This is a genomic window from Massilia orientalis, assembly GCF_030411975.2.
In the GTDB taxonomy this organism is placed as follows: domain Bacteria; phylum Pseudomonadota; class Gammaproteobacteria; order Burkholderiales; family Burkholderiaceae_D; genus Telluria; species Telluria orientalis.
In genome coordinates this window covers 170,970-227,663 of record NZ_JASNRB020000011.1, presented here as the reverse complement: position 1 = coordinate 227,663, position 56,694 = coordinate 170,970, and the positions used below count along the sequence as shown (strand labels likewise).

Sequence of the window (56,694 nt, the reverse complement as noted above, 5' to 3'; positions counted from 1 at the left end):
GATTCACGGCCACTGCAAGACGATAAAGACAAAACCATCGCGGACATAAAAAGCATCGCCCGTCGTCTCCGCCGACTGCCCGAAAACGAAATCCCCACCGAGCCAGGCAATTGCATCGAATACGCCTTCCTGCCAGACGACCTCGAATCGAAGGAGAAAAACCAGGGCGAGTTGATCCGCGTCGGTTTCCGCCTGAAGGAATTTCCGGACACGCACCTCTCGATTTTCGTCGGGCCATCGAATCCGCATTACGAAGACAGTGACTCCCTGAAATGGCAACTCGAGCGGCTTGAGAAACGGCTGAAAGCCGAGGACCCTAACCACCCCAACTTGAAGACCAGATACCTGCGCAGGGGCGACCGCCAGATCCATGACTGGGTGGGCGGCTTCGAAGCCTTGTCGCACACGCCAGACCAGCCGGAGGCTCACCCGATTCACGACTTCGGTATGGATTTCAGGGGCGTGCCTTATGACCCGTATAAACCGTATGCTGACATACGAATGCAGACCGGCGTCGCCGACAACGTCGCCGGAGCGACCAAGGCCAGCCTGACCGATGAAGAAGCCATCGCGGTGTGGGACCGGATCACCAGCACCATTCGCGTACGCCCGACGAGCGCCGCCAGGGCGAAGGACGCTGAAGCCGAGCCTGGGCCGCGCCGTCCTTTGGGGGAACTTGCCGCAACGGGACGTACCTGTCCGCAAACCGGTTGGTGGACATCCGATGACGTCAAGGGCGAAAGCCAGCACGTCAAGGCAGGCGCCATCATGCCCCATGCCATCACATCGGGCGAACCGTCCTTATGGCAAAAGTTCACAGGCGGGCGCCCAATCTATCGCACGGCGACCATGTGGAAACTGGTCGGCTACGACAATGCGCCCGCGCATGCCAAGATTGCGACACAAACGCCCGCAGACGGTACCACGGGCGAGCGCAAGGAAGACACCCCACCCCCACAAAAGGGCTGAGCCATGCGCAATGTGATTCGCCTTGGTGACGCCACGAGTCATGGTGGCAAGGTCGAGAGCGTCGGCGTGACGCATTTCACGGTGGACGGCATTCCAGTCGCACGCGTCGGCGATCCATGCAGTTGTCCTCTCAAAGGACATGAACATTGCATGATTGCCGAGGGCGACCCGCATCATCTCGTCGATGGTATCTCCGTCGCTTACGAAGGCCATAAGACGACGTGTGGCGCCGCGTTGATCGCATCGACAGGTACCTTTGCCGGACAATAGTTCGGTTTTCAAAAAAAAGAAGCCCCTGCTCAGGGGCTTCTGCGGATACGCCGTGTTAGTTAAAAGCTGTAGTTCGCGCGCGCATACACGTAGCGTCCATTGTTGCCGAACGGCGTGTAGTTCGAGAACGGCGTGTTGCTGGTCGTGTTCAGCGCCGGCGGCAGGGTTTCCGAGTACTGGTCGAACAGGTTGTCCGCGCCGACCGCCAGGCTGAACTGGCGAGTGAAGGCGTAGCGGGCTTCCAGGTCGACGATCGTCTTGGCCTTCAAGGTGAAGTCGAACGCTTCCGTCGTGCCCGGCGACAGCACTTCGCCGTAGCGCGTGGCGCGGGCCGTCACGCCCCACTGGTTCAGCTTCCAGTTGACGCTCGCCGTGATCTTGTTCTTCGGCTGGCCCTTTTCCAGCGTCAGCACGTTCACGCGGTCGAACAGCACGGGCGCCGGATTCAGCGCGGCCAGCTGGGCGGTGGTCGGGACCTTGGTCACGTCCGTGTGGTTGAAGTTGCCGGCCAGCGTGAAGTCGAAGCGGCCGGCGGCGCCCGCGTTCCACGGCATGCTCGCGACGATGTCGACGCCTTCCGTCTTCGTGTCGACGCCGTTGATGAAGAAGCGGCCGCCGCCGACGCCGATGAAGCCCTGCGACACGATGTAGTTGCGCACGGCCGCCGACAGCAGGTTCTCCGACAGCACGATGCGGTCGCGCACGTTGATGCGGTAGGCGTCCACTGTCAGGCTGGCGGGGGCGAAGCGCATGACGGCGCCCAGCGAGAAGTTGGTCGACTTCTCGGCCTTCAGCGGCTTGGCGCCCAGCGCGACGGCGACCGGATCGTTCGGCGTGAACGTCGTGATCTCGTACGGGATGCCGTTGACGAAGTTGGTCGACGTCGACGTGAAGCTCTGCTGCTGCAGCGACGGCGCGCGGAAGCCGTTCTGCACGGCGCCGCGCAGCGCGAAGTTCTTCGTGAAGTCGTAGCGGCCCGCCAGCTTGCCGGACAGGTTGTTGCCGAAGTCGTTGTAATGCTCTTCGCGGATGGCGGCGGAGGCGAGCAGCTTGTCGGTGATGTTCGCTTCGACGTCGACGAACACGCCGATCGCGGTGCGCGACTTGTGCGACGCGTTGGCCGGACGGAAGCCCGGGAATACCTGCGCGCCCGATGCGGCCGGGATGCCGCTCGGCAGGATCACGCCGCCGTTGCGCCAGGAATCCGGCTCGCCCGCATGCAGCTCATAGCCTTCGCGGCGCGCTTCGGTGCCGACCGCCACGTTCAGCGGCGACGCGAGACCGCCCACGTCGAACTTGCGCACGCCGGTGAGGTTGTACACGAGCTGGTTGTACGAGAAGCCGCCCGCATCGAAGTTCGTCTTGCTGGCCGGGCCGATCGACGCGTTCAGCGTGTTCTGCACGTCGTAGTTCATGCCGTTCTGGCCGTACACGAGCGACGTGTCCAGGTCCCAGTCACCGAGGGCCCAGGTCATGCCGGCGGCGGCGCTGAAGTCTTCGACGGTCGGGGCGATGATCGGCAGGAAGCCGTTCGGGTAGATCGACTGTACGTTGCGGCTGTCCTGCGGCATGCGGAAGTAGCCGGCCGAGCGCGCGTCGCGCAGCTGGTAGCTGCTCCAGCCGTAGACCTTCACGTCGCCGGACAGGTTGTTGCCCACGTTGACGAACACGGTCTTCTGCTGCATCTCCGGGTCGCCGTACCAGGCGTCGAAGCGGTTGATGGTCAGCTCGCGCGGATCGTAGGCGCCGTTCACTTTCGCGTACAGCTGGCGCATGTCGTAGCCACTGCGCTCGGTGTGGTTCTGGTCCTTGTATTCGGCCGCGATGGTGATATAGCCCGTCTCGCCCAGCGGCAGGCCTTTCCAGGCGCTGACGGTCGTGGTCTGGCCGTCCGTGCGCTTGCGCGAGTTCGGACCTGTCCACGTGGCGCCGGCCGGCGGCGCGGCGTTCAGCAAGTCGTATTCCGAGATGTGCGCGCCGTAGGTGATCGTGCCTTCGCCGCCCGTGCGGTCCGTGCGCAGGCGGACGTTGACGACGCCCGAGATCGCGTCGGAACCGTATTGCGCGGCCGCGCCGTCGCGCAGCACCTCGATGCTTTTCACGATGGCGGACGGCACCGTGTTCAGGTCGACGGCGGCCGAGCCGCGGCCGATCGAGCCGTTCAGGTTCACCAGCGACGAGGTGTGGCGGCGCTTGGAGTTCACCAGCACGAGGCTCTGGTCCGGCGCCATGCCGCGCAGGGTGGCGGGGCGGACGGTGTCCGTGCCGTCCGTCAGCGTGGGACGCGGGAAGTTCAGCGACGGCAGCGCCACCGACAGGGCCTGGTTCAGTTCGGTCGAACCCGTCGTCTTGAGGGTGTCGGCCGAGATGATGTCGACGGGAGAGGCCGTGTCGAGCGCCGTGCGGTTGGCGACGCGGGTACCGGTCACGACGACGGTGGCGGTGCTGTCCTGGGACTGGGCCAGCAGCGGCGTGCCGGCGAACAGGGTGGCGATGGAGAGGGCGAGTACGGATTTTTGCGGCACGAATCGTTGTTGCATTCTCTTGATCCTTATTCTTGGTCTAGGCCCGCGGGGCGGCGGGTTGCGGATACAACGGGCAAGCGCATTGATACTGGCGCGCGCTTGTTATCGTTGTCAATTGTGCTAACCCGCATTAGATGTAAGGACGCAACAGTTGATCATGCGCGCTGCATGGCGCCCCAAGCCGTCATCCCCGCGCAAGCGGGTATCCATGCCGGGCAACAGGATGCGGTACGTTGGACGCATTTGCAGCGTATCCAACGACGTGACTTCGGAAGCTCAGCATGGGCCCCCGCCTTCGCGGGGGCGACGGTAGGGTTACTTTCCGCGGATTTTCTGCACCAGCGTGACCACCGCCAGCACGACCGCGCCGACGACGACACCCGCCGCGGCATCGACGACGGCCGGTGCCACGGCCGCCAGCAGCCTGCCCACGACCGGGACGCCTGCCACCGCCGCAGCGGCGCTCTCGGCCAGATGGTGCAGCGGCTCGAACGCGTGGCCGATGATGCCGCCGCCGACCATGAACATGGCCACGGTGCCGATCACGGACAGCGACTTCATCAGGCGAGGCGCGGCCGCCAACAGCAGGTTGCCGATGGCGCGCGCGGCGCCGCTCGCGCGGCGGCTCAGGTACAGCCCGAGGTCGTCGATCTTGACGATGCCCGCGACGATACCGTAGACGCCGATCGTCATCGCGACCGCCACCGCGACGAGGGCCGCCACCTGCGCGCCGAACGACGCGCCCTGTTCGTTGACGACGCCCAGCGAGATCACGATGATTTCCGCCGACAGGATGAAATCGGTGCGGATCGCGCCCTTGATCTTGTCCTTTTCGACCGCGCGCATGTCGGCATTGGCCGCCAGCGCCGTCGCCAGTTCTTCTTCGTGCGCCGCATCCTCGGCGGCGCTGTGCAGCAGTTTATGGGCCACTTTCTCGAAGCCTTCGAAGCACAGGTAGGCGCCGCCCACCATCAGCATCGGCGTGATCGCCTGCGGCAGGAAGGCGGAGATGGCGAGCGCGGCCGGCACGAGGATCGCCTTGTTGCGCAGCGAGCCCATCGCCACCGCCCACACGACGGGCAGCTCGCGGTCCGCGTTCACGCCTGTCACCTGCTGGGCGTTGAGGGCGAGATCGTCGCCCAGCACGCCGGCCGTCTTTTTCGCGGCGACCTTGCTCATCAGGGCCACGTCGTCGAGCACGGTGGCAATGTCGTCGATAAGTGCCAATAAACTTCCTGCAGCCATGTACCGCTCCCCAATATCAATATGCTCACATCTTAACCGAGACGACCCGTCGGTCCGGTACACGGTTCAGGCGCGTTTTCTGCGTTTCAAACCCGAAAATCTGCATCTCGTCGCTTTCCCGTGCAGCTCATCGCGGGCGATACGTATAGTGACAACATTGGCTGCGGTGCAGCAGCCTTTCCGACCTGAAGGAGATGCCCATGAACCAGAACCTCGACCTGCCGTCCGTTCCGCGCCGCCGTGCCCGTCCTCCGAAGCGCAAGACCCGTATCACCATCTACCTCGACGACGAGGTCCTGGACGAATTCCGCTCGCGCGCCGAGCGCACCGGCACCGGTTACCAGACGCTGATCAACGCGGCGCTGCGCCTGCGCCTGGCCAGCGGCGACGCGAATCCGGCCGCGGCCTGAGCAAAAAATCGCAGAAACCCCGCCAATACAGGGTGTATGACGTGTAAGAAGATTACGCGTAGCAATTAATTATGCTAATCTTCCGGCTCTTTCAACCCGGAGGATTTATGAAAAAAGGCGAACTGATCGCTGAATTTGCGAAGCGTACCGAGATGTCGGGCGCCGCTGCGAATGACGCAGTGAACACCATCATCGACATCATCACCGAGCGTCTGAAAAAAGGCGACACGGTGGGTATCACCGGCTTCGGCACGTTCTCGGTTACCAAGCGCGCTGCCCGCAAGGGCCGCAACCCGGCAACCGGCGAAGTGATCAAGATCGCTGCGTCGAAGACGCCGCGCTTCGCTGCCGGCGCGACCCTGAAGGCCGCCGTCAACCCGAAGAAGAAGTAAGCAGTACCCGCGGCTGGCCGCGGCCGTCCGGCAATCGCCGGCGCCGTGCGCCATGCCCGCGTATCCTTTCTCTCCCCTTCCGCTTCCTTCCCATGAGCTTCGCCACCTGGATCACCTTCGTCATCGCAGGTTCGCTGATCGCCATTTCGCCCGGCTCCGGCGCCATCCTGTCGATGTCGCACGGCCTCGCCTACGGGCTGAAAAAGGCCAGCGCCACCGTGCTGGGCCTGCAACTGGGCCTCGTGCTCGTGCTGGTGATCGCCGGCGCCGGCGTCGGTTCGCTGCTGGTCGCGTCGGAAACCGCGTTCACCATCGTGAAGATCGTCGGCGCGCTGTACCTGATCTGGCTCGGCATCGCCCAGTGGCGCGCGAAGGCGGAAGTGTCGAACGTCTCGACGGCCGGCCTCGCGGCGCACCCGTCGTTCGGCCGCCGCGTATTGACCGGCTTCCTCACCAACGCGACCAATCCGAAGGGCATCATCTTCATGGTCGCCGTGCTGCCGCAATTCATCTCGAACGCGGCGCCCGTGCTGCCGCAGCTGGCGATCCTGGGCGTCACGATGGTCACCATCGACACCACGGTCATGCACGGCTACGCCCTGCTGGCAGCGACGATGCAGCGCTGGTTCCGCGACCCGCGCGCCGTCAAGGTCCAGAACCGGTTCTTTGGCGCCGTGCTGATGGCGGTCGGCGCGCTGATGTTCTTCGTCAAGCCTGCCCACGCCTGAGCGCGGAAACATTTCGCAACCATTTGTAATTCGTGTCGTCGTTTCGTACGCTCGTGCGTTGTAATGCAGGAGACGCAATCCGTCGCGTCTACCAACAAGAATACGAGCTCATTCCCGCCCTGGAGACATCATGCCGAACCGCGCCGCGCAAACCGCCGTCCTCCTCGCCTTCTCCACCCTGACGGCGCTCGCCGTGGCGGCCGATCCGCCGGCGCGCGTGGGCCGCGTCGCGCTGGCCCAGGGCCAGGTCACCATCGGCAGCGACATCGGCGCGGAGATGATGGCCGCGCAGGTCAACTGGCCAGTCACGTCGGGCAATACGATCAGCACGGCGGCCGGCAGCCGCACGGAGCTGCGCGTCGGGTCGACGTCGATCCGCCTGGACGGCGATTCGTCGCTGGAAGTGCTGCAGATGGACGACGATTCCCTGCGCCTGCGCCTCCACTACGGCAGCGCCAGCGTGCGCGTGCTGGGCGCGGATATCGTCGCCGGCTTCGAACTCGAGACCCCGCAGGCGCGCGTGCGCCTGCAGCAGCCCGGCCGCGTGCGCGTGGACGCGGAGCGCGTGCGCGACACCAGCTTCGTCACCGTGTTCGACGGCACGGCGCTCGTCGACGACGGCGATTCGCAGCTGACCCTGCGCGCCGGCCGCCGCGCCGAGGTGGGCGATGCCGACGTGCGCACCATGGCCGCCGTGCGTGACGATTTCGACGAATGGGCCCTCGTGCGCGACCGCTACGAGGACAATGCCGCATCAAGCCGCTACGTGACGACCGAGATGACGGGCTACGAAGACCTCGACCGCTATGGCAGCTGGCGCGAGGATCCGGAATACGGCCCGCTGTGGACCCCGACCGTGGCCTCGACGTGGGTGCCGTACCGCGACGGCAGCTGGACCTGGCTCGATCCGTGGGGCTGGACCTGGGTCGATAACGCGCCGTGGGGCTATGCGCCGTTCCACTACGGCCGCTGGGTGCATGTGCACAACCGCTGGGCCTGGGCGCCGGGCCGCCGTCACGAGCACCTGGTCTGGGCACCGGCGCTCGTCGGCTGGGTCGGCGGCGCCGGCTGGAACCTCACGTTCCGCGACCGCAACCGCCCGCTGCCCGCCGCCGGCTGGTATCCGCTGACGCCGCACGACCGCTACGTGCCCACGTGGCGCGCGCCCGACCACCATCTGCGCTGGCTGAACGAACACGTGCGCGACAACCCGCGCCGTCCGCGCGACTACCGCCCGCAAGGCCTCACGGTCCTCCCGCAGGACCGCTTCGACCGGCCGGGCCGCGTGAACGTCCCGCGCACGCCCATCACGACCGTGCCGCCCGTGCTGGTGCACAACGTCCCGACGGGCGCGCCCCCGGCCGCCCCGGTGATGCCGAACCGGCCGAACCGCCCGGACCGTCCGGACCGTCCGGATCGTCCGGATCGCGACGGGGACGGCATCCGCGGCCCGGTCGCCATCGGCCGCATGGAGGGCCGCCACGCGGACCCGGGCCGCGAGCGCCGCATCGAGACGGCACGCGCCGAGCGGGCACGCGCCGAGCGCGACGGCTTTATCGCCCAGCGCCCGCAAGGCCAGGTGACCACGGCGCCGCCGGTCAATTCGGCACCAGCACAGGGGTTGCCGGTCACGAGTCCGACGCCACACCTGCCGCCGCAGCCGCTGAGCACCGTGACGAGCCCGACGCCGCACCTGCCGCCGCAAGCGCTGTCGACGGCCAGCCCGACGATCCAGCAGCCGCAGGCGATGCCGCCGGCGGGCGTCCCCGGCGCCTGGCAGCGCGACCGCATCGACCGCGAGCGCGACCGGATGGAGCGCGACGCGCGCCGTGACGAACGCCGCGAACAACTGGAAGAATGGCGCCGCAACCGCCAGCCGGCGCAGCAGGCCCAGCCGCAGCCGCAGCCCCAGCCGCAGCCGCAGCCGCAGCCGCAGCCGCAGCCCCAGCCGCAGCCACGCATCGAGCGTCCGGCCCCGCCGCCTGTGCAAATGGCGCCGCGTCCGGCACCCGCCCCTGCGCCGGCCCCGCCGCCCGTGCAGATGGCCCCGCGTCCGGCACCCGTCGCGGCACCGGCCCCGGCACCCGCGCCGGCCAGGTCCGAGGAACGGCGCCACGTCGACCAGCGCGGCCGGGACCAGAAAGAGCGTTGATCCGGGCGGAAATGGGGCGGTTTGGCTACAATGCTGTTTTACAAAAGGAGTGGCCATGGACCCGAAAGATTCCCTCATCGAATACCCGAGCGATTTCCCGATCAAGGTCATGGGCCCGACGCACGACGAGTTCGCCAACACGATCGTCGAAGTCGTCACCATCCACGATCCGACTTTCCATGCCGGCAAGATGGAAGTGCGGCCGTCGGCCAAGGGCGCCTATACGGGCCTGACCGTGATCGTGCGCGCCACCAGCCGCGAAATGCTCGACAACCTGTACCGCGAACTGTCGTCGCATCCGATGGTCAAGATCGTTCTATAAACTGGGTTCAGGACGCCAGCCATCAGGCTGGCTTATAATGACGGGGTATCCCTTCACAGACCCTATCCATGCAAGCGAACCAGCCGGCTATCCGTGAGCTTGGCCGCGCCGACTACGAACCCGTTTTTGCCGCGATGCGCACCTTCACGGATGCGCGCACGCCCGACACGCCCGACGAGTTGTGGATCGTCGAGCATCCGCCCGTGTTCACGCTCGGGCTGGGCGCCGACCGCGGCCACCTGCTGAGCGTCGGCGCGCACGACGTGCCCGTCGTGCAGACCGACCGCGGCGGCGAAGTCACGTACCACGGCCCCGGCCAGGTCGTGATCTACCTGCTGATGGACCTGCGCCGCAACAAGCCCGGCGGCAAGTTGTATGCGCGGCAATTTGTCCACAAGATCGAGCAGGCCGTGATCGATGTGCTGGCGGCGTATAATCTTGCCGGTGAACGCGTCGAAGGCGCGCCCGGCATCTATATCGCCGACGGTCCGCGCAAGGGCGCCAAGATCGCCGCGCTGGGCCTGAAGGTACGCGGCAACGGCTGCACCTACCACGGCGTCTCGCTGAACGTGGCGATGGATCTGGCGCCGTTCACCTGGATCAACCCGTGCGGCTATTCCGGCCTGGCCACGGTGGACATGAAAACGATGGGCGTCGACGTGCCGCTGGCCGACGTACAGCAAGCCCTCGCCGCCGCGCTGATCGACCATCTGTCCACGGCACCCTCTTCAACCGCAGCGGTCGCGCAGGCCGCAACCAACTGACTACGCACATGACTTCTCCAATCGACACCGGCACCGCAGCAGCAGAATCCGCAGCAAATGCGTACAACGCGAGCGAAAAGCAGAAAGGCGCGAGCAAGACGTCGCGCATCCCGATCAAGATCGTGCCGCTCGAACAACACGAGCGCCTGAAGAAGCCGGACTGGATCCGTGTAAAAGCCGCAAGCCCGTCGTCGCGCTTCTACGAAATCAAGGACATCCTGCGCGCCAACAACCTCGTCACCGTGTGCGAGGAAGCGAGCTGCCCGAATATCGGCGAATGCTTCGGCAAGGGCACCGCGACCTTCATGATCATGGGCGACAAGTGCACGCGCCGCTGCCCGTTCTGCGACGTGGGCCACGGCCGCCCGGACCCGCTCGACGTCAACGAGCCGGGGAATCTCGCCAAGACCATCGCCGACCTGCGCCTGTCGTACGTCGTGATCACCTCGGTCGACCGCGACGACCTGCGTGACGGCGGCGCCGGCCACTTCGTCGAGTGCATCCAGAAGACCCGTGCGCTGTCGCCGAACACGAAGATCGAAGTGCTCGTGCCGGACTTCCGCGGCCGCCTGGAAAAAGCGTTGAACATCTTCGCCGACGGCCTGCCGGACGTGATGAACCACAACCTGGAAACCGTGCCGCGCCTGTACAAGGAAGCGCGTCCGGGCGCCGACTACCAGCACTCGCTGGTGCTGCTGCGCGACTTCAAGAAGATGTACCCGAACGCCGTCACGAAGTCCGGCCTGATGGTCGGCCTGGGCGAAACCGACGAGGAAATCCTGGAAGTCATGCGCGACATGCGCGCGCACGACATCGACATGCTGACCATCGGCCAGTACCTGGCCCCGTCGAACTCGCACCTGCCGGTGCGCCGCTACGTCCACCCCGACACGTTTAAAATGTTCGAGGAGAAGGCGTACGAGATGGGCTTCGTGCACGCGGCCGTCGGCGCGATGGTGCGTTCGTCGTATCACGCGGACCAGCAGGCGCATGAGGCAGGCGTAGCAGCGTAAGCCGAAGTCCGCAGCAGTAACCCGTCGTCCCCGCGCAGGCGGGGATCCAAGTTCTTGGCGTTTCGTCAGCGCAAGCAAATTGGGTCCCCGCCTCCGCGGGGACGACGTTTTTATGCTACCCGCGCTATATTGGACACATGAGCGAACACCACCCCCGTTTGACCCCTTCCGACGACAACACCCAGGACGACGACGCGTTCCTCGAACGCGAGCTGGGGCTGCACGCCCGCTGTGTCGAGCTGGTCCGCATGGAAGGCCGCGTCTTCCTGCGCTTTGCCGGCGCCGTGCGCGTGGACGGCCTGCACGTCGAGTATCGCCTCGTGCCGTCGCGCGGCGTGCTGGCCAAGCCGAGCAAGTGGCGCAAGATGGACCTGCTGGCCCGGCGCGCGCTCGTCGAGGAGCGGGCCACGCGCGACGCCGTCGACGACCTGAACCAGGAGGTCGAGGAATTCGTGCGCGAAATCGCCGACCAGGCCGACGAGTTCGGCTTCGACCCGATGCTGTTCCTGCACGTGCTGGAGGAGCTGGAAACGTCCGAGCCGGCCGAGTTCGTGTTCGACCGCATCCGCCAGCGCCTGCTGCACGCCGGCGAGCGCGAGCAGGAAGAGCGCCACGCCGCGCGCACCAAGGAAAGCATCAACCTGGCCGAGTATCCGGCGTCGTTCGACGTGGCCAACAAGATGACGCGCCGCTTCATCGCGCTGCTGGGCCCGACCAACTCCGGCAAGACGCACCGCGCGATGGAACACCTGGCGCAGGCCGACAGCGGCGTCTACCTCGCGCCGCTGCGTCTGCTCGCGCTGGAAAACTACGAGCGCCTGCAGAACACGGTCGATGCGGATGGCGAACCCATCAAGGTCAGCCTGATCACGGGCGAGGAACGCCGCCTGGCGGAAGGGGCGACGCACGTCGCGAGCACCGTCGAGATGCTGGACACGAAGACGCCCGTGCAGGTCGCGGTCATCGACGAGATCCAGATGCTGGCCGACCGCGACCGCGGCGCTGCCTGGACGGCCGCCGTGTGCGGTGCGCCGGCGTCGACTGTGTACCTCGTCGGCGCGCCGGAAGCGCGGCGCGCGATCGAGGCGCTGGCCGAGCGCCTGGAGTGTCCGCTCGAAGTCCACGTACTGAAACGCAAGGCACCGCTGTCGATGGAACCCGGCGCCGTGCGCAAGCTGAGGAACCTGAAGCGGGGCGACGCCGTCATCGCCTTCTCGCGGCGCGAGGTGCTGATGTGGCGCGACATGATCACGGAAATGGGCCTGTCCGTCGCAACCGTCTACGGCAATTTATCTCCGGAAGTGCGGCGCGCGCAGGCCGAGCGGTTCCGCGAAGGGCAGGCCGACATCGTCGTCGGCACGGACGCCCTCGCGATGGGTTTGAACATGCCGATCCAGCGCATCGTGATGACAACGGCCGTCAAGTACAACGGTGTCGAGGAAGAAGAAATCTCGGCCGCGCTCGCCAAGCAGATCGCCGGCCGCGCGGGCCGCTACGGCGTGCACGAGGAAGGTTTTGTCGCCGGCTACGACGACGACACGCACGAGGTCATGCGCTCGTTGATGAAGGAAAAGATCCCGCCCGTGCCGGCCAGCGGTTTCGCGGTCGCCCCGTCGCTGGAGCAATTGCACCGCATCTCGTCGGTGACGGGCGAGACGTCGCTGGTGAAATTGCTGAAACGCTTCGTGCACAACATCGACGTGCCGGACGGCTTTTTCTACCCGCGCATCACGGAAGAACAGAACGAGCGCGCGGAGTGGCTCGATACGCTGGACCTGAGCGTGGCGGAGAAATTCACGATGTCGCTCGTGCCCATTTCGACCAGGGTGCCGACCTTGGAAAGCGCGTGGTCGCACTGGGCGCAGTCGCTGGCGAAGCGGAAGGTCTGCAAGCTCCAGCCCCATCCGCAGGAATTGTTCTGGCAAAACCTGCAGGAAGTCGAGGACACGTGCCGCATGTACTCGGCCTATGCCTGGCTCGGCTATCGGATGCCGGAATTCTTCCCCAGCATCGAGGAAGCGCAGACGCTGGCGCGCGAAGCGTCCGAGCGTGTCGATGCGCTGTTGCAGCAGCAGAACGCGGCGACGCGCAAGCGGCAGGCCAAGAAGGAGCGGGGGCGCTGGTAAGCAGCCCGGTTCATGGCAGCTGCCGGGCCCGCCCGACGGCTTCCAGCCACTCTTCCCACAAGGCCGGATCGCTCGTCCGGCCGTCTTCATCCAGCCGGTAGCCGGCCAGCAGGTCGGCCAGGTCGCTCGATTCCGTCAGGTCGACTTCGCGTTCGAGAAAGGCGAGCATGGCGCGGTAGGCCTGCTCGACCGTCAATGGTTGGTTGCTCGCATCCATGATTGTCTCCGTGTCATGACGCCAGCTTACGCCGATGTGCGCCGGTCGGGGCGACTCTTCACTTCGACCCGGTGCACGCCCGGGATGGCGCGCAGGCGGTCGAGCAACGCGTGGAATTCCGCCTCGGACATGCGCGAGAACGCGATGAGGACGTCGTCCAGGTTCCCCGTCTCTTCGCTCTGCTGGACGATGAACGTGCCGATGCGGTTCGTCACCGGACCGAGTTCCTTCTCCAGCACGTGCAGCGTGAGCCGGCCCCGCTCGGCCGACAGCACCAGTTCGCGCTTTTGCCTGGACGAGAAATAGCGTTGCTCCAGCGGTTTCATCGCGGCCAGGATGAACAGGATGATGGTCGTGCCCGCGACTGCCGCCACGTACAGGCCGCCGCCCACCGCCAGGCCGACGGCCGCCACCGACCACAGGCTGGCGGCCGTCGTGAGGCCGCGCACGACGTCGCCGCGCAGCAGGATCGATCCCGCACCCAGGAAGCCGATACCGGACACGACCTGGGCTGCCACGCGCGACGGGTCGAGCGAAATATGGTCGTGGTTCAATACGTCGTTGAAGCCATAGGCCGAAACGATCATGATCAGGCAGGAACTGACGCAGACCAGCATGTGTGTCCGCAACCCCGCCGCCCAGGACAGGCGCTCGCGCTCGAACCCGATGGCCCCGCCCAGCAGGGCCGCAAGGCACAGGCGCGCGACGAGTTCGGCTTCCGGCAGCATGGTGGATGTGTTGATGAGATCCAAAGAGCCATCTTAGCACCGGGCCCGGCTGGCCGGCGCACACCGTCACGGCAGGCAGCGCGCGGCAATGCCCGGACCGCCAGGGCCGGCGTTTGCGATGTCGGCGGGCGGATAGCCATTGCCCAGTGCCAGTGTCTGTCCGCCTTCGTAGCGCAGGCGTAACTGGTCGCCGGAATAGTCGGGCAGCGCGCGCGGCACGTAGACGGCGAAGCGGTAATGCAGCTGCGCGTAATAGCCGTGCCGGAAGACCTGGCTCGACGGCCCGCGCTGGAGTTCGGCCGCGATCGCATCCGCGAGGGCGCCGGTGTCGAAGCGGCTGTTGATGTCGGCCGTGTCTTCCAGCCGCAGCGTGTACGGCCGCAGCGGTCCGTAGCGCTGGTCGCCGTATTGCACGCGCAGGCGGTCGGCGTCGAAATAAAAACTCGGAATGTTGGCGCCCGTGACGTCCAGGTCGCACAGCAGGAACACGGCCCAGAATCCGTGCGAATCCAGCGGCAGCACGAACTGGACGGGCGCGCGGTTCGGCAGCGCGACGGGCGTGGTGAAATCGATCCGGTGGACGTTGGCGACGTGCTGGTAATGCAACACCACGGTGTTGCGCAGACCGGTGTCCACGCTGCTGCAGCCTGCTGCCGTCAGCAGGCCCGCAACGAGCACGTACGTGATCAGCTTGCGCATCGCCTTCTCCTTTGCCGGCATCAAGCTTGGGCCGAACAGGACCTCGGCGTTTGCGGGAGGTCAGCGGTGCGCGGGAACGTCAGGACTTCAGGGATTTCTGCAGCAATGCGTGCAGCGATGCAAAATCCGGCTCGCCCAGGTAGCGCTTGAGGATCTTGCCATCCTTGCCGATGACGAAAGTGGTCGGCGTCATGTTGACGTCACCAAACTGCTTGGCCAGGTCTCCGCCGGAATCGAGGGCCACCTTGAACGGCAGCTTGCGCGTCTCGGTATAGTTCAACACATAGTCCGGCCGATCGTAACTCATCGCCACGGCGACGAATTCCAGGCCGTCCTGCTTGAACTTGTTGTACGTCTCGACCATCTGCGGCATTTCTTTCACGCAGGTGGCGCACGACGTCGCCCAGAAATTGACCATGACAACCTTGCCCCGCAGCTCCTGCGAGCTGATCTTCTGGCCGGCGATGGTGATGAACGTGACGTCGGGCGCCTGCTGCTGCTGGCTGAACGTGGCGTAACCGATGCCCGCGAGCGCCAGTACGGCCGCGCCGATGGCGGCCGGCTTGATCCAGGTGCGTTGTGAGGTGGTCATGGTCTCATCCCATCATCCGGTGTGTTACGACGTGCCCCGCGGCTCGGGTTGCTGCTGTTGCGGCGGCGACATCGAGCGCAGGTCTTCTTCGCTGATGTACTCGAACATTTTAACCACGCGCATGACGCCCGACACGCCCTGGGCAACATCGGCGGCGATATTGCCTTCGCGCTGAGTCACGAGACCCATCAGGTAGACGGTGCCGCCCTCCGTCACGACCTGGAACGAGGTGGCCGACACGGTCTTCTTGTCCGCGAGGCTGAGCTTGACCTTGCTGGTGATAAGGGCGTCGCTGGCGCGCGACGTGTAGCTGGACGGGCCGGCGATCTGCAGTTCGTTGATGACGTTATCGACATTGGTAATGCCGCGCACTTCGTTTTCCACTGCGCGCTTCATCGCCTCGTCCTTCACCTCGCCGGTCAGCAGCACCTTGCGGTTGTAGCTGTTGATGTTGACGTGGCCGGCGTCGCCGACGATGTTGCCCATGCGGGCCGCGGCTTTCAGTTCGATGCCCTTGTCCTCGGTCTGCGCGCCCAGCGTGCGGCGGTCGGCCGTCGCGACGGCGCCGCTGACGGCGGCACCTGCCACGACCGCGACGCAGCCTTGCAGGGACGACAGCAGGGCCACGCACAGCACGGCCTTCGACAGGGGACGCAGCACGGCGCCGGCGTTAATTTGCATCTTCTTCTCCGAACAGGGCGACGTCGAGACCGTCGCAGATACTGTGGATCGCGACCAGGTGGACTTCCTGGATGCGGGCGGTGCGGGAATGCGGCACGTTGATGTGGACGTCGGCGTCGGTCAGCATCTGGGCGATCTTGCCGCCGTCCTTGCCGGTCAGGGCGACGACGCGCATCTCGCGCTCCAGCGCGGCTTCGACGGCGGCCAGCACGTTGCCCGAGTTGCCCGACGTGGAAATCGCCAGCAGGATGTCGCCGGCCTGGCCGAACGCCTGCACCTGCTTGCTGAAGATTTCGTTGAAACTGTAGTCGTTGCCGACGGCCGTGATGATCGACGTGTCGGTGGTGAGCGCGATCGCCGGCAGCGGGAAGCGTTCGCGCTCGAAGCGGCCGACCAGTTCGGCGGCGAAGTGCTGCGAGTCGCCGGCCGAGCCGCCGTTGCCGCATGAGAGGATTTTGTTGCCGTTGGAAAGCGCATTGAACATCAGCTCAATCGCTTGGGAAATCGGTTGTGCGAGGAGATTCGCCGACTTCAACTTGAGTTCGGCGCTTTCCTGGAAGTGGGCGAGGATGCGTTGAGTATTCATGGTCAAAGATTATAGTGCAGTGGCAATGCCCAGCGATCAAGCCCAGCAAAAAATGCTTACACTTCCAAGCCTTTCAAAACCGTCGCGAGCGGCAGCAGTTTTGGCCGAGAAGCGCGGCTGTACGAATAGTACAGCGAGCATCGCATCCTGCGCGGCCCGGCCAAAAATGCAACGCGCAGCAGGTTTTTAAACGCTAGTCTCAATGGCGTTCCTTAACCATTCGACATGGTTGCCATCGATGGCGACGACGTCGATGCGGCAGGGTGGCAGGCGATTGAAACGTTGCAAATAAAACTGGGCGGCGCGGATGATGCGGCGGATTTTCGCCGGACCGATGCTTTCCGCCGCGCTGACCGGAGCCCCGGCCGCGCGCTGGCGTACCTCGACGAACACGAGCGTGGCGCCGTCGCGCAGGATCAGGTCGATTTCTCCCAGCTTGCACTGGAAATTCGCTTCCACCAGCACGAGGCCGTGGCGCTCGAGATGGGCCAGGGCCACGTCTTCCCACGCGCGTCCCTGCTCCTGCTTGCGCGACAGCCGGGTCGGCCACATGTCAGCGGCCTTTGACGGGTTCGAATGCGCCGCCGCGGACCACGACGGCCGCCTCGACCCGCTGCAGCTGCAATTGCCCGTCGGGGCCGGCGACCACGTCGAGCCGGCCCGTGACGCCATCGATGTTGAACGGCGCGCCATCCCGCAGTGCCAGTTCGCGCGCGACGCGGAAGGCGTCGATGCCGAGGGCATATAAACGGTCCATGTCGAGCGGCTGTTCCGTATCCAGCGGGCGCGGGTAGACCATCACGGCCGGGTGGTCGGGCAGCACGATCCACGGCAGGTCGAGGAGGCGTACGCCGTCGAGGCCGGGCGCGTCCGGCACCGTCGACCGCCCCGGATTCGCCGCGCCGCCGCCATAGCAGGGGATCGCGGAGGCCAGCGCACGCACGGGGCGCAGCGCGGCGCTGTCGAGTGCGGCGAACAGCAGGTCGGGCGGGTCGATCTCCAGTTTCTGCTTCAGCTCCCCGATGGCAGCCTTGCCCCCTTCGCCGGACGGGATCGCGAAACGCTGGTTCGTGTGGCCCAGCCGGACCCAGCGCGCCTCGAACGCGCCGGCCGCCCGCTGCGCCCAGGCCGCGCCGCCCGTGAGGACCAGGGCACGGCCGTGCGGATGCTCGCGCGCGGCCCATTCCGCCACCTGGCGCGCCTCGTCCTCGATCGACAGGCCGGCCACGAGCATCCCCCGTGGCACACTGGATCGGCCTTCCGGCACGCTCAGCACGACGGTCGGGCGCGTGACGGCATCGCTGTCGGCCAGCGCCGCCACGGCAGAACGCGCGAGCGGACCGACGATGATGTCGCTGGCCACCGCCGCGCGCGCGTACGCGTCGAGCACGTCGCGCGGCGCGTCGCCCGTCGAGACGACCTCGGCCTTGAAGCCGGTGCCGTCCCGTTCCATGCTCGCCATGAAGCCGGCGCGAACCGCTTCGGCGGCCGTTGCCAGCGTGCTGGATCGCATCGGCAGCAGCAGGGCGATGCGGATGGGGGCGGCGGACGGTGGCGGCGGCGGCGCGGGTTCGTTCGGTGGCGGCCGGGCCGGGCGCGGCTGGATGGCGGGATCCAGCATCGCGAGGAGGGGCGCGTGCGCACTTGTGTTAGTGTCCACGGACGCGCACAATCGCTGCGGCCCGGCACATGGCGTGCCGGCAAGGGCGTGGCCACCGACACTCATCATGATGAGCAGCCAGGCCAGCCGGGCGCACAGTGCCTCGAGAATCTTCATCCGTATCCCCAACATGACAGAAACCCAGTCCAGCCAGATCGCCCAACTGCCCGTCATGGGCGAGGCCGCCCAGCAGTCCTATCCTACCGCAACGCTTTACGTGGTGGCCACACCCATCGGCAACGTCACCGACATCACCCTTCGGGCGCTGCACGTGCTGCTGCTGGCCGACGTCGTCGCCTGCGAGGACACGCGCAAGACCGGTACGCTGCTGACCCGTTTCGGCCTGAACAAGCAGATGATCGCCGCGCACCAGCACAACGAACGCGAGGTTGCCGAGAAACTCGTCACGCGCCTGCGCGCGGGCGAGCGCGTGGCGCTCGTGTCGGATGCGGGCACGCCAGCCGTGTCCGACCCGGGCGCGCGCATCGTCGACGCGGTGCGCGACGCCGGGCTGAACGTCGTCCCGGTGCCCGGCTCATCGGCGGCCATCGCGGCGCTGTCGGCGAGTGGCCTCGTGAACGACCGCTTCTATTTTGTCGGCTTCCTGCCCGCGAAGACGAAGCAGCGCGAATCGGAACTGGCCACGCTCAAGGCCGTGCCGGCGACGCTCGTGTTTTATGAGGCACCGCATCGCATCACGGACTGTGTGGAATCTCTCGTCGCCGCATTCGAGCCGACGCGCCAGGTGGTCTTTGCACGCGAGCTGACGAAATTGTTCGAGGAAATCCACCGCTGCCCGCTTGCCGACGCGCTGGCCTGGGTGAAGGCCGACGCGAACCGCGAGCGCGGCGAATTCGTCGTGCTGGTCGAAGGTGCGCAGACGGAGGACGACGAAGGCGACGTCGAAGCGGAGCGCGTGCTGCGCATCCTGCTGGAAGAGTGTTCGGTGAAACAGGCTGCCGCGCTGGCGGCGCAGATTACCGGGAAGAAGAAGAACGCGTTGTACGAGCGGGCGTTGCAGATCAAGGGCTGACAAACGTCGTTCCCGAGAAAGCGGGAACCCATGCGGACTATCCGAAGTCAGACTTCAAAGATGCCGCAGTAATTGCAACGTCACGGCTTTGGTGGTTCAGTATGGATTCCCGCGTGCGCGGGAAGTCATTTCCGGCAATGCCGGGAATGACAGTCGGTTACCACTTGCACCCACTATCTTTTTTGTCCATCGCCAGGAAGATCGGTGCCAGCAAGCCCCCGGGCACGCCATCCTTGCAATCCGGCCGCTTGGCCTGCTTGATCGCCCGTTCGAACTTGCTTTCCGTTTGCAGCGCCGGTTTCGGCAGGCGTTCGAGCGCCGTGCCCACCTTGTCCGGATCGGGTTCGTTGGCCAGCTTCGTCGCCATGCCGCGCGCCATGCTGCGGGCCGCGTCGATGTCGAAATGCCGCGTCGTCGTCGCGGGTTCCGGCGGCGGCGCGGGCGTGTCCGGTGCCGGTTTCACGGCATAGGTTTCCTCGGTCGACTGGCGTTTTTCCACAGGCACGGCGATCACGGGGCGGGTTTTCCTTGCGGGCGGCTGCGCGCGCGGGATCGGTTTCGGCGGCTCCTCGGCCGGTTGCACTTGCACGGGCGGCGCGGCTTGCAGGCGGATCGTGAGCCGTTCCGGCGGCGCGGCGGGCAAGGTCGCGGCAGGCTGGCGATGGAACGCGAGCAGCAGCGCGTGCGCGAGCACCGACAGCGCGATGCCGGCCGCGATGCGGTTCATTTGCTTGCGGTCGGGGAGGGCGCCGTCGATGTTGTCGATTGCAAACGTCACGTCTTCACCTGTACGGAAAACCACGGATTCACGGGCTTTCCTTGACCTGGACAGTACCCGGACGGTATGATGGCTGTCTTCGGAGTGTAGCGCAGCCCGGTAGCGCATCTGGTTTGGGACCAGAGGGTCCAAGGTTCGAATCCTTGTACTCCGACCAGTATAGCAAGAGGCCGACGAGAGATCGTCGGCCTTTTTCATTTGTTACAACGTTCTCTTCGCCAACAATGCATTGCCGGCCCGGCTCGCGCCCTTGCGGCCGAGATGCTGCGAAATGAACGCGCCCGCCTCCACGACGACATCCAGGGCTATGCCCGTCTCGATTCCCAGTCCATTCAGCATGTAGACCACGTCCTCGGTCCCCACGTTGCCCGTCGCGCCTTTCGCATACGGGCAGCCGCCCAGGCCCGACACGGACGAGTGGAAGATCGTGACGCCCAGTTCCAGGCTGGCGTAGATGTTGGCGAGCGCCTGGCCGTAGGTGTCGTGGAAGTGGCCGGAGATGCGGTCCAGCGCGAAGGCGCGCGCCGCCGTCTCCATCACGGCCTGCGTCTTGCGCGGGGTCGAGACGCCGATCGTGTCGGCGATGTCGATCTCGTCGCAGCCCAGGTCGCGCATGCGGCCCACGACGTCCGCGACCGCATCCAGCGGTACGTCTCCCTGGTACGGGCAGCCGAACGCGCAGCTGATGCTGCCGCGCAGGCGCAGGCCATTGTCCTTCGCCGCCTTCGCCACGGGTTCGAAACGGGCGATGGATTCCGCGATCGAGCAGTTGATGTTCCGCTGCGAGAACGCTTCCGACGCGGAACCGAAGATCACGACTTCATCGGCCTGCGCGGCGAGCGCCGCCTCGAAGCCCTGCATGTTCGGCGTCAGCGCGGAATACAGCGTGCCGGGACGGCGGGCGATGCCGGCCATGACCTCGGCACTCGTCGCCATCTGCGGCACCCATTTCGGCGAGACGAACGACGCCGCCTCGATGTTGGTGAAACCGGCGCGCGACAGGCGGTCGACCAGTTCGATCTTGACCGCGGCGGACACCGCTTCTTTTTCGTTCTGCAGCCCGTCGCGCGGGCCGACTTCGACGATCTTGACGTGTTTCGGCAGTTGGTTGTGCATGATGATTTCCTAATAGCCGCGGGCGCGGTCGACGATGTCGTCGATGGCCTCGCCCCGTTCCAGCTTGCCGATCTTGGCGGCGATCTGGCGTACGGCTTCCTCGCGCAGGGTGAGCGCGGAGATGTGCGGCGTGATGGTGATGCGCGGTTCGTTCCAGAACGGATGCGGCGCCGGCAGCGGTTCGTTGCGGAATACGTCCAGCGTGGCGCCCGCGATGTGGCCGGCGCGGATCAGCGCCAGCAGGTCCGGCTCGGCCAGCAGCGCGCCGCGCGCCACGTTGATCACGTAGGCGCCTTCGGGCAGTTGCGACAGGTGCGCGCGGTCGAGCAGGTTCGTCGTCTCGGGCGTGAGCGGCAGCATGCAGACGAGGACCTGCGTCCCGGACAGGAAGTCGCCCAGTTCGTCCATGCCGGCAAAGCACGGCACGCCCGGCACGTCTTTCGGCGACCGGCTCCAGCCGCGCACGGGAAAGCCGAGCTGGCGCAGCGTGCGCAACACGGGCATCCCGAGCTTGCCGAGGCCCAGCACGCCGACCGTGAAGTCGGCCTTGCGGCGGCGCGTTTCCAGCGGATTCCAGATGCCCTGGCGCGCCTGCTGCTCGTAGTCGTCGAAGCGGCGGAAGTAGCGCAACGTTGCATATGCGACGTACTCCGCCATCTGCTCGGCCATGCCCGCATCGCCGAGGCGGACGATGGGGACGTGCGGCAGCGCGTCGCCGAACTTCAGCAGCGCGTCCACGCCGGCGCCCATCAGGAAGATCGCCTTGACGTGGGCCAGCTGGTCGAGCAGCTGCGTCGTCGGCGCCCACACGACGGCGTAGTCGCAAGGCGGTTGCGACGCCAGCGACATGTTCTCGCGCCACACGACGGTCTCCGCGTGCGGCAATGCAGCGGCAAAATCACGGGCCCACGGTTCGATGACGCCGTCGCCCCGGTACAGCAGTATCCGCATGTCTTGTCTCCTGATTGTTATGGATGTTTGCGTTTGCTGTCTCGTTGGTAGGTCTGCGCCGCGGTCTCCGCCACGGCGTTGATTACGCTGCCGCCTTGAAGGCCAGCAGCGGTGCTCCATCCGCGACCTGGTCGCCGACCTGGTACAACACTTCCTCGACCAGGCCGTCGCTCGGTGCGGCAATCGTGTGTTCCATCTTCATCGCTTCCATGATCACGAGCGGCTCGCCTTTCTTGACGAGCTGTCCGCTGGACGCGATCACGGCCACCACCTTGCCCGGCATCGGCGCGGTGAGGCGGCCGTCCGCCGTCTCGTGCTCGCCGGCATGCGCGAGCGGATCGTGCCAATCCAGCACGTGGTGCAGGCCGCCCGTGAACACGTGCAGCGTTTCGCCGTCGCGCCGCACCGCGCCCTGGATCGCCTGGCCGTCCAGGCGGATCGCGTAGCGGCTGTCATGTTGCGAAACAAGCGCCAGCGGATGGGCCTTGCCGTCCGCTTCGAGCGTCCAGCCATGCGCATGATAGGCCATGTCGATTGCATAGACCTTGGCCTGGGTCGTGGCCGCGTACTCGTCGCCGAACGCCAGCCGGCGGCGATACGTGCCGTTCATGCGCCAGCCGTGGGTGCTGGTCCACGGGTCGGCCGGGTTGCTGCTTGCGGGAGTTTCCGCCGCGACGAGGGCCACGGCCGCCAGCGCCAGCGCGGACAAGGGCGCCGGTCCTGCCGGCGGGAACAGCGTGGCCGTGTTTCGCTCGATCAGGCCCGTGTCCAGGTCGGCATGCGCAAAGGCATCGCCTTCGACGAGGCGTTTCAGGAACGCGATATTGGTCGCGAGGCCGACGATGTGGAATTCGGACAGCGCCTGCGCCATGCGCGCCAGCGCCTGCGCGCGGTCCGCGCCCCACACGATCAGCTTCGCGATCATCGGATCGTAGAACGGCGAAATCGCATCGCCCGCGCGCACGCCGGAATCGATGCGCACGTCGCCCAGTTCGAACGCGACGTGGCGTGGGGTGTCCATGCAGAGGAGTGTCCCGATCGAGGGCAGGAAACCTTTCTCCGGATTTTCCGCGTACACGCGCGCCTCGATCGCGTGGCCGTCGATCGCGAGTTCATGCTGCTGCTTCGGCAGCGGCTGGCCGGCGGCCACCCGCAACTGCCATTCGACGAGGTCCGTGCCCGTGATCATCTCGGTGACGGGGTGCTCGACCTGCAGGCGCGTGTTCATCTCCATGAAGTAGAACGAGCCGTCCTGGTTGGCGATGAATTCGACGGTGCCCGCGCCCACATAGCCCACGGCACGTGCCGCCGCGACGGCCGCTTCGCCCATCGCGGCGCGGCGCTCCGGCGGCATGCCCGGCGCCGGCGCTTCTTCCAGCACCTTCTGGTGACGGCGCTGCACGGAGCAGTCGCGCTCGTGCAGGTAGACGCAGTTGCCGTGCGTGTCCGCGAACACCTGGATCTCGATGTGGCGCGGGCGCGTGAGGTATTTTTCGACGAGCACCTTGTCGTCGCCGAACGACGAAATGGCTTCGCGCTTGCACGACGCGAGCGCGGCCTGGAAATCCTCGGACCGTTCCACGACGCGCATGCCCTTGCCGCCGCCGCCCGCGCTGGCTTTCAGCAGGACCGGATAGCCGATGCGGTTCGCTTCCGATTGCAGCAGTTCCGGGTCCTGCGCATCGCCGTGGTAGCCCGGCACGAGCGGCACGCCCGCGCCTTCCATCAGCTGCTTGGCGGCGGACTTCGATCCCATCGCGCGCATCGACGATCCCGGAGGACCGATGAACACGAGGCTCGCGGCCGCGCAGGCTTCCGCGAATTCGGCGTTCTCGGACAGGAAGCCGTAGCCCGGATGGATCGCCTGCGCGCCGGTCGCGAGCGCCGCGGCGATGATCTTGTCGCCGCGCAGGTAGCTGTCCTTGGCGGCGGCGGGGCCGAGCAGGATCGCTTCATCGCAGACCGCCACGTGTTTCGCGCCGGCGTCGGCTTCCGAATAGACGGCAACGGTCTTGATGCCGAGGCGGCGCGCGGTGGCGGCGACCCGGCAGGCGATTTCGCCACGGTTGGCGATGAGGATCTTCGTGAACATGGTGTCTCGTCTGTTTTAAGTTTTGTAAACGTTAGCTTCAAACGTCGTCCCCGCGGAGGCGGGGACCCATGCTGAGCCACGGATCACGCGGCGTATGGATTCCCGCTTTCGCGGGAATGACGGGTCTTTTTGCTGAACAGGTCGAACGCGTTTTTTCGGCTTCAGCAGCCGCAGCTTTCCTTCTGCACCGACTCCAGCATTGCCGAGCGCGTTTTCAGGCCCAGCTTTTCCAGCAGCTTGCGGTCGTCGTCCGCTTCCGGATTGTCCGTGGTGAGCAGCTTGTCGCCGTAGAAGATGGAATTGGCACCGGCCATGAAGCACATCGCCTGCACGGCTTCGCCCAGCTCGCGCCGGCCGGCCGACAGACGCACGCGCGCCTTCGGCATCGTGATGCGGGCGACGGCGATCGTGCGCACGAATTCGATCGGATCCAGCGGCGGCAGGCCGTGCATCGGCGTGCCTTCCACCTGCACCAGGTGGTTGATGGGCACCGATTCCGGATACGGGTTCATGTTGGCCAGCTGCGCGATCAGGCCCGCGCGCTGGGCACGCGTCTCGCCCATGCCGACGATGCCGCCGCAGCAGATCTTCAGGCCGGCCGTGCGTACGCGGCCCAGCGTGTCAAGGCGGTCGCGGTATTCGCGCGTGGAGATCACGTCGCCGTAGAAATCCGGCGAGGTGTCGATGTTGTGGTTGTAGTAGTCCAGGCCCGCCTGCTTCAGTTGCTCGGCCTGGCCTTCTTCCAGCATGCCGAGGGTCGCGCAGGTTTCCATGCCCAGCGCCTTCACGCCGCGCACCATGGCTTCCACTTTCTCCATGTCGCGCTCTTTCGGGCTGCGCCAGGCGGCGCCCATGCAGAAGCGGGTTGCGCCCTTGGCCTTCGCTTCGCGGGCGGCGTCCAGCACGGTGTCGAGGTCGAGGATCTTCTTCGCCTCGACGCCGGTGTCGTAGCGCGCGGCCTGCGGGCAGTAGCCGCAGTCTTCCTCGCAGCCGCCGGTCTTGATCGACAGCAGGGTCGCGAGTTCGACGTCGCCGTCGGGGAACTCGGCGCGGTGGGCCTGCTGGGCGCGGAACATCAGGTCCGGCAGCGGCAGTTCGAACAGCGCGAGCACGTCTTCGAGGGGCCAGGTGGCGTCTTTCGGCAGGGAGGCCGGCGTGACCGGCGGGTGGAGAGTAACGACTTGGGTCATTTCGGATTCCTTGTTTTGGTCAGGCTCGCTTGGCCGGCCATCCGGGCAGGCTCGCGAGTTCGAGGTAAGTGGAGGCCTTGGCGGCCGTCGGTTCGTCCAGGCGCGGCACGCGGCCGAGCAGCGGGGCGGGCAGGCGGCGTTCGAGCTCCGCGACGTTGTCGATCGCGAAGCGCATGTCCGGGTCCACCTGGTTGGCGACCCAGCCCGCAAGCACGAGGCCGCGCGCGATGATCGCCTCGGCCGTCAGTAAAGCATGATTGATGCAGCCCAGGCGCATACCGACGACGAGGACGACGGGCAACCCCAATTGTACGGCCAGATCGGCGCTGTCGAAATCTTCGGAGAACGGCACGCAGAAACCGCCCACGCCTTCGACGACGGTCGCGTCGGACGCGCCCAGGATCTCGGCATACGCCGTCAGGATAGGCACCGGTTCGATGGTCACGCCTTCCAGCGCGGCCGCGATGTGCGGGGCGCACGGTTCGCGCAGCATGTAGGGCGTCGTGATCGATTGCGGCAGCAGCACGTTGCCGGCCGCGCGCAGCATGGCCGCGTCGTCGTTGTGCAATTCGCCGTCGCGTTCCTCGGCACCGGCCGCGATGGGCTTCATGCCGCACGCACGCACGCCCTGGCGCACGAGTTTATGGAGGATGGCGCTGGAGATCAGCGTCTTGCCGATTTCCGTGTCGGTGCCGGTCACGAAGCAGGCGAAGCGCGTCGGCACGCCTTCCGCGGCGAGCGGCGCGGGGATGGTCAGCGGCACCGCGGCCGGTTCGGCCATGCCGACGGATTGTTCGGGCTCGTTCAGACTCATGCCCAGGTCCTTTCCAGCTGGTTGAGCGCAGTAATCAACTGCGCGACGTCTTGTTCGGTATGCGCGGCGGACAGTGTGACGCGCAGGCGCGCCGTCCCCACCGCCACGGTCGGCGGACGGATCGCCGGCACCCACAGCCCCTGCTCGTGCAGGCGGGCCGCGGCGGCCATCGCCTCGTCGTTGGCGCCGATGATGATGGGCTGGATCGCCGTCGTCGACACGGGACGCTGCCAGCGTTCCAGGCGCAGGCCGGCGTCCAGTTGCGCGATGCGCGCACGCAGGCCGGCGCGGCGTTTTTCACCTTCATCGCCCTCGATGATATCCACACTCGCGAGCAGCGCGTGCGCGAGCGCGGGCGCGGCGGCCGTCGTGTAGATGTACGGGCGCGCGCGCTGGATCATCAGCTCGATCACGTCCTCGTGCGCCGCGATGAACGCGCCGCCCACGCCGGCCGCCTTGCCCAGCGTGCCGATGTAGACGAGGTGCGGCGAGCGCAGGTCGAAATGCTCCAGCGCGCCGCGGCCGTTATCTCCCAGGACGCCGAAGCCGTGCGCATCGTCGACGACGAGCCACGCGCCATAACGTTCGCACAGCGCGAGCAGCGCGGGCAGCGGGGCGAGGTCGCCGTCCATGCTGAACACGCTGTCCGTGACGACGATTTTGGTGGGCGCGGCGCTCGCCGCGAGCTTCTCTTCCAGCGCGGCCACGTCGCCGTGCGGGTACACGGTCACGCCCGCGCGCGCGAGGCGGGCGCCGTCGATCAGCGAGGCGTGGTTCAGCGCTTCCGAAAAGATCATCGCGTCGAGCGTGCTGCCGAGCCCCGTCAGCGCGGCGAGGTTCGCCATGTAGCCGGTGCAGAAGTACAGCGCGCGTGCGGATTCGAGGTGCGGCGCTTCGAACGCGGCGAGTCGTTCTTCGAGCAGGGCGTGCGCGCGGCTGTGGCCCGACACGAGGTGCGACGCGCCGCTGCCGGCGCCGTACAGGCTCGCACCTTCGCGCAGCGCTTCCACGACGCGCGGGTGGGCGGCGAGGCCTAGGTAATCGTTGCTGCAGAACGCGAGCATGTCGCGGCCGTCGACGACCTGGCGCGGCGCGCAGGGCGTCTCTGCCGTGCGCCGGTGGCGGGTCAGGCTGTGGTTTGCCAGCTCGTCCAGCTGGGCGCGGACTTTATCCATCAAGTTCATCGTCACTCCGCGATCACCGATTCGAACACCTTGCGCGTGCGCGCGGCGAGGCCCACGATCTCTTCCTCGTCCAGCACGTACGGCGGCATCATGTACACGGTGCGTCCGATGGGCCGCAGCAGTAACTCGTTTTCCACGGCGCTCGTGAAGAAGCGGCGTGCGAAGGTCGAGGCGCGCTGCGTGTCCGGCTCGACCGCGTCGAACGCGAGAATCATGCCGCGCTGGCGGAAGTTGGTCACGCGCTTGTGGTCCAGCAGCGGCGCCAGTTCCAGCATCAGGCGCGTGGCCGTCTCGCGGTTCTTGTTCAATACGTCGTCGTCCTGGAAGATCCGCAGCGTGGCCAGCGCGGCGCGGCAGGCCAGCGCGTTGCCCGTGTACGAGTGCGAGTGCAGGAAGCCGCGCGTGATGTCCTCGCTGTAGAACGCCTCATAGACCTTGTCGGTGGTGAGGACGAGCGACAGCGGCAGATAGCCGCCGCTGATGCCCTTCGACAGGCACATGAAGTCCGGCCAGATCGCCGCCTGTTCGCATGCGAAGAACGTGCCGGTGCGGCCGCAGCCGACCGCGATCTCGTCGGCGATCAGGTGCACGTGGTATTTATCGCACAGCTCGCGCAGGCGCTGCAGGTACAGCGGGTCGTGCATCGCCATGCCCGTCGCGCACTGCACGAGCGGTTCGACGATGATGGCGGCGATCTTGTCGCCCTGTTCCGCGAACAGCGCTTCGACATCCTTCGCGGCACGCAGCGCGACATCCTGCGCGGACTCGCCGTCGACGGCGTTGCGCGCATCGGGCGACGACACGGTCCGCGCGGCGCGCAGCAGCGGGCCGTACGCATCCTTGAACAGCGCGACGTCCGTCACGCCCAGCGCGCCGACGGTCTCGCCGTGGTAGGAGCCCTGCAGGCAGACGAATTCCTGCTTGCCCGCATAGCCGGCGTTGCGCCAGTAATGGAAGCTCATTTTCAGCGCGATCTCGACGGCCGATGCGCCGTCGGATGCGTAGAACGCGTGGCCCAGCTGCTGGCCCGTCAGCGCGGCCAGTTGTTCCGACAGCTCGATCACCGGTTCATGCGTAAAACCCGCGAGCATCGCGTGTTCGAGCTTGTCCAGCTGGTCCTTCAACGCCGCGTTGATGCGCGGGTTGGCGTGGCCGAACAAATTGACCCACCACGAACTGATGCCGTCCAGGTAGCGCCGGCCTTCATGGTCGTACAGCCATGGCCCCTTGGCGTGGCTGACGGCGATCAGCGGCATCTCTTCGTGGTGCTGCATTTGCGTGCATGGATGCCAGACGCTGCGCAGGCTGCGCGCGATCCAGTCGGAGGAGGTGGTGGTGGGTTTCAATCTACGTCCTGTTTGGTCTAGCTAGTCCAGCCATGAAGGCCGGCGTTTTTCGAGAAATGAGGCGACGCCCTCGCGCCCTTCGAGCGACGCGCGGATGACCGCGATGCGGTTGGCCGTGTCTTCCAGCAGCGCCTCCGTGACGGGTTCGCCCGCGATCTCGCGCACGAGCTTTTTCGCTTCGCGCACGGCGTTCGGGCTGTTGTTGGCCAGCGCCTGCACGATGCCGGCGACCTTCGTGTCGAGGTCCGCGGCCGGCACGATCTCGTGCACGAAGCCGATGCCGTGGGCTTCCTTCGCGTCGAAGCGTTCGGCCGTGAGGAAGTACCGGCGCGCGGCCTGCTCGCCCATCGCCTTGATCACGTACGGCGAGATCGTCGCCGGGATCAGCCCGAGTTTTACCTCGGACAGGCAGAAGTTCGCCGTGTCGACGGCCACGACGACATCGCATGCGGCCACCAGGCCCATGCCGCCGGCGTAGCAGTCGCCCTGCACCTTCGCCACGACGGGCTTCGGGCACGTATACATCGTGCGCAGCATGTCGGCGAGGCGCATGGCGTCGGCGCGGTTTTCGCTGTCCGAATAACCGGCCATCTTCTTCATCCAGTTCAGGTCCGCGCCGGCGCAGAACGCGGGGCCGTTCGCGGCGAGCACGATGGCGCGCACGAGCTCATTGCGTCCCAGTTCGTCGAAGGCGAGGGCCAGCTCCGCGATGCTTTGTTCGTTGAACGCGTTGCGCAGGTCGGGGCGGTTCAGCGTGACGTGGCCGATGCGGTCCGTGATGGTGACAGTCAGCGTTTGATAGTCCATGTCCGTCTCCTCACATGCGGAACACGCCGAACTTCGTGTCCTCGATCGGCGCGTTCAGCGCGGCCGAGAGGCCCAGGCCCAGCACCATGCGCGTATCGGCCGGGTCGATCACGCCGTCGTCCCACAGGCGTGCGGTGGCGTAATACGGGTGGCCCTGGTGTTCGTACTGTTCCTTGATCGGCTGCTTGAACGCGGCTTCCTCGTCCGCACTCCACTGGCCGCCGCGCGCCTCGATGCCGTCGCGCTTGACGGTCGCCAGCACCGACGCGGCCTGGTCGCCGCCCATGACGGAGATGCGCGCATTGGGCCACATCCACAGGAAGCGCGGCGAGAAGGCGCGGCCGCACATGCCGTAGTTACCGGCGCCGAACGAGCCGCCGATGATCACGGTGAACTTCGGTACGGCCGCCGTCGCGACAGCGGTGACCATCTTGGCACCGTTGCGGGCGATGCCTTCGTTCTCGTACTTGCGGCCGACCATGAAGCCGGTGATGTTCTGCAGGAAGACGAGCGGAATCTTGCGCTGGCAGCACAGCTCGATGAAGTGCGTGCCTTTCAGCGCGGACTCCGAGAACAGGATGCCGTTGTTGGCGATGATCCCGACCTTCATGCCGAAGATGTGGGCAAAGCCGCAGACGAGCGTCGTGCCGTAGCGGGCCTTGAATTCGTCGAAGCAGCTAGAGTCCACGATGCGCGCAATGACTTCGCGCACGTCGAACGGTTTTCTCGTGTCGACCGGGATGATGCCGTACAGTTCTTCGGGCGCGTATTTCGGCTCGATGCTGTCACGCAGCGCGCCCTGTTGCGGCTTCGTGCGGTTCAGGTTCGAGACGATGGTTCTCGCCAGCGCCAGTGCGTGCGTGTCGTTCTGCGCCAGGTGGTCGGCGACGCCGGACAGGCGCGTGTGCACGTCGCCGCCGCCCAGGTCCTCGGCGGTGACGACTTCGCCCGTCGCTGCCTTCACTAGCGGCGGGCCGCCCAGGAAGATCGTGCCTTGCTCCTTGACGATGATGGATTCGTCGCTCATCGCCGGCACGTACGCGCCGCCCGCCGTGCACGAACCCATCACGACGGCGATCTGCGGGATGCCCTTGCTCGACAGGGTCGCCTGGTTATAAAAAATGCGGCCGAAGTGGTCGCGGTCGGGGAACACGTCGTCCTGGTTCGGCAGGTTGGCGCCGCCCGAGTCGACGAGGTAGATGCAGGGCAGGTTGTTCTGCTCGGCGATCTCCTGCGCGCGCAGGTGTTTTTTGACCGTCATCGGGTAGTACGTGCCGCCCTTGACGGTGGCGTCGTTACAGACGATCACGCATTCCTGGCCCGCGACGCGGCCGATGCCCGTGATGATGCCGGCGGCGGGCGCCGCATCGTCATACATGGCGTACGCGGCCATCTGGGAGAATTCGAGGAACGGGGTGCCCGGATCGAGCAGCATCTGCACGCGCTCGCGCGGCAGCAGCTTGCCGCGCGCGACATGCTTGGCGCACGCGGCCTCGCCGCCGCCCTTGGCGACCTGCGCCACCTTGGCGCGCAAGTCGTCGACGAGGGTTTGCATGGCGGCGGCGTTGGCTTTGAAATCTTCGCTGCGCGGGTTGAGTTTCGTGTCGATCTGGGGCATCGGATCCTGTCTCCTGCTGTTCGCGGCTTGTGGCGCGGTTTTATTCAGGGAAACTGCCGTCCACATAGAACCACCGCATCTTGCCACCCACGGCAGGGTCCGGCTCGCGCACGAACCGGCTGACTTCATGCAACCGGTGGGCGCGGCCGTGGACCTTGAAGCGGGCGACGAATTCGACGGTGTCTTCGTTGGGTTGTTCCGGCAGGTCTGCTTTACGTTGACGTAAACGTAAAGCAGATTTTATCTCAAGTCCGAGCCACTGCACCTTTTGGTGTTGGTCGATGATGGGTTCCGCCGGCAACGTGCTGGGGTGCCAGGTCGCGCGCAGGTAGGCCTCGTCCCGCATGACGAAGGCCGTGTAGCGGGAACGCATCAACGCCTCGGCCGTCGGCGGCAGTTCCGCGCCGGCGATGAAGGGGCCGCAGCAGCGCATGATCGACGGGCCGCCGCAAGGACAGGGGAGAGGCTTCGCAGGAGTAGGCATGGCGGCAATTATCCGCCATTTCCGGGGGCTGGGTGAGCTACGCTTTTATGCGGGATAACAGCAGATGCGTGGGCGTTAATGCATCTGTGCAGATCTTTTGCTGAAAATAAATGAACTGCTCATTAAATGGGCGGAGAAATTTTTTGTTTCTAGGTGCCTGTGGTGACTGTTCTCTATCTTTTACCTGAGATTGCGCCGGAAAGTGATGTAAGAATGGCACAAATCGTCTGGACGATTGTATATTGACAACGATTTGATACCTCTTGGGAGACCGTCATGTCCGCAATCCGTAGTCTTGTCCTCACCGCTGCCCTATTGAACGTGTTGGCCACGGCCGTGGCGGCGGAAGTCATGGTCGAGAAGGATGTGCCGAAGCGTGCGAAGGCGCGGTTTTTCGAGCGTGTGCAGGCCGGGGGACTGGCGGATGCCGTTGCGCATCGCGGGCAGCCGGTGGACGTCAAGTCGGGCAAGTATCGCTTGCGGGTGCCTTGCGACAGTATGAAGCTGGGAAGCTTTGCCGACATTACCGTCACTATCGACGATAACAGCAGGACGCGGTTGCGGTTGCAGGAATGTGGGGTGCAGGTCGACAGTCGCTGAGAGGAACGTTACGGGCCCAACGCGGATCTGGAGGATGGATGAGTACGAAAAGCACCTTATGACAAAAAATAATCTCAACAGCTATATTCCCCCCGCTAGCGTTGCAGAACTGTCTGAACGATATGCGGCCGGTGAATGAACGTTCCCGAACACTGAGCTGAGTGAATCTGATCTCTCCGCAATAGAAGCAGTTACCTGTGCCGGGACAGTACTGGTCGAGGTTTCGTACGCTGGCGCAACTTGCTACGGTGTCACACTTACTGACAAGGACCAGTTCCCCTCAACGTAGTTACCAGAAGCGGACATTAAATGTGGGGATCATGATGAAATTCCGATATCAGTTTGCAGCCGATGTCGTCCGCGACGGCTTAAGCCTTGAGCTTACCGACGAGAGGTGGAATCGCTCGCGAAAGTGTTCAGATGCGATGCAAGCAACACATTCACTGTCTCAGTGTTTGCCGAGGAACTACCATTTACGGAAATCGAAAAATTAGTGCTAATGGCAAGAAAAGAACTCGGGTCGTTCGAGGACGGACCATCATTGCCGGATCCGCTTGAACTTGACGATGGATAGATAAACCGTAGTCAGAAACGTGCTCCGACCCTAAATCTCAGCCCAGCATCAACCCGTCCAACCCAAACGGTGGCGCCTTCCCCCGCATGAGGTCCGCCAGCAAACTCGCGGTGCCGCAAGCAAACGTGAATCCAAGCGGCCCATGCCCCACGTTCAGCCATAGATTGGAGTACGGCGTGGCGCCAATGATCGGCGCACTGTTCGGCGTCGCCGGCCGCAGCCCGGCCCACGGCGTGATCTGGGTGTAGTCGGCCGCACGCGGCATCGTCTCTTTCACCTGACGCGTGAGGCTGTCCAGCCGATGAGCGTTCAGGCTCAGGTCTTCGCCCACCATGTCGACCATGGCCGCCACGCGCAGCTTGTCGCCGATGCGCGCATACAGGACCTTGCGTTCGAAGTCGGTGACACTGATCTCGGGCGCGACATCGTCCAGGCGGATGGGTGCCGTCAGGCTGTAGCCCTTCAGCGGGTAGATCGGCAACGACAGACCCGCCGACTCCCCAAGCATGCGGCTTTGCATGCCGGCCGCCAGCACGTACGAATCGGCAGCCAGCAGCCCGGACGACGTCTGCACGCCGGCGATCCTGCCGCCGCCAGTGACGAAGCGCAAAGCCTCGCCATGCACGAACCCCGAGAAGCGCGGATGCGCCGCGATACGTTCGGCCAGCGCAACGCAGAACGCGTAGCAATCCGCCACCGCTTCGCCGCCGTTGTAGATCCCGCCCGCGAGCTTGTTTTCCATCGCGGCCAGCGCGGGTTCGTGCGCGACACATTCGGAAGCATCCCACACGGCGCCGGCATTCGGCTTCGCGGCGGCCGCGTCGAAGGCGGCGCGCGTGCGGTAGACGACGAGCTTGCCCGCGTCACGCCACTCGAACGCATCCAGCGGCACGACCGGTTCCAGCGACGCCATCGCGCGGCGCGACAGCTCGCCCAGTTGCAGCAGTTTATGGGTCGTCTTGCGATTCAGGTCGGCGCGGCAGTTGGCGAGGAAGGCGGCCAGCCAGCGCCACTGGTGCGCGTCGAATTGCGGGCGGAAGCGTAACGGGCCGTGTTCCTGGAACAGCCATTTCAAGGCCTTCAGCGGCACGCCGGCATCCGCCAGCGGCGACACGTAGCGGTAGCTCAGTTGCCCGCCGTTGCTGTAGCTCGTGCCGGTGCCCACGCCCGGTGCGCGTTCCAGCAGCGTGACCCGGTAGCCGGCTTCGAGAAGCCACCACGCCGAGGTCAGGCCGACGACGCCGCCGCCGATGACGATTACTTGTTGCATCCGTGCACGCTCTTGATCATGGACATGCTGGGAAGCTTAAGGGGCGGCCCTCTGCTCGGCTAATGAATGTAGAGCGGCCGGGCATAACCGGTGTTCATGTTATGCACTGTTGTTGGGCACGAGTTTGGGCACAATCGCGCCCCGATACAGTGCGGTCAGGATGCGCTCCTGGAACCGCGCCAGCGACGAATACTTGCCCTTGTTGACGGGCGCGAACGGATCCGTCGACGTGCCGCCCACCAGCACGATCATCCCGTTCCGGCGCTTCGGATCGAACGCGAACACGGACATCAGCCCGTACGCATCGCCCAGGTGCCCGACGGCCGGAAAGCCGCCACTTTCGACGAGCCTCGTCCCCGTTTCGTCCGGGAACTGTTCATTGCCGAGCCCCCAGCAGTGGAACAGGCCATCCGATGTGTCGCCGTTGCGCCCGTCATACGTCCATTGCCGACTGAACATCAGCGATAGCGTCGCCGGCTTCAACAGCTGCATGCCTTGCCCCATCAACATGCGCATCACGATTCCCATGTCGCGCGCGCTGATGCGCAGCCCGCCGGTCGGACTGAACGGCGTGGCATTCGTACCGATGACATAGCGATCAAGCACAGCCGGCGGCTTCACACTATAGTCATCGACCTGGGCGATCCACGGACCGGTCGCATCCCACACTTCCGTGTCGACCGTGCGCTTGCGGTACAGCGTGGCCAGATTGGCCAGCGCCTTGGGCGGCAGTTCAGAAGGGAGATAGCCTGCCTGCAGACCCAACGGCTCGATCAGCAGGCGCCGCATCAGGCGGTCGAAGCGTTCGCCCGTCACACGTTCCATCACGGTGCCGATGACGCCCCAGCCGAGGTTGCAGTACGTGAAGTAGGCGCCCGGGCCCGCGTTGGCCGCAAACATCCGGGCGTCGATCACATCCTTCAGCGCGACGTCCGCGCCCCACGAATAGCCGGCATCGTCGCGCAGCGAGGACGTGTGCGTGAGCAGGTGGCGCAGGGTGATTGACTGGCCGGGGAAATGCGGATTGCGCAAGGTAAAGCCGAGGTAGCCGGAGACGTCCGCGTCCAGGCTGACCTTGCCGTCTTCGAGCAGGCGCATCAGCCCGAGCGTCGTCATCATCTTCGAGATCGACGCGATACGGAACAATGTATCAGGGCCAACGTTCTTGTCCGGCAGGCCGTCGTGCCCGATGAAGCGCCGGCCGCACTGATAAGCGTAACTGACCTGTCCGGCGCGGATCGCCAGCACGGACAGGCTCGCCAGCTCGCAGGCCGGATCCGCGGCGATGGCGGCGAGTTCCCTGTCCAGCCGGCGCGGCGGCGCCGCCAGCAACGGTCCGGTGGCACCGAGCAAGCCCATGCCAAGCAACAAACGCCGCGCTCTGTTCATCGTCATCCCCATTTCACCGATATGCAGGCGAGAATACGGACTGATCCCGCGCCGGGCAAATACTGCGATGTCAATCCCGCATAACTTTTCGGAATGACAACGGCCGATCCTTTCATGACAGCCCCGGCGGCATCGGTATTACACTGGTCATGTCCGCACATCCAGGTCGAACAACAACGCGATGCTGAACACCGAAACCCCCGCCCCGCAACACGCGTCCCTCGATCAATATCCCACCGCCGAGCTGGTCAACGTGCTCGTCGACGACCAGTACAGGGCCGTCGATGCCGTGCGTGCCGCCGCGCCGCGCATCGCCGCGGCCGTCACCGCTGCGCTGCCCCGGATGGAGCGGGGCGGGCGCCTCGTGTATGTGGGCGCCGGAACGTCCGGCCGGCTGGGCGTGCTGGACAGTGTCGAGCTGTACCCGACCTTCTCCTGGCCGCACGACCGGGCCGTCGCGCTGCTGGCCGGCGGGACGGATGCGATGTTCGTCGCCGTCGAAGGTGCCGAGGACGACGTCGACCAGGGCGCGGCCGATATCCGCAACGCGAACGTGGGGCCGGACGATGTCGTGCTGGCCCTCGCCGCATCGGGCGCGACGCCGTATGTGCTGGGCGCCCTGCGCGCCGCGCGCGCGGCCGGGGCGCTGACGATCGGCTTCGCCAACAATCCGGAGGCGCCCGTCGCCGGCGAGGCCGAGATCGGGGTCACCCTGGACACGGGCCCGGAAGCCATCTCGGGCAGCACGCGTTTAAAAGCGGGCACGTCGCAGAAGATCGCGCTGAACACCTTCTCCAGCGCTTTGATGGTGCGTTTGAACAAGGTTTATGGCAACCTGATGGTAGACTTGAAGGCGACCAATGCCAAGCTGGTCCGCCGAGCCATCCGCCTGACGTCGTTCGCGACCGGGGCCGACGAGGAGGCGGCCCGCGCGGTGCTGGCGCAGTGCGACTTCCATGTCAAGGTCGCGATCGTGGCCTTGTCCAAGAACATCCCTGTCGAGCAGGCGCGTGTCCTGCTGGAGAGCGCGCGCGGCAGCGTGCGCGCCGCCCTGGCCGGCTGACGCGGCGCGGGCCCCAGCAATGCCCGCCGGCCGACGACGAAAGAACATGCAGACTACGCAATCCAAGAACCCGTGGCTGTGGGTGCCCTCGTTGTATTTCGGCCAGGCCATCCCCTACATCGTCGCCAACAGCCTGTCCGTCATCATGTACAAGGACATGGGGCTGTCCAACACCGACATCGCCTTTTATACGAGCCTGCTGTACCTGCCCTGGGTGATCAAGCCGCTGTGGTCGCCGGTGGTCGACCTGTTCGGCACCAAGCGCGGCTGGACGGTGTCTCTGCAACTGGTGCTGGCCGCCGCGTTGGGGGCCGTCGGCGGGACACTCCACCTACCGTCGTTCTTCATGATCAGCCTGGCCGTCATGTGGGTGATGGCATTCGCATCCGCCACGCACGACATTTCCGCCGACGGCTTCTACATGCTGGGCCTGCGCCAGCAACAGCAGGCCGCTTATGTCGGCGTGCGCTCGACGTTTTACCGGCTTGCCACCCTGGCCGCGCAGGGACCGCTCGTGATCCTGGCCGGCCATCTCTCGACATCGCTGGGCGACGTGCACCAGGCGTGGAGCATCGTGTTCTTCGTGCTGTGCGGGCTGTTCTTCGCGCTCTGCGCATGGCACCAGGCCGTGCTGCCGCGGCCTGATACGGATCACCGGGCGGCAGAAGGCACCAATCCCGTCGCCAGCTTCTTCGCCACCTTCGCCAGCTTTTTCCGCAAGCGCGACATCTGGCTGATCCTCGGTTTCATTCTGACGTTCCGCCTGGGCGAATCGCAGCTGCTGAAGCTCGTCGCGCCGTTCCTCAAGGACCCGGTGAGCGCGGGCGGCCTGGGCCTCACGACCGAGCAGTACGGCACCGCGTACGGCACCATCGGCATCATCGCGCTGACCATCGGCGGCCTGTTCGGCGGTTATCTGATCTCGCGCCTCGGCCTGAAACGCTGCCTGTGGCTGATGGTCCTGGCCGTGCACTTGCCGGACCTCGTGTTCGTGTACCTGTCGTCCGCGCAGCCGCAGAATTTCGGCGTCATCTGCGGCTTCCTCGCGATCGAGCAGTTCGGCTACGGCTTTGGTTTCACCGCCATGCTGATGTACATGATCATGGTGTCGGAAGGCCCGTACAAGACGGCCCATTACGCGATCTGCACGGGCCTGATGGCGCTCGGCATGATGGTGCCGGGCATGTGGAGCGGCAAGCTGCAGGAGATGATCGGCTACCAGCATTTCTTCGTCTGGACCTGCCTCGCGACGATCCCCGCCTTCGCGATGGCGGCACTGGTCAAGATCGATCCGGAGTTCGGCAAGAAGTGAACCATCAACGCCTCGTGTCGCTCGACGCCTTCCGCGGTTTTACCATTGCCGCGATGGTGCTGGTCAATAATCCGGGCGACTGGGGCCATCTGTACGGACCGCTGGAACACGCCAGGTGGAACGGCTGGACTTTTACGGACTGCATCTTCCCGTTCTTCCTGTTCATCGGCGGCGTGGCGATGGCCCTGTCGCTGGGCCGCCTGGCAGCAGCCGGTGCCGACCGTCCGCGCCTGCTCGCCAAGCTGGCCAGGCGCGCGCTGCTGATCTTCCTGATCGGCTTCCTGCTGAACTTCATGCCCTACTTCAATATCGACAAAGTGCGCATCCCCGGCGTGCTGCAGCGGATCGCGCTGTGCACCTTGCTGGCCGCACCCATCGTCGTGTACTGCGGCTGGCGCGCGCAACTGGCCATCATCGCGGGCGTGCTGGCGCTGTACAGCGTGCTGATGCTCTACGTTCCCGTGCCGGGCATCGGCGCCGGCGTGCTGGAGCCGGGACAGGACTTCGGCGCGTGGGTCGACCGCACGCTGCTGGGCAAGCACTTGTGGGTGCAGTCGAAGACGTGGGATCCGGAAGGCATCGTGTCGACCTTGCCCGCGCTGTGCAGCCAGCTGTTCGGCGTGCTGGCCGGGCGCTGGCTCGCGTCGAACGTGGACCGCACGCGGCAGGTGGCCGGCCTGGTGGTCGCCGGCATCGCGTGCGTCGCGATTGGGATGTTTCTCGATATCATTCTCATGCCGATCAACAAGAGCCTGTGGACACCGTCGTACTGCTTCCTGATGACCGGCCTGGCCTGCCTGGCATTTTCCGCATTCTATTGGCCGCTGGACGTGAGTCCGTCGTCCCGTGTACGTACGCTGGCGGCGCGCTGGACTCTTCCGTTCGTCATCTACGGCATGAACGCGCTGTTCATCTTTGCATTTTCCGGATTTGTCGCGAAAATGCTGGGCTATGTAAAATTCGCGCAGCCGGACGGCAGCCAGCACACGCTGGGGCAGGTGTTGTATGCGCCGATCGCCGCGTTGACGATCGGCGCCGTCAATACGTCGCTGCTGCATGCCGTGTTGTTCGATGCGTGCATGTTCCTCGTCGCGTGGGGCATGTGGCGCAAACGGTGGTTCGTCAAAGTCTAGGAGTTGGTGTTGCAACCTGATCAAAAACGACGCGCATTCGCGTTCGCGGGAGTCGCCGGTGCGCTGGCGATGGGAGGCCTCATGTCGGGCTGCAGTTCGACGCCTCCGCTGGTGAGCAACGTCCCCGCCGGCGATGAGCCGCCGCCCGCCCCGCGTGAATTCCGGGCCGCGTGGGTGTCGACCGTCGCCAACATCGACTGGCCCAGCAAGCCGAACCTCTCCGCCGACAAGCAGCAGGCCGAAGCCATCGCCATCCTCGACCGCGCCAAGGCGCTGAACCTGAATGCCATCGTGCTGCAGGTGCGCCCGTCCGCGGACGCCATCTATCCGTCCAAGCTGGAACCGTGGTCGGAATACCTGACGGGCCTGCAGGGCCAGGCGCCGCAGCCGTGGTACGACCCGCTGAAATTCTGGGTCACGCAGGCGCACGCGCGCGGGCTCGAGCTGCACGCGTGGTTCAACCCGTATCGCGCCCGCCACAACGGCGCCCGCTCGCCGGCCGCGCCGAACCACATCACGCGCACGAATCCTGCCGCCGTCAAGACCTACGGTAAATACCAGTGGATGGACCCGGGCGAGGAAGCCGCCGTCAAGCAGACGCTGGACGTCGTGCTCGACGTCGTGCGCCGCTACGACATCGACGGCGTCCACATCGACGATTATTTTTATCCGTACCCGATCGAGGCCCCGACGGCGACCGGCGCGGAAGGCGCCGCGCTGGAAGGCCGCACCGCGAAGGCCGAGCTGGATTTTCCGGACGAACCGGCGTGGCAGCGCTACCTGGCCGGCGGCGGGCGGCTCGATCGCGCGTCGTGGCGGCGCCAGAACGTCAACCGCCTGATCGAGGCCATGTACGAGGGCATCCACCGCGAGAAGAGCTGGGTGCGCTTCGGCATCAGCCCGTTCGGCCTGGGCCGGCCGGACCGCCGCCCGCGCGGCATCGTCGGCTTTTCGCAGTACGACAAGCTGTATGCGGACGCCGAGACGTGGCTGCAAAATGGCTGGCTCGATTATTTCTCGCCGCAGTTGTACTGGGGCATCCGCCAGCCGGGCCAGGCGTACGACGTGCTGCTGGACTACTGGCTGACGCAGAATCCAAAAGGCCGCCACGTGTGGCCGGGCCTGTTCACGAGCCGCATCGGCGCGCCGACGAAGGAGTATCCGCCGCAGGAAATCCTCGACCAGATCGACCACACGCGATCTCGTCCGAGCGCGAATGGCCACGTGCACTTCAGCATGGCGCCGCTGATGGAAAACCGCAAAGGGATCAGCGACCAGCTGCGCGCCGTGTCCTATCCGGGACCCGCGCTCGTGCCCGCCACACCATGGCTCGGCAACGAAGGGCCGTGCGCGCCGTCCGTCGCGGCCGTGCGCAAGGGCCCGTCCGTGTACCTGAAACTCGCGGCCGGCAAGGCCAATGCGATGTACGCGATCTGGTCGCGCTTCGGCAACCAGTGGCGCTTCGCCGTGGCGCCCGCGTCACGCGTGGACTGGGCCGTGCCGGACGATGCGAAGCTGGGCGCGGCGGATGCCGTCGTCGTCAGCGCCGTCGACCGCCTGGGCAACGAGAGTCCCAGGATCGAAGCCTGGCGCAAGGCATAACCTTGGGTCATGCATCGCCCGCCACCATTCATTCGCCCGATGAGCGCCTGACGGCGTACACTGGCGGGTGATCATGATCGATTCGCAACCCGAACCTATACCGCCGAGTCCGGCTGGCAGCCTGGGACTCGGCATCGACGCCGGCGGCACCGAGACGCGCTGGGCCCTTGCCGCGCCCGGCGGCGCCATCGTGGCCGAGGGCCGCGTCGCCGGCCTGTCCGCGCTGCAGATGGGTACGCCGCACGGCCGCGACACGGTCCGCGCCACCTTCGCCGAACTGGCGACGCAAGCCCTCGTGCACGGCGTGCCGGGCCGGGTCGAAGCGGGCCTGACGGGCTTCGGTGGCGACAGCGAACTGCTGCAGCGCTGGCTGGCGGAAGAGCTGCACCTCGATCCGGCCCGCATCCACTTCTGCAGCGACATGGAGATCGCCTACCGCGCCAGCTTCGCGCCGGGCGCAGGCTATCTCGTGTACGCGGGCACGGGCTCCATCGGCGCCTTCGTCGACGTACACGGCCAGTTCCACCGTGCGGGCGGCCGCGGCGTCGTGCTGGACGATGGCGGCGGCGGCTTCTGGATCGCGAAGGAAGCGCTGCGCCACATCTGGCGCCTCGAAGACGAGCGGCCCGGCAGCTGGGAATCGTCGCCGCTGGCGCAGGCCGTGTTCGACTACGTCGGCGGCGCCGATTGGGCATATTCGCGCCAGTTCATCTATGGCCAGGAACGGGGCGCCGTCGGCAAGCTGGCGCTCGCGGTGGCGGCGACGGCCGATAAGGATCCCGTCGCAGCCGACATCCTGCGCGCGGCCGGCCGCGAACTCGCGCGCCTCGCGCTGGCGCTGACGGGGCGCTTCGGACCGCGTCCCGTCGCCGTGTCCGGGCGGGCGGCGGAGCTGCATCCGCTGATCGTCGACACCATGCGCGCGACGCTGCCCGGCATCGCCTTGACACAGACCCCGGGCCAGGCCCATCACGCGGCGGCGCGCATGGCGCTCGCTGCCGATCCACTCAACCCCATGACATCGACATGAAGACACTCGTCGCGACCCTGCTTCTCGCCCTGCTGGCCGGCTGCGCCACGCCTCCATCCGGACCGCAATACGACCACACGTACACGGCCAAGGGCCAGGCCAGCCGCGTACGTTTCCTCGTGCTGCACTACACCGCCCAGAACTTCCCGGAATCGCTCAGGATCCTGACCCAGCAGGAAGTCAGTGCCCATTACCTCGTGACCGCCGACCCAGTCCCCGTCATCTACAACCTCGTCGATGAAAAGAACGCGGCCTGGCATGCGGGCAACTCGAGCTGGAAGAATTTCACGCAGCTGAACAACAGCTCGATCGGCATCGAGATCGTCAACCTGGGCTGGAAGGACACGCCGACCGGCCGCGTCTACGCACCGTTCCCGCAAGCGCAGATCGACGCGCTGATCCCGCTCGTGCGCGACATCGTCACGCGCCACCACATCGCGCCGGAAAACGTGCTGGGCCATTCCGACATCGCCCCACTGCGCAAGCAGGACCCGGGCCCGATGTTCCCGTGGCGGCAGCTCGCGGCCGCCGGCCTCGTCGCGTGGCCAAATGCCGACCGCGTCGCCATGCTCGTGCCGATCTTCCAGGTGCAATTGCCGGACATCGCGTGGTACCAGAAGAAGCTGGCGACGTGGGGCTACGGCCTCGTGCAGTCGGGCGTGCTCGACGAGCAGACGCGTACCGTGCTGTCGGCGTTTCAGATGAAATACCGTCCGGCCAACATCGACGGCAATCCGGACGTCGAGACGGCCGCGCTGCTGGAAGCGCTGACGAACCCGACCGGTCCGCTGCCGCAGCCGTTGCCGGCGCCGGTCATCACGGCGCCCGTCATCACTCCGGATGTGACGCCGATACCGCCCGCGCCGCCTGCACCTCCGGAACCGCCGCAACCGCCGCAACCACCGGTGCCGCCGCAGCCGGCGGTGCCGCCGCAGCCGGCGGTGCCGCCTGCGCCTGTGCAGCAGTGACCAGGTATTGACGATGCGCCTGCGCCATATCGAAGTCTTCCACGCCATCATGCAGGTCGGCACCATCAGCGGCGCCGCGCAGGTCCTGCACATTTCGCAGCCGGCCGTGACGAAAGTCCTGCAGCACGCCGAGCTGCAGCTGGGCATGCCGCTGTTCGAGCGCGTGCGCGGCAAGCTGATCCCGAAGCCGGAAGCGCACCGCCTGTTCGCCGAGACGGAAAAGCTGAACCGCGACCTACAGGGCATCCGCCGCCTGGCCGCGAGCCTGAAAAACCGCGCCGAGGAAACCGTGCGGCTCGTCTCCACGCCGACGATCGCCGTCTCCGTGCTGCCCGCCGCGCTGACCGTGTGGCGCCGCGATTTCGCGCAGACCCGCTGCGAGCTCGCCACGTTCCACACGAGCGAGATCGTGAACGCGTTGCGCCTCGGCGAGGCCGACCTGGCGCTGTCGCTGCAGGATCCGCGCCACCCCGGCATCGAAGCGGAGCCGATCGCGCAGGGCGCGCTGATGGTGATGGCGCCGGCCGGCACGTGGACCGACGCGGAGTGCGCGCAAGCGATCACGCCGTCCGGTCTCAGCGGCGAGTTGATCGGCCTGGCCGACCGTGACCCGCTCGGCGAAATGGTCGTGGCCGCATGCGAGGCGCAGGACGTGCACCCGGTCTTTCGCACCGTCGTGCAGACGTACCAGATCGCGAGATCTCTCGTCGAGGCGGGTGCGGGCACGGCGGTGCTCGATCCGTTCACGGCCGCGTCCGCCGCGCCGGGCAAGGTGCAGTGCCGCCCGTGGGCGCCGACGATCCCCGTCCAGCTGTACCTGCTGACGGCCAGCCACGCACCGCTGTCGCACGGCGCGCGCGAACTGGCCATGTGCATCGGCGCCACGGCGCGCAATCTGTTGGATAAGGGATGTTCATGAATACCATCGCCAGCGAGGACATCGCCGGCCACCCGGGGTTCCGCCACCTGTCGACCATCGCCGGCATCGCCGTCGACCTGCGCTACGCGACCCCGAACAATTTCGTGGGCCGCGATTTGTACTCTCCCTACGATTGCGCCTGGCTGCACCGCGACGCGGCGTGTGCGCTGGAGCGCGTCGTCGCGTGGTTGAAGGCGCGCCGCCCCGGTTGCACGCCGCTCGTGCTGGACGCCCTGCGTCCGCAGCGCGTCCAGCAGCAACTGTGGGATGCGCTGGCCGGTACCGATTTGCAGATGTATCTCGCGCATCCGCAGCGCGGCTCGATCCACTCGTTCGGGATGGCGCTGGACATCACCATCCTCGACGAGGACGGCCGCGAACTCGACATGGGCACGGGCTTCGACGACATGACGGAACTGTCGCATCCCGCGCTGGAAGCCCGCTTCCTGGCCAGCGGTGAATTGTCGGCGGAGCAGGTGGCCAACCGGCAATTGCTGCGCGACGCCATGTTCCAGGCCGGTTTCGTCGGCATCAACACGGAGTGGTGGCATTTCGATTGCGGCGACCGCAACCTCGTGCGCCAGACTTTCCGCCGCGTGCTCTGACCCCGTCGCACGGTGCTGTCGCGCCACGCTGACGGCACCCGTGCACGCTTGAGCAAGCTCATTCTCCTGCATTTCTCAGCCGGGACAATCGGTCCACTGACCCACGCCCACGCGAAGGAGAAAGAGATGAAGAGTTCGTTGTTGTCCGGTTTTATCCTGCTGATCATGGCCGCGCTGGCCGGTTGCGGCACCGACGCCGGCAGCCGGTTCGCCGCGCGCGACACGACGGTCGAGTACTACCGCGTATTCGACATCAAAACCGACGCCGCGCGCGAGGCCGTGGCCAGTGCCGCCACCGAAGGCCTCAACCGCAACGTGAAGGAAGCCTCCATCGCGACGCCGGCCGCCGAGGCCACCGATCTACCGGGCCACTTCAAGATGGCCGACCCGACGAGCGCCGCGCCCGGCACCGCCGTCGACAAGAGCCCGAGCTGCGAAGGCGCCGCCTGGACCGCCAAGGCTGCCCCGCAAGTACGCGGCGGCGACAACATGAACATGGTCGCCTGCCTGTTCCCGTACAAGAACGGCTACCACCTCGACATGTACGCCGTCTTCACGAAGTCCGAAGGCGGCTGGCTGTCCTGGCCGCGCCGGGTTGGAGGCATGATGCTCGGCACACCGGAAAAATTCACCGAGACCACGATGCTGGACATCGTGCGCACGATCCGCGCGAACACGAAGGCGCAGGTGTCGCTCGTGGAAGCGAAGCCCAATCTGCCGGGAACGCCGTGGCTGGACGGTGGCGATGCGCCGCTCGCCGCAGCCGGACAGGTCAGCAAGCCGTAGGGTGGGCGGCGATACGCGACGGCGGCACCGTCGAGACCGCCATCGGCACCGTTACGGCGTCGCAGCGCCGTTCGCCGAGTTCGTAACTGCAGGCACGGCCGACGGCGTCCCATCCAGCCGCGCAACCCAGTCGACGAGCGCATCGAGCACGGCCCGGCCGCGCCCATTGCCGACCCGGTCGCTGTTGACGAAGGCGACGAGCACGCACTGCCTGCCGTCCGCATCCGGCACGTAACCGGCCAGCGCGACGACGTTGGACAGCGTGCCCGTCTTCAGGCGCGCGCGGCTGGCGGCGGGGCTGTCGTGCAGGCGGCGGCGCATCGTGCCGTCCACGGCCGCGATCGGCATGCTGGCCTGGAGTTCCGGCGCCCAGTTGCTGCGCAGGCCAGCCTGCAGCAGGCCCGCCATCTGGACAGGCGTGATGCTTTCGATGCGCGACAGGCCGGAGCCGTTTTCCACGACGAAGCCGGTGTCGTCGATGCCGCGCGTGCGCATCCAGGCGCGCACGACCGCCTCGCTGCGGGCAAGCGTCGTAAGGGTCGTGCCGGATGTGTTGGGCTGCGGATGGCTGCCCAGCACGGGGTCGGGCTCGAGTGCGCCCAGGCTCAGGAAGAGCAGGCGGGCGAGGGTGTTGTCGGAGGGCTTGTTGATGTCGCGGATGACTTCCGGCAGCGGGCGCGACACGTGCTCGGCCAGCAGGCGCGCACCCGGCGGCGTGGCGCCTTCGACGGCCGTGCCTGTGATGGTGCCGCCCAGCGTCTTCCACTGGCGGCGCACGAGGCGGGCGACGTATTCCTGGCGGTCGATCACGTTGATCGACTCGCTGGCCACGCAGTTTTTCGGGAAGGTGCCGTGCAGCACGACCTTGATGCCGCCGCCCGGACGCGGCACGGCTTCCGGCAGCTTCCACCCGTTTTCCCAGGTGGCGCAGTCGGCATCGATGAGCTTCATGTCCGTGTCGACGGTGACGCCGTCGAGCTCGGGCTGCATCGCGACGCGCACGCGCGTGGCCGGCTTGCCGTCCGGGCGCGGCGTCGAGCGGATGTCCAGTTGCAGCATGTTGCGGTTGACGAACAGCGCGTCCGGGATGGCGTTGTAGTAGGCCTCCGGCGACTCGTCGAACGGCGGCACGCCGACATCCGCGCGCGCCGGATTGAACAGCGTGCGGTCGATGACCAGGTTGCCGTCGATCCGGCGGATGCCCTGGTAGCGCAGGGCGCGCAGCATGGTCGTCAACGTCTCGGTGGACAGGTCGACGTCGGCGCCGCCGCGCAGCACGAGGTCGCCGTGCAGCACGTCGCCCTTGACCTGGCCGGTCGTGCGCATTTCGGTGCGGCCGCGGAACACGGGGCCCAGCTGCTCGAGGGCGACCAGGGTCGTGACGAGTTTCATCGTCGACGCGGGATGCAGCGGATGGTCGGCCAGGTGCGACAACACCGTCCTGTCGCCGCGCAGGACGAGCGCGCTCACGGCATCCTCGGGAATCGCCGCCGCGCGCAGGGCGTCCGTGACGGGGATCGGCAGCGGCGTCGTCATCGACGCCGGCGGTGACGGTTGCAGTTGGGCCGCGGCCGGCATGCCGATGCCCAGCAGCGCGGCGGAGAGAAGAGTCAGTGCGTGACGACGAAGCATGCCTGTCCTTTTTGTTCTTGCTATAGCCATTATCCGAAGAACACGTAGGCCACCGAGATGGCCGCGATGATGCCGGCAAAGTCGGCGATCAGCCCGCAGGAAATCGCATAGCGCGTCTTGCGCACGCCGACCGAGCCGAAGTACAGCGCGACGATGTAGAACGTGGTGTCCGCCGAGCCCTGGAAGATGCAGGCCAGGCGGCCGACGAAGGAATCGACGCCATACGTCTTCATGGCGTCGATCATCAGCGCGCGCGACCCGCTGCCGGACAGCGGCTTCATGAGCGCGGTGGGCAGGGCGGGCGTGAACGCGGTGTCGAGGCCGGCCATGCGGATGAGCCATTCCAGGCCTTGCACGACGAAGCCGAGCACGCCGGCATTGCGGATCACGGAGATGGCGACGAGCATGCCGACGAGATAGGGGATGATCGTGAGGGACGTCTGGATGCCGCCCTTGGCGCCTTCGATGAACGCCTCGTACACATTGACGCGCCGAATCATCGCGCCGACGATGAACACGACGATGATAGTGAACAGGATCAAATTGCTCGCGACCTTGGAGACGGTCTCGATTTCCGGCTTGGTGAGGTATTGCGTGAAGTACCAGATCAGCGTGGCGATCGCGGCCGTCATGCCGCCCAGCCAGCCCAGCACGACGCCGTTCAGCAGGTTGATGCGCTGGCGGATCGACACGGCGATGATGCCGGCGACCGTGGCGACATAGGTCGCGATCATGCACGGGATAAAGATGTCGGACGGGTCTTTCGCGCCGAGGATCGCGCGCTGCGCCATGATCGCGAGCGGAATCAGGGTAAGGCCCGACGTGTGCAGCACGAGGAACATGATCTGTGCGTTGCTGGCGGTGTCCTTGTTCGGATTCAGCGTCTGCAGGCTTTCCATCGCCTTCAGGCCGAACGGCGTCGCGGCATTGTCCAGGCCCAGCAGGTTGGCGGAAAAATTCATCACCATGTGGCCCGTGGCCGGGTGGTCCTTCGGCACTTCCGGGAAGATGCGCGAAAAGAAGGGAGAAATCACTTTCGCCAGCCAGCCGACGGCGCCGGCCTTTTCGCCGATGTTCATGATGCCCAGCCACAGGGTCATCACGCCGGCCAGCGGCAGGGCGATGTCCATCACGCCCATCTTGGCCGCGTCGAAGGTGCCGTCGATGATGCGCTTGAAGATCTCGGTGTCTCCGAGGAAGATCCATTGGGCCAGTGCCGCAACGAAGCCGACGAGGAAGAAGCCGATCCAGATGTAATTTAAAGCCATGGGTGTCGTAGTTTCGGCGGCTCATGCCGCCTGGGCTCGATTGTGCAGCGGAGAGTATAGGCGCTGAGCAAGCTGCACTGATGAAAGTATGGGCTAGGGATATGTAAAAAAGTTATGCGCCTCTGGAAAGCTTGGCGTTCTGTTATCGCGCTGCCGTATTGCCTGGGTCCAAAGCCTGAGCCTATGATACGCAACGCTTCCAGGACCTCGCCATGCCGACTCGCCGCTCCTTCCTCGCTTCCCTGCTGTTCACCGCTCTCGCCCCATTCGCCGCCGCGCAAGGCCCGCAACCCAAGGTCCTGCACATGTTCCTGTCGACGAGCGAGACAGGCATGGACCCGGCCGTCGCGTCCGACATCGCCACGTTGTCCCTGCTGGAAAACCTGTTCGATCCGCTGCTGCGCTACGACTACCTCGCGCGCCCCGTCAAACTGCAGGGCAATGGCGCGAAGGACCTGCCCGAGATCTCCGCCGACGGCCTGACGTACACGTTCCACATCCGCCCCGGCATGCGTTTTACGCCCGACCCGGCCTTTAAAGGTCCGCCGCGCGAGGTGACGGCGGCCGACTATGTCTACAGCATCCAGCGCCTGTATGACCCGACGCTGAAATCGCCGTGGTCGTTCATGTTCGAGGGAAAACTGCTGGGCGATGCGGCGTGGAAGGACCGTTTCAGCTACGCGACGGGCATCCCGGGCCTGCAGGCCGTCGACCGGTACACGCTGCGCATCCGTCTTTCCGAGCCGGATAACAATTTCCTGTTTTACCTGGCCACGCCGGCGACCGGCGTCGTCGCGCGTGAAGTGATCGAGGCGTATCCGGGCCAGGCCGGCAATCACCCCGTCGGCACGGGACCGTTCATGCTGGGGGACTGGAAGCGCAGCGACCGCATCGTCCTCGTCGCCAATCCCACGTCGACGTCCGTCTTTCACTCCGGCGTGGCGACGGACCCGGCCGCCGATCCCGCCGACCGCGCCATCGCCCGCGCGCTCGAAGGCCAGAAGCTGCCGCGCGTGGACAAGGTCGACATCAAGATCGCGGAAGAATTCCAGGGCCGCATGCTGGGCTTCCTGAACGGCGAATACGACTACCTGGAGCAGGTGCCGGAATCGATGACGGACATGGTCATCAGGAACGGCAAGCTGAAACCCGAGCTCACCGCGCGCGGCATGCAGCTGTACCGCTTCCCCGTGCTGCAGACCTACTACATGTGGATGAACATGGAGGATCCGGTGCTGGGCGGTTATTCGAAGGAGAGGGTGGCGCTGCGCCGTGCGATCTCGCTCAGCTACAACAGCGCCGAGGACATCGCGCTGCTGAAACAAGGGTTCGCGATCAAGGCCGAATCGCCGCTGCCGCCGGGCGTGCTGGGCTATGACCCGAACTACCGCAGCCCCGTCCCGTACGATCCGGCGATGGCGAACGCGCTGCTGGACCGCTTCGGCTACGACAAGCGCGACCCCGATGGGTTTCGGCGACAGCCGAAGGCGGGTGGCGGCACGGAACCGCTCACGCTGCAGATGAGCAGCGAAGCGACGGTCGGCGGCCGCCTGCGCGACGAACTGTGGCGCAAATGCCTGAATGCCGTCGGCCTGCGCGTCGTGTTCAAGTCGGACAAGAAAACCGAGATCATCAAGGCATCGCGCCTCGGCAAGGTGCAAATGTTCGAGAGTAACTGGATCGCCGATTTCCCCGACGGCGACAATTTTTACCAGCTGCTGTACGGCCCCAACGCGGGCCGCGCCAACTACGCCCGTTTCAATCTGCCGGCCTACAACGAACGCTACGAGCAGGCGCACGCGCTCAAGGACGGTCCCGAGCGCCAGAAGCTGTACTTCGAGATGAACCAGCTGATCCACGCCTATAACCCGTGGGTGCCGCTGACGCATGTGCTCTCGGCAGATATCCGACAACCGTGGCTGAAAAACTACAAACGCCACCCTGTCGAATTCACGCAATGGCGTTATCTGGATGTCGATGTTGCGGAAAGGACACGTGCTGCACGAGGGAAGTGATACTTTTTGCTAGATTGACTACGTGAAATATTCCCTGCAGTTATAGTCAGCGCCGGAATTTTCATTGGCTGGGCGCGCGCCAGTGCGCTTACCTTTGAATCAAGAATTCATGCCAACGTCATCGTGCACCAAGGAGAGCCACGTGAAGTTAAAGAAGCTAGCGACCATGATCGCCGTGATCGGTACCGCAGCCCCGGCCGTCGCGCAGCAAGCGCAAACGGACAAGCCGATCCAACGCGTCGAAATCACGGGTTCCAGCATCAAGCGCATCGCCACCGAAGGCGCGCTGCCGGTACAGACGATCACGATGGACCAGCTGGACAAGCAGGGCGTCACGAACGCGGAACAGCTGATGCGCCTGATTTCGGCCAACGGCACGGGCGCCGACAATATGACTTCAGGTAATAACGTGTTCGGCGCCGATGCCGACCGCGTCAGCGGCGGCGGCTCGTTCGCGTCGCTGCGCGGCCTGGGCCCGACCGGCACCCTCGTGCTGATCAACGGCCGCCGCATTTCGGGCTACGGCCTGTCCGGCAAGGCGGTCGACCTGAACACGATCCCGCTGGCGGCCGTCGCCCGCATCGAAGTGCTGAAGGATGGCGCGTCCGCGATCTACGGCACGGACGCCGTCGGCGGCGTCATCAACTTCATCCTCAAGACAAATTACGAAGGCGTGCAGGCGAATGCCACCGGCAACTGGACGGAGCACGGTGGCGGCGCCACCCGCCGGCTGCAGGTGGTGGCCGGCCACGGCAACCTGGACACCGACCGCTTCAACGTCATGGTGGCCATCGGCTACGACCGGAACAACGAACTCGATTCGCACCAGCGCTCGTTCGCCAACGGCTACCAGCCGGCGCGCGGCCTGTCGCCGGACACCACCGGCACCCCGGTCGCCAACCAGCTGACGGGCGCCGGCACCGCGCTGGGCTCGAATTTCCAGATGCCGGGCGATCCGAACAAATACCTGCAGGCCGGTCTCCTCTCCCTGCAGGGCAAGTGCGACAGCGTGCAGGGCATGAACCAGTACGCGACGGCGCTGTGGAAGGACGTGACGTCGCCGCTGCGCTCGACCTATTCCTGCGCGTACGACTACGGCGGCGACTACGTGATGCAGCTGCCGACGGAGCGCACGAACGGCGTCGCCCGCGCCACGTTCCAGGTCAACCCGGATCACCGCGTGTTCGCCGAAGCCGTCGCCGCGCACACGAATTCGCTGGCGATCCTGACGCCGGCGCAGATTTCCACGTCGCTCGCGAACGGCAACGCGTATCCGGTGGGCGGCCCGTACTACCAGGACCTGTCGCCGTACATCGCGTCGTTCGACAAGACCAAGCCGATCATCTACAAATGGCGCGCCTGGCCGCTGGGTAACCGCACGCAGAACTACACGACCGACACCGTGCGCCTGATGACGGGCGCCGAGGGCGTCCTCGCCGGCAAGTGGGACTACAAGATCGACCTGTCGCACAGCGAGAGCCACACCAAGACGGACCTCGTCGACGGCTATGCCTACACGAGCGCGCTGTACCAGGTGCTGGGCAGCGGCGTCGTGAACCCGTTCGCCGCGCCGTCGCAGGGCCAGAGCGCCGCCGCGATGCAGGCGCTGGAAGGCACCAAGTTCTACGGCCGCCTCCAGCACGGCAAGACGACGCTCACGCAGTTCAATGCCTCGATCTCGGGCGAGATCTGGCAACTGCCGGCCGGCCCGCTGCAGGGTGCGATCGGCACCGACCTGCGCCGCGAAGGCTATGGCTTCGCGCAGGACGTCGACGCGACCAAGATCCTGCTGGCGCCGGGTAACGCGAACCAGGACACGGTCAACCGCAACGTCAAGGCGATCTACACCGAGCTCGTGGTCCCGGTCATGAAGAACCTGGAACTGCAGCTGGCGCTGCGCCGCGACGACTACAGCCTGATCGGCGCGACGACGAATCCGAAGATCGCGTTCAGCTATCGTCCCACGAGCTGGCTGATGCTGCGCGGTTCGGCCAACAAGGGCTTCCTGGCGCCGAGCTTCGCGCAGCTGTATTCCGGCCGCCTGGACCAGGAACTGCCGAACGGCGTGTCCGACCCGGTCGGCTGCGCGTCCCACCCGGGCGACCCGCGCTACTGCGCGATCGAGCGCCTGAACTACTTCAGCGGCGGCAACCCGAACCTGCGTCCGGAGACCTCCAAGCAGGGCACCCTGGGCTTCATCGTCGAGCCGAACGCGAACTTCTCGATGTCGGTCGACTACTGGGCGATCAACGTCAAGGACCGCATCCTGAACCGCACGCCGCAAGTCGTGCTGGCCAATGCGGCTGCGCTGGGCGAGTACATCCACCGCAATGCGGACGGCACCATCGATTACGTCGACGCGGGCTGGATCAACGCGGCCGGCCTCAAGACGCGCGGCGCCGACGTGGGCCTGCGCGGCCGCGGCAACCTGCCGGACGGCTGGCGCTGGAACGCGACCCTCGACGGCACCTGGACGCAGAGCTACCAGTTCGCCGAGTTCGAAGGCCAGCCGTACGTCGAATACGTCGGCAACTTCTACACGCGCGACATCTACCTGCGCTGGAAGCACAACGCCACGTTCAGCGTGAACAAGGGCGCGTGGAGCTTCCTGCTCAGTAACCTGTACCGCGACGGCTACAAGGACCAGGTGCCGAACGGCGGCAAGGGCACGCCGCCGGCCGGCTTCAATCCGCACGTCGCCAGCTACACGACGTGGGGCCTGTCGACGACGTACACGGGCTTGAAAAACACGACGGTCACCGTCGGCATCCAGAACCTGTTCGACCGCGACCCGCCGTTCACGGCGCACAACGTGGACGAAGTCGTGGGCGCCGGCTGGGATCCGCGCGTGGCCGATCCGCGCGGCCGCTCGCTGAGTTTCGACGTCAAATACCGCTTCTTCTAATCGGTAGCGCCAGTATCCTTGGCACGACCTGCGGCCCGCGACCCTGGAAGCCACAAGCTTCCGCGGCGCGGGCCGTTTTACTTGAACCTCATTCCATGAACAGCAGGCGACGATTCAACGCGATGATGGCGGCGGCGCTGCTGCTTCCGTTCGCGCCTGCACGGTCCGCATCGAGAAAAATGACACCACTGATCAAACCACCGCGCCTGCGCCGCGGCGACGTCGTCGGCCTCGTCGCACCGGGCGGCTACACGAGCGACGCCTCGATCGAGAAGGCCGTGCAGCACATCGAGGCGCTGGGCTTCCGCGTCAAGCCGGGCACGTACCTGCGCGACGTGTGGGGCAATTACGGCGGCACGGTCGCGGCACGTATCGCCGACCTGCACGCGATGTTCCGCGATCCCGAGGTGAAAGCCATCTGGGCGATCCGCGGCGGCTCCGGCTGCATCTCGCTGCTGCGGCACCTGGACTACCGCCTGATCCGCACGCATCCGAAGGTCTTGCTGGGTTACTCCGACATCACCGCGCTGCACCTCGCCATCCACCGCCACGCGGGCCTCGTGACGTTCCACGGCCCGGTCGCATCGAGCACGCCGTCCGGGTATTCGACGGAGCACTTGCTAGCCGTGCTGATGGAGCCGAGAGACGCCTACACGATCCCGATGTCGGCGGAGAACGACCGCCGCGCGCTGGAAGAGCCGTGGTACGCGACGCGCACCGTGCACGGAGGCGTCGCCGAGGGCCCGCTCATCGGGGGCAACCTGTCGCTCGTGAGCGCACTGGCGGGCACGCCGTACGCGGCGGATTTCACGGGCGGCCTGCTGTTCCTCGAAGAGGTGAACGAGGAGCCGTACCGCATCGACCGCTGGATGACGCAGCTCGACCTGGCCGCCGGTTTCGACAAGGCGGCCGGCGTCATGATCGGCATCTGCGAGAACTGCGGGCCGCAGGGCGACGGGCCGTCGCTGACCCTGGACGAGACCCTCGACGTGCACCTGCAGCCGCTGCGCGTGCCGGCGGTGACGGGGTATTCGTTCGGGCATATCCGCAACCAGTTCACGATGCCGGTCGGGATCCGGGGCCGGCTGGATACGGAGGCGCGGACGGTGACGTTGCTGGAGGCGGCCGTCAGCTGATTCGCCGTCGTTCCCGCGGAAGCGGGAACCCATGCTGAGCGTCCGTAGCGTACTCAGTATGGATTCCCGCGTGCGCGGGAATGACGTTGGTTGTTACCACCTCCACGCTTCCTGTAGTCTTTCCTTTAAATACCCCACGAACACCCTCACCCGCGGCGCCAGGTTCCGCTGGTGCGGATACACCGCATGCAGCGGCGCCGCCGCCATCGCGTGGTTCGGAAGCACACGCCGCAACCGGCCGGCCGCCAGGTCATCCCCCACGTCCCAGATCGATTTCAGCGCGATGCCGCTGCCGGCCAGCGCCAGCTGCTGCGCGGCGCCGCCGTCGTTGGTGAGGAAGGCGGCGTCCACGCGCACGGGTGCGGTCTCGTCGCCGTCGAACTTCCAGTCCGTGCGGCGTTGATCGCCGATCACGATGCAGCGGTGGCCCGCCAATTCGGCCGGCGTGCGCGGTTCGCCGTGGCGCTGCAGGTACGCCGGCGACGCGCACAGCACGCGGTAGTTCGGCGCCAGCGCGCGCGCGACGAGCGAGGATGCTTCCAGCGCGCCGTAGCGCACGCCGAGGTCATGGCCGCTGTCCAGCAGGTCGACGACGGCATCCAGGAGCTCCAGCTGGATCGTCACCTGCGGATGCAGTTCCTGGAACGCGGCCGCGATCGGCGCCAGCCAGCGCCGCCCGAATTCGCCCGGCGCCGTGATGCGCAACAGGCCGTGCACGCCGTCGCGGCGCTGCGCGAGCAGGGCTTCGGCCTGCTCGACCTCGTCCAGGATGCGCAGCACGCGCGCGTGGAACAGCCGGCCTTCGTCCGTCAGCGTCTGGCGCCGCGTCGTGCGCTGCAGGAGGCGCGTGCCCAGGCTCGCTTCCAGCAAGGACAAGCGCTTGCTGACGACGGACACTGGCACGTCCAGCTCGCGCGCGGCGGCGGACAGGCTGCCGGCCGAGACGATCCGCGCGAATGCGACGAGGGCAGGGAAGTTGTTGGCGAGCGTGTCCATCTTGCGCTTTTTGGAAATAATGATTTCGTATTCTGCCGCTATTTTTCGTTCAGCGTGAAATCTATGATGGACTCATCGAATCAAGGAGCTCGAACATGAAATCCATCCCCATCCTCGCTGCCATGCTGGTCGCGCTGCCGGCCAGTGCGGACGAACCACTCGTCAGCGCCCGGCAAGTCATCGTCGACCCGTCGCTGCCGCCGGCCCGGCGTGACGCGGACATGCAGGCGGCGCGCCGCTACGCCACGTTCTGGCACACTGGCGATGAACGCTTTGCCCGCGCCGCGCCGCGCTCGCAGCCGATTTCACGGACCGCACGCTGCCGCCGGGCCGCGCGCAAGGCGTGCCGGGGCCGTTGGCCGCGTCGAAATTCGTGCGCACGGCGATCCCGGACCTGCAGGCCGACCTGCGGCAGATGATCGTCGCGGGCGACCGCGTTACCGCGCACTACCGCTTCCACGGCCATTTCACGGGACGGTGGGGCACCACGCAGGGACAAGGGCAGGCGGTCGACTTCATCGCCACCGACATCTATCGCATCGCGGACGGGAAGATCGCCGACAACTGGCACATCGAAGACAATCTCACACTGATGCAGCAACTGGGCCTCGTCGCCCGCTGAAAGGGACATCATGCACATCGATTTGACCGGCAAGACCGCACTCGTTTCCGCTTCCACCGCCGGCATCGGCCTGGCGACCGCCATCGGGCTCGCCGACGCGGGCGCCACCGTCATCCTCAACGGGCGCTCCAGCGATGCCATCGAACGTGCCCGCGCGGCCGTGCTGGCGCGGGTGCCGGGCGCGCAATTGCGTGGCGTCGCCGCCGACCTTGCGACGGCGGAAGGCGCCGCGGCGCTACTCAACGCCGAGCCGCACGTGGACATCCTCGTCAACAACGCGGGCACGTACGGGCCGCAGGATTTCTTCGAGATCGACGACGCCACGTGGGAGCATTTTTTCCAACTGAACGTGATGTCGGGCGTGCGCCTCGCGCGGCACTACCTGAAAGGGATGCTGGAGCGGGACTGGGGCCGCGTCGTGTTCATCTCGTCGGAATCGGGGCTGAACATCCCGGCCGACATGATCCACTACGGGATGACGAAGACGGCGCAGCTGGCCATCTCGCGCGGGCTGGCGAAGGTGGCGGCCGGCAGCGGCGTCACCGTCAACGCGGTGCTGCCGGGGCCGACGCTGTCGGAAGGGGTGCGCGCCATGCTGGAAGGCGCGGCGAAAGAAGCCGATACGTCGGTCGAGCAGGCGGCGACGGACTTCGTGCGCACGCACCGCCCCAGCTCCATCCTGCGCCGCGCGGCGAGCGTGGACGAGGTGGCGAACATGATCGTCTACGTGTGCTCGCCGCAGGCGTCGGCCACGACGGGCGCGGCGCTGCGGGTGGATGGTGGCGTCGTCGATACGATCGCGTAGACGTTTACGCGACCACTTCGTCGATCTGCGTGGCCACTTCGTCGAAGGCGGCAGTGGCGCGGTCCTCGCCCATGTTCACGCCTTCGGCGTAGATGAACTCGACGTCCGTCATGCCCATCAGGCCCAGCACGCCCTTCAGGTACGGCACTTGCGAGTCGCGCTCGGTGTCGCGGTAGATGCCGCCGCGGGCCAGGCCAACATAGACTTTCTTGCCGGTGACGAGGCCTTCCGGACCGTTCGCCGTGTAGCGGAAGGTCTGGCCGGCGCGGGCGACGGCGTCGATCCACGATTTGATTTGCACGGACACGCTGAAGTTATACATCGGCACGCCCAGCACGATCACGTCGGCGCGTTTCAGTTGCGCGATCAGCGCGTCGTCCAGCGCCACGCGGGCGCTTTGCTCCGGCGTGCGTTGCTCGGCGGGCGTGAACAGCGCGGACAGCGCGGCTTCGTCCAGCACGGGGTGCGGGTCGCGCGCCAGGTCGCGCAGCTCGACCGCCGCTTCCGGATGACGTGCCTTCAGGCGCGCCGTGATCGCGTCGGCGACGCGGGTGGAGTTCGAACCGTTGGCA

51 protein-coding genes, 1 tRNA gene and 2 pseudogenes (2 of these 54 running past the window's edge) are annotated in these 56,694 nt (G+C 66.1%); 27 read left to right on the top strand and 27 right to left on the bottom strand.

The window, feature by feature from the left end; all coding sequences use genetic code 11:
• Together QPK29_RS19275 and QPK29_RS19270 are read left to right on the top strand one after the other, a co-directional pair.
• Positions 1-969 carry the 3' portion of a T6SS immunity protein Tli4 family protein gene (locus QPK29_RS19275; RefSeq protein WP_371770769.1) on the top strand. 360 nt of this gene lie to the left of the window's left edge, so the window shows 969 of its 1,329 coding nt (coding positions 361-1,329); its start codon lies off the left edge, out of view; it ends in the stop codon at positions 967-969.
• Positions 970-972: 3 nt separating this feature from the next.
• A complete protein-coding gene (locus QPK29_RS19270; protein ID WP_371770768.1) occupies positions 973-1,239 on the top strand; it encodes a PAAR domain-containing protein in 267 nt (88 codons plus the stop codon).
• 59 nt (positions 1,240-1,298) lie between these two features.
• Here QPK29_RS19270 and QPK29_RS19265 read toward each other — a convergent pair whose 3' ends face one another.
• Both QPK29_RS19265 and QPK29_RS19260 read right to left on the bottom strand, forming a co-directional pair.
• Entirely contained in the window at positions 1,299-3,779 is a 2,481-nt protein-coding gene (locus tag QPK29_RS19265) for a TonB-dependent receptor plug domain-containing protein (protein WP_371770767.1), read from the bottom strand.
• Between the two features lie 300 nt (positions 3,780-4,079).
• On the bottom strand, positions 4,080-5,009 hold the full coding sequence (locus QPK29_RS19260; RefSeq protein ID WP_160407168.1) for a DUF808 domain-containing protein: 930 nt from the start codon (positions 5,007-5,009) through the stop codon (positions 4,080-4,082).
• Between the two features lie 200 nt (positions 5,010-5,209).
• Here QPK29_RS19260 and QPK29_RS19255 point away from each other — a divergent pair, with 200 nt between their 5' ends.
• From QPK29_RS19255 to QPK29_RS19220, 8 genes are all read left to right on the top strand, one after another.
• The gene (locus QPK29_RS19255; protein ID WP_036239616.1) at positions 5,210-5,419 is read left to right on the top strand and encodes a BrnA antitoxin family protein; all 210 of its coding nucleotides are present in this window, start codon (positions 5,210-5,212) and stop codon (positions 5,417-5,419) included.
• A 107-nt stretch (positions 5,420-5,526) separates the two neighbouring features.
• Positions 5,527-5,811 carry an HU family DNA-binding protein gene (locus tag QPK29_RS19250; RefSeq protein WP_036239618.1) on the top strand — a complete coding sequence of 95 codons (285 nt, stop codon included), beginning with the start codon at positions 5,527-5,529 and terminating at the stop codon, positions 5,809-5,811.
• A gap of 92 nt (positions 5,812-5,903) precedes the next feature.
• Positions 5,904-6,539: a LysE family transporter gene (locus tag QPK29_RS19245; protein ID WP_056125972.1), complete on the top strand. Its 636-nt coding sequence runs from the start codon at positions 5,904-5,906 to the stop codon at positions 6,537-6,539.
• Between the two features lie 130 nt (positions 6,540-6,669).
• Positions 6,670-8,691, top strand: coding sequence for a DUF6600 domain-containing protein (locus tag QPK29_RS19240; protein WP_371770766.1), 2,022 nt, complete (start codon positions 6,670-6,672; stop codon positions 8,689-8,691).
• 55 nt (positions 8,692-8,746) lie between these two features.
• Positions 8,747-9,013 (top strand): DUF493 family protein, encoded by a 267-nt coding sequence (locus QPK29_RS19235; RefSeq protein ID WP_056125976.1) that lies wholly within the window; start codon positions 8,747-8,749, stop codon positions 9,011-9,013.
• A 68-nt stretch (positions 9,014-9,081) separates the two neighbouring features.
• Entirely contained in the window at positions 9,082-9,777 is a 696-nt protein-coding gene (gene lipB / locus QPK29_RS19230) for a lipoyl(octanoyl) transferase LipB (RefSeq protein ID WP_056125979.1), read from the top strand.
• An 8-nt stretch (positions 9,778-9,785) separates the two neighbouring features.
• Entirely contained in the window at positions 9,786-10,790 is a 1,005-nt protein-coding gene (gene lipA, locus QPK29_RS19225) for a lipoyl synthase (protein ID WP_036239623.1), read from the top strand.
• 137 nt (positions 10,791-10,927) lie between these two features.
• Entirely contained in the window at positions 10,928-12,916 is a 1,989-nt protein-coding gene (locus tag QPK29_RS19220) for a helicase-related protein (protein ID WP_371770765.1), read from the top strand.
• A gap of 10 nt (positions 12,917-12,926) precedes the next feature.
• Here QPK29_RS19220 and QPK29_RS19215 read toward each other — a convergent pair whose 3' ends face one another.
• From QPK29_RS19215 to QPK29_RS19180, 8 genes are all read right to left on the bottom strand, one after another.
• Entirely contained in the window at positions 12,927-13,133 is a 207-nt protein-coding gene (locus tag QPK29_RS19215; RefSeq protein ID WP_160407176.1) for a hypothetical protein, read from the bottom strand.
• A gap of 26 nt (positions 13,134-13,159) precedes the next feature.
• A complete protein-coding gene (locus QPK29_RS19210; protein WP_056125984.1) occupies positions 13,160-13,861 on the bottom strand; it encodes an MgtC/SapB family protein in 702 nt (233 codons plus the stop codon).
• Positions 13,862-13,927: 66 nt separating this feature from the next.
• Positions 13,928-14,560 carry a hypothetical protein gene (locus tag QPK29_RS19205; RefSeq protein WP_371770764.1) on the bottom strand — a complete coding sequence of 211 codons (633 nt, stop codon included), beginning with the start codon at positions 14,558-14,560 and terminating at the stop codon, positions 13,928-13,930.
• 79 nt (positions 14,561-14,639) lie between these two features.
• A complete protein-coding gene (locus QPK29_RS19200; protein ID WP_056125988.1) occupies positions 14,640-15,152 on the bottom strand; it encodes a peroxiredoxin family protein in 513 nt (170 codons plus the stop codon).
• Between the two features lie 24 nt (positions 15,153-15,176).
• Positions 15,177-15,833 (bottom strand): BON domain-containing protein, encoded by a 657-nt coding sequence (locus tag QPK29_RS19195; protein WP_056125990.1) that lies wholly within the window; start codon positions 15,831-15,833, stop codon positions 15,177-15,179.
• Positions 15,823-16,419, bottom strand: coding sequence for a phosphoheptose isomerase (locus tag QPK29_RS19190; RefSeq protein WP_371770763.1), 597 nt, complete (start codon positions 16,417-16,419; stop codon positions 15,823-15,825). Before QPK29_RS19190 ends, QPK29_RS19195 begins: the two co-directional genes overlap by 11 nt.
• Positions 16,420-16,605: 186 nt before the next feature.
• Complete coding sequence (locus tag QPK29_RS19185; RefSeq protein WP_371770762.1) at positions 16,606-16,971, bottom strand: YraN family protein; 366 nt, start codon at positions 16,969-16,971, stop codon at positions 16,606-16,608.
• A 1-nt stretch (position 16,972) separates the two neighbouring features.
• Positions 16,973-18,196: a penicillin-binding protein activator gene (locus QPK29_RS19180; protein ID WP_371770761.1), complete on the bottom strand. Its 1,224-nt coding sequence runs from the start codon at positions 18,194-18,196 to the stop codon at positions 16,973-16,975.
• Positions 18,197-18,209: 13 nt separating this feature from the next.
• Between QPK29_RS19180 and rsmI the strand changes: the two genes are divergently transcribed.
• Entirely contained in the window at positions 18,210-19,112 is a 903-nt protein-coding gene (gene rsmI / locus QPK29_RS19175) for a 16S rRNA (cytidine(1402)-2'-O)-methyltransferase (RefSeq protein ID WP_371770760.1), read from the top strand.
• Between the two features lie 157 nt (positions 19,113-19,269).
• Here rsmI and QPK29_RS19170 read toward each other — a convergent pair whose 3' ends face one another.
• A complete protein-coding gene (locus tag QPK29_RS19170; RefSeq protein WP_371770759.1) occupies positions 19,270-19,890 on the bottom strand; it encodes a hypothetical protein in 621 nt (206 codons plus the stop codon).
• Positions 19,891-19,970: 80 nt separating this feature from the next.
• Between QPK29_RS19170 and QPK29_RS19165 the strand changes: the two genes are divergently transcribed.
• A tRNA-Pro gene (locus QPK29_RS19165) sits at positions 19,971-20,047 on the top strand.
• 44 nt (positions 20,048-20,091) lie between these two features.
• Here the strand turns inward: QPK29_RS19165 and QPK29_RS19160 are convergent.
• The 10 genes from QPK29_RS19160 to QPK29_RS19115 form a co-directional block, all read right to left on the bottom strand.
• Entirely contained in the window at positions 20,092-21,006 is a 915-nt protein-coding gene (locus tag QPK29_RS19160; RefSeq protein WP_371770758.1) for a hydroxymethylglutaryl-CoA lyase, read from the bottom strand.
• 9 nt (positions 21,007-21,015) lie between these two features.
• Positions 21,016-21,957, bottom strand: a complete 942-nt coding sequence (locus QPK29_RS19155) for a 2-hydroxyacid dehydrogenase (RefSeq protein WP_371770757.1) — start codon at positions 21,955-21,957, stop codon at positions 21,016-21,018.
• Positions 21,958-22,039: 82 nt separating this feature from the next.
• Positions 22,040-24,049 (bottom strand): acetyl/propionyl/methylcrotonyl-CoA carboxylase subunit alpha, encoded by a 2,010-nt coding sequence (locus tag QPK29_RS19150; RefSeq protein WP_371770756.1) that lies wholly within the window; start codon positions 24,047-24,049, stop codon positions 22,040-22,042.
• A 161-nt stretch (positions 24,050-24,210) separates the two neighbouring features.
• Positions 24,211-25,239 carry a biotin synthase BioB gene (bioB, locus tag QPK29_RS19145; RefSeq protein WP_056126007.1) on the bottom strand — a complete coding sequence of 343 codons (1,029 nt, stop codon included), beginning with the start codon at positions 25,237-25,239 and terminating at the stop codon, positions 24,211-24,213.
• Positions 25,240-25,258: 19 nt separating this feature from the next.
• The gene (gene bioD, locus QPK29_RS19140) at positions 25,259-26,053 is read right to left on the bottom strand and encodes a dethiobiotin synthase (protein WP_371770755.1); all 795 of its coding nucleotides are present in this window, start codon (positions 26,051-26,053) and stop codon (positions 25,259-25,261) included.
• Positions 26,050-27,237, bottom strand: a complete 1,188-nt coding sequence (bioF, locus tag QPK29_RS19135) for an 8-amino-7-oxononanoate synthase (RefSeq protein ID WP_371770754.1) — start codon at positions 27,235-27,237, stop codon at positions 26,050-26,052. Before bioF ends, bioD begins: the two co-directional genes overlap by 4 nt.
• Positions 27,238-27,239: 2 nt before the next feature.
• Positions 27,240-28,583, bottom strand: coding sequence for an adenosylmethionine--8-amino-7-oxononanoate transaminase (gene bioA / locus QPK29_RS19130; RefSeq protein ID WP_371770753.1), 1,344 nt, complete (start codon positions 28,581-28,583; stop codon positions 27,240-27,242).
• Positions 28,584-28,604: 21 nt separating this feature from the next.
• Positions 28,605-29,390 (bottom strand): enoyl-CoA hydratase/isomerase family protein, encoded by a 786-nt coding sequence (locus QPK29_RS19125; RefSeq protein WP_056126015.1) that lies wholly within the window; start codon positions 29,388-29,390, stop codon positions 28,605-28,607.
• Positions 29,391-29,400: 10 nt separating this feature from the next.
• A complete protein-coding gene (locus QPK29_RS19120; protein WP_371770752.1) occupies positions 29,401-31,008 on the bottom strand; it encodes a carboxyl transferase domain-containing protein in 1,608 nt (535 codons plus the stop codon).
• A 40-nt stretch (positions 31,009-31,048) separates the two neighbouring features.
• Positions 31,049-31,492: a YchJ family protein gene (locus QPK29_RS19115; protein WP_371770751.1), complete on the bottom strand. Its 444-nt coding sequence runs from the start codon at positions 31,490-31,492 to the stop codon at positions 31,049-31,051.
• A gap of 276 nt (positions 31,493-31,768) precedes the next feature.
• Between QPK29_RS19115 and QPK29_RS19110 the strand changes: the two genes are divergently transcribed.
• The gene (locus tag QPK29_RS19110) at positions 31,769-32,092 is read left to right on the top strand and encodes a hypothetical protein (protein ID WP_371770750.1); all 324 of its coding nucleotides are present in this window, start codon (positions 31,769-31,771) and stop codon (positions 32,090-32,092) included.
• A 611-nt stretch (positions 32,093-32,703) separates the two neighbouring features.
• On the opposite strand, the gene QPK29_RS19105 is transcribed toward QPK29_RS19110, so the two are convergent.
• Complete coding sequence (locus tag QPK29_RS19105) at positions 32,704-33,936, bottom strand: D-amino acid dehydrogenase (RefSeq protein ID WP_371770749.1); 1,233 nt, start codon at positions 33,934-33,936, stop codon at positions 32,704-32,706.
• A gap of 99 nt (positions 33,937-34,035) precedes the next feature.
• On the bottom strand, positions 34,036-35,295 hold the full coding sequence (locus tag QPK29_RS19100; RefSeq protein ID WP_400189804.1) for a serine hydrolase domain-containing protein: 1,260 nt from the start codon (positions 35,293-35,295) through the stop codon (positions 34,036-34,038).
• A 211-nt stretch (positions 35,296-35,506) separates the two neighbouring features.
• Here QPK29_RS19100 and murQ point away from each other — a divergent pair, with 211 nt between their 5' ends.
• The 9 genes and pseudogenes from murQ to QPK29_RS19055 all read left to right on the top strand — a co-directional run bounded on the left by murQ (position 35,507) and on the right by QPK29_RS19055 (position 44,743).
• Positions 35,507-36,388 carry an N-acetylmuramic acid 6-phosphate etherase gene (gene murQ / locus QPK29_RS19095; RefSeq protein ID WP_371770747.1) on the top strand — a complete coding sequence of 294 codons (882 nt, stop codon included), beginning with the start codon at positions 35,507-35,509 and terminating at the stop codon, positions 36,386-36,388.
• 46 nt (positions 36,389-36,434) lie between these two features.
• Positions 36,435-37,700, top strand: coding sequence for an MFS transporter (locus QPK29_RS19090; protein ID WP_056126031.1), 1,266 nt, complete (start codon positions 36,435-36,437; stop codon positions 37,698-37,700).
• Positions 37,697-38,833: an acyltransferase family protein gene (locus tag QPK29_RS19085; RefSeq protein ID WP_371770746.1), complete on the top strand. Its 1,137-nt coding sequence runs from the start codon at positions 37,697-37,699 to the stop codon at positions 38,831-38,833. The genes QPK29_RS19090 and QPK29_RS19085 overlap by 4 nt, the downstream gene beginning before the upstream one ends.
• Positions 38,834-38,902: 69 nt before the next feature.
• Positions 38,903-40,435, top strand: a complete 1,533-nt coding sequence (locus tag QPK29_RS19080) for a glycoside hydrolase family 10 protein (RefSeq protein ID WP_371770773.1) — start codon at positions 38,903-38,905, stop codon at positions 40,433-40,435.
• A gap of 73 nt (positions 40,436-40,508) precedes the next feature.
• A complete protein-coding gene (locus QPK29_RS19075) occupies positions 40,509-41,465 on the top strand; it encodes an N-acetylglucosamine kinase (protein WP_371770745.1) in 957 nt (318 codons plus the stop codon).
• Positions 41,462-42,238 (top strand): annotated as a pseudogene (locus tag QPK29_RS19070) (N-acetylmuramoyl-L-alanine amidase); the annotation flags it as partial. The gene QPK29_RS19075 and the pseudogene QPK29_RS19070, both read left to right, overlap by 4 nt.
• A 208-nt stretch (positions 42,239-42,446) precedes the next feature.
• Positions 42,447-43,352: a LysR family transcriptional regulator gene (locus QPK29_RS19065; protein ID WP_371770744.1), complete on the top strand. Its 906-nt coding sequence runs from the start codon at positions 42,447-42,449 to the stop codon at positions 43,350-43,352.
• Positions 43,349-43,957 carry a M15 family metallopeptidase gene (locus QPK29_RS19060; protein WP_400189803.1) on the top strand — a complete coding sequence of 203 codons (609 nt, stop codon included), beginning with the start codon at positions 43,349-43,351 and terminating at the stop codon, positions 43,955-43,957. Before QPK29_RS19065 ends, QPK29_RS19060 begins: the two co-directional genes overlap by 4 nt.
• Positions 43,958-44,083: 126 nt before the next feature.
• Complete coding sequence (locus tag QPK29_RS19055; protein ID WP_371770742.1) at positions 44,084-44,743, top strand: hypothetical protein; 660 nt, start codon at positions 44,084-44,086, stop codon at positions 44,741-44,743.
• 51 nt (positions 44,744-44,794) lie between these two features.
• Here the strand turns inward: QPK29_RS19055 and dacB are convergent, their stop codons facing one another.
• Positions 44,795-46,375 carry a D-alanyl-D-alanine carboxypeptidase/D-alanyl-D-alanine endopeptidase gene (gene dacB, locus QPK29_RS19050; RefSeq protein WP_371770741.1) on the bottom strand — a complete coding sequence of 527 codons (1,581 nt, stop codon included), beginning with the start codon at positions 46,373-46,375 and terminating at the stop codon, positions 44,795-44,797.
• 29 nt (positions 46,376-46,404) lie between these two features.
• Entirely contained in the window at positions 46,405-47,643 is a 1,239-nt protein-coding gene (locus QPK29_RS19045; protein ID WP_371770740.1) for a nucleoside recognition domain-containing protein, read from the bottom strand.
• A 212-nt stretch (positions 47,644-47,855) separates the two neighbouring features.
• On the opposite strand from QPK29_RS19045, the gene QPK29_RS19040 reads away from it, so the two are divergent.
• From QPK29_RS19040 to QPK29_RS19030, 3 genes are all read left to right on the top strand, one after another.
• The gene (locus QPK29_RS19040; protein WP_371770739.1) at positions 47,856-49,658 is read left to right on the top strand and encodes an ABC transporter substrate-binding protein; all 1,803 of its coding nucleotides are present in this window, start codon (positions 47,856-47,858) and stop codon (positions 49,656-49,658) included.
• 142 nt (positions 49,659-49,800) lie between these two features.
• A complete protein-coding gene (locus QPK29_RS19035; protein ID WP_371770738.1) occupies positions 49,801-52,563 on the top strand; it encodes a TonB-dependent receptor in 2,763 nt (920 codons plus the stop codon).
• A 179-nt stretch (positions 52,564-52,742) separates the two neighbouring features.
• Positions 52,743-53,699 carry a S66 peptidase family protein gene (locus QPK29_RS19030; RefSeq protein WP_371770737.1) on the top strand — a complete coding sequence of 319 codons (957 nt, stop codon included), beginning with the start codon at positions 52,743-52,745 and terminating at the stop codon, positions 53,697-53,699.
• A 93-nt stretch (positions 53,700-53,792) separates the two neighbouring features.
• Here QPK29_RS19030 and QPK29_RS19025 read toward each other — a convergent pair whose 3' ends face one another.
• Positions 53,793-54,695, bottom strand: a complete 903-nt coding sequence (locus QPK29_RS19025; RefSeq protein ID WP_371770736.1) for a LysR family transcriptional regulator — start codon at positions 54,693-54,695, stop codon at positions 53,793-53,795.
• A gap of 95 nt (positions 54,696-54,790) precedes the next feature.
• Between QPK29_RS19025 and QPK29_RS19020 the strand changes: the two are divergent.
• Positions 54,791-55,317: pseudogene (locus QPK29_RS19020) on the top strand (ester cyclase).
• Positions 55,318-55,327: 10 nt separating this feature from the next.
• Positions 55,328-56,122, top strand: coding sequence for an SDR family NAD(P)-dependent oxidoreductase (locus QPK29_RS19015; protein ID WP_371770735.1), 795 nt, complete (start codon positions 55,328-55,330; stop codon positions 56,120-56,122).
• Positions 56,123-56,126: 4 nt separating this feature from the next.
• Here the strand turns inward: QPK29_RS19015 and QPK29_RS19010 are convergent, their stop codons facing one another.
• A protein-coding gene (locus QPK29_RS19010; protein ID WP_056126056.1) for an FMN-dependent NADH-azoreductase crosses the window boundary here: on the bottom strand, positions 56,127-56,694 show its 3' portion. Its footprint extends 32 nt past the window's final position; only the last 568 of its 600 coding nucleotides appear in the window; the start codon falls outside the window, past its right edge; the stop codon is at positions 56,127-56,129.

What these genes read in the sequence shown, in the direction of transcription:
- QPK29_RS19270 (WP_371770768.1), top strand. Translation starts at nt 973, where the DNA reads ATGCGCAATGTGATTCGCCTTGGTGACGCCACGAGTCATGGTGGCAAG.
- QPK29_RS19265 (WP_371770767.1), bottom strand. Translation starts at nt 3,779, where the DNA reads ATGCAACAACGATTCGTGCCGCAAAAATCCGTACTCGCCCTCTCCATC.
- QPK29_RS19260 (WP_160407168.1), bottom strand. Translation starts at nt 5,009, where the DNA reads ATGGCTGCAGGAAGTTTATTGGCACTTATCGACGACATTGCCACCGTG.
- QPK29_RS19255 (WP_036239616.1), top strand. Translation starts at nt 5,210, where the DNA reads ATGAACCAGAACCTCGACCTGCCGTCCGTTCCGCGCCGCCGTGCCCGT.
- QPK29_RS19250 (WP_036239618.1), top strand. Translation starts at nt 5,527, where the DNA reads ATGAAAAAAGGCGAACTGATCGCTGAATTTGCGAAGCGTACCGAGATG.
- QPK29_RS19245 (WP_056125972.1), top strand. Translation starts at nt 5,904, where the DNA reads ATGAGCTTCGCCACCTGGATCACCTTCGTCATCGCAGGTTCGCTGATC.
- QPK29_RS19240 (WP_371770766.1), top strand. Translation starts at nt 6,670, where the DNA reads ATGCCGAACCGCGCCGCGCAAACCGCCGTCCTCCTCGCCTTCTCCACC.
- QPK29_RS19235 (WP_056125976.1), top strand. Translation starts at nt 8,747, where the DNA reads ATGGACCCGAAAGATTCCCTCATCGAATACCCGAGCGATTTCCCGATC.
- lipB (WP_056125979.1), top strand. Translation starts at nt 9,082, where the DNA reads ATGCAAGCGAACCAGCCGGCTATCCGTGAGCTTGGCCGCGCCGACTAC.
- lipA (WP_036239623.1), top strand. Translation starts at nt 9,786, where the DNA reads ATGACTTCTCCAATCGACACCGGCACCGCAGCAGCAGAATCCGCAGCA.
- QPK29_RS19220 (WP_371770765.1), top strand. Translation starts at nt 10,928, where the DNA reads ATGAGCGAACACCACCCCCGTTTGACCCCTTCCGACGACAACACCCAG.
- QPK29_RS19215 (WP_160407176.1), bottom strand. Translation starts at nt 13,133, where the DNA reads ATGGATGCGAGCAACCAACCATTGACGGTCGAGCAGGCCTACCGCGCC.
- QPK29_RS19210 (WP_056125984.1), bottom strand. Translation starts at nt 13,861, where the DNA reads ATGCTGCCGGAAGCCGAACTCGTCGCGCGCCTGTGCCTTGCGGCCCTG.
- QPK29_RS19205 (WP_371770764.1), bottom strand. Translation starts at nt 14,560, where the DNA reads ATGCGCAAGCTGATCACGTACGTGCTCGTTGCGGGCCTGCTGACGGCA.
- QPK29_RS19200 (WP_056125988.1), bottom strand. Translation starts at nt 15,152, where the DNA reads ATGACCACCTCACAACGCACCTGGATCAAGCCGGCCGCCATCGGCGCG.
- QPK29_RS19195 (WP_056125990.1), bottom strand. Translation starts at nt 15,833, where the DNA reads ATGCAAATTAACGCCGGCGCCGTGCTGCGTCCCCTGTCGAAGGCCGTG.
- QPK29_RS19190 (WP_371770763.1), bottom strand. Translation starts at nt 16,419, where the DNA reads ATGAATACTCAACGCATCCTCGCCCACTTCCAGGAAAGCGCCGAACTC.
- QPK29_RS19185 (WP_371770762.1), bottom strand. Translation starts at nt 16,971, where the DNA reads ATGTGGCCGACCCGGCTGTCGCGCAAGCAGGAGCAGGGACGCGCGTGG.
- QPK29_RS19180 (WP_371770761.1), bottom strand. Translation starts at nt 18,196, where the DNA reads ATGAAGATTCTCGAGGCACTGTGCGCCCGGCTGGCCTGGCTGCTCATC.
- rsmI (WP_371770760.1), top strand. Translation starts at nt 18,210, where the DNA reads ATGACAGAAACCCAGTCCAGCCAGATCGCCCAACTGCCCGTCATGGGC.
- QPK29_RS19160 (WP_371770758.1), bottom strand. Translation starts at nt 21,006, where the DNA reads ATGCACAACCAACTGCCGAAACACGTCAAGATCGTCGAAGTCGGCCCG.
- QPK29_RS19155 (WP_371770757.1), bottom strand. Translation starts at nt 21,957, where the DNA reads ATGCGGATACTGCTGTACCGGGGCGACGGCGTCATCGAACCGTGGGCC.
- QPK29_RS19150 (WP_371770756.1), bottom strand. Translation starts at nt 24,049, where the DNA reads ATGTTCACGAAGATCCTCATCGCCAACCGTGGCGAAATCGCCTGCCGG.
- bioB (WP_056126007.1), bottom strand. Translation starts at nt 25,239, where the DNA reads ATGACCCAAGTCGTTACTCTCCACCCGCCGGTCACGCCGGCCTCCCTG.
- bioD (WP_371770755.1), bottom strand. Translation starts at nt 26,053, where the DNA reads ATGAGTCTGAACGAGCCCGAACAATCCGTCGGCATGGCCGAACCGGCC.
- bioF (WP_371770754.1), bottom strand. Translation starts at nt 27,237, where the DNA reads ATGAACTTGATGGATAAAGTCCGCGCCCAGCTGGACGAGCTGGCAAAC.
- QPK29_RS19125 (WP_056126015.1), bottom strand. Translation starts at nt 29,390, where the DNA reads ATGGACTATCAAACGCTGACTGTCACCATCACGGACCGCATCGGCCAC.
- QPK29_RS19120 (WP_371770752.1), bottom strand. Translation starts at nt 31,008, where the DNA reads ATGCCCCAGATCGACACGAAACTCAACCCGCGCAGCGAAGATTTCAAA.
- QPK29_RS19115 (WP_371770751.1), bottom strand. Translation starts at nt 31,492, where the DNA reads ATGCCTACTCCTGCGAAGCCTCTCCCCTGTCCTTGCGGCGGCCCGTCG.
- QPK29_RS19110 (WP_371770750.1), top strand. Translation starts at nt 31,769, where the DNA reads ATGTCCGCAATCCGTAGTCTTGTCCTCACCGCTGCCCTATTGAACGTG.
- QPK29_RS19105 (WP_371770749.1), bottom strand. Translation starts at nt 33,936, where the DNA reads ATGCAACAAGTAATCGTCATCGGCGGCGGCGTCGTCGGCCTGACCTCG.
- QPK29_RS19100 (WP_400189804.1), bottom strand. Translation starts at nt 35,295, where the DNA reads ATGGGCTTGCTCGGTGCCACCGGACCGTTGCTGGCGGCGCCGCCGCGC.
- murQ (WP_371770747.1), top strand. Translation starts at nt 35,507, where the DNA reads ATGCTGAACACCGAAACCCCCGCCCCGCAACACGCGTCCCTCGATCAA.
- QPK29_RS19090 (WP_056126031.1), top strand. Translation starts at nt 36,435, where the DNA reads ATGCAGACTACGCAATCCAAGAACCCGTGGCTGTGGGTGCCCTCGTTG.
- QPK29_RS19080 (WP_371770773.1), top strand. Translation starts at nt 38,903, where the DNA reads ATGGGAGGCCTCATGTCGGGCTGCAGTTCGACGCCTCCGCTGGTGAGC.
- QPK29_RS19075 (WP_371770745.1), top strand. Translation starts at nt 40,509, where the DNA reads ATGATCGATTCGCAACCCGAACCTATACCGCCGAGTCCGGCTGGCAGC.
- QPK29_RS19065 (WP_371770744.1), top strand. Translation starts at nt 42,447, where the DNA reads ATGCGCCTGCGCCATATCGAAGTCTTCCACGCCATCATGCAGGTCGGC.
- QPK29_RS19060 (WP_400189803.1), top strand. Translation starts at nt 43,349, where the DNA reads ATGAATACCATCGCCAGCGAGGACATCGCCGGCCACCCGGGGTTCCGC.
- QPK29_RS19055 (WP_371770742.1), top strand. Translation starts at nt 44,084, where the DNA reads ATGAAGAGTTCGTTGTTGTCCGGTTTTATCCTGCTGATCATGGCCGCG.
- dacB (WP_371770741.1), bottom strand. Translation starts at nt 46,375, where the DNA reads ATGCTTCGTCGTCACGCACTGACTCTTCTCTCCGCCGCGCTGCTGGGC.
- QPK29_RS19045 (WP_371770740.1), bottom strand. Translation starts at nt 47,643, where the DNA reads ATGGCTTTAAATTACATCTGGATCGGCTTCTTCCTCGTCGGCTTCGTT.
- QPK29_RS19040 (WP_371770739.1), top strand. Translation starts at nt 47,856, where the DNA reads ATGCCGACTCGCCGCTCCTTCCTCGCTTCCCTGCTGTTCACCGCTCTC.
- QPK29_RS19030 (WP_371770737.1), top strand. Translation starts at nt 52,743, where the DNA reads ATGACACCACTGATCAAACCACCGCGCCTGCGCCGCGGCGACGTCGTC.
- QPK29_RS19025 (WP_371770736.1), bottom strand. Translation starts at nt 54,695, where the DNA reads ATGGACACGCTCGCCAACAACTTCCCTGCCCTCGTCGCATTCGCGCGG.
- QPK29_RS19015 (WP_371770735.1), top strand. Translation starts at nt 55,328, where the DNA reads ATGCACATCGATTTGACCGGCAAGACCGCACTCGTTTCCGCTTCCACC.